Source organism: Pseudomonas sp. JH-2, from assembly GCF_036231725.1.
Lineage (GTDB): Bacteria > Pseudomonadota > Gammaproteobacteria > Pseudomonadales > Pseudomonadaceae > Pseudomonas > Pseudomonas delhiensis.
In genome coordinates, this window is the sequence record NZ_JAZAQP010000011.1 from 1 (window position 1) to 57,671 (window position 57,671).

General features: G+C 67.6%; 26 protein-coding genes and 3 pseudogenes (1 of these 29 running past the window's edge). 13 read left to right on the plus strand and 16 right to left on the minus strand.

Annotated elements, in window-relative coordinates:
• The 4 genes and pseudogenes from VV867_RS31160 to VV867_RS10185 all read right to left on the minus strand — a co-directional run.
• Window positions 1–169, minus strand: a pseudogene (locus VV867_RS31160) (methyl-accepting chemotaxis protein); the annotation flags it as partial.
• A 378-nt stretch (window positions 170–547) separates the two neighbouring features.
• Window positions 548–1,780 (minus strand): annotated as a pseudogene (locus tag VV867_RS10175) (cache domain-containing protein); the annotation flags it as partial.
• Window positions 1,781–1,815: 35 nt separating this feature from the next.
• Complete coding sequence (locus tag VV867_RS10180) at window positions 1,816–2,871, minus strand: AraC family transcriptional regulator (RefSeq protein WP_089394307.1); 1,056 nt, start codon at window positions 2,869–2,871, stop codon at window positions 1,816–1,818.
• A 15-nt stretch (window positions 2,872–2,886) separates the two neighbouring features.
• Complete coding sequence (locus tag VV867_RS10185) at window positions 2,887–4,566, minus strand: AMP-binding protein (RefSeq protein WP_328566280.1); 1,680 nt, start codon at window positions 4,564–4,566, stop codon at window positions 2,887–2,889.
• Between the two features lie 441 nt (window positions 4,567–5,007).
• Between VV867_RS10185 and pbpG the strand changes: the two genes are divergently transcribed.
• From pbpG to VV867_RS10215, 6 genes and pseudogenes are all read left to right on the plus strand, one after another.
• Window positions 5,008–5,922, plus strand: coding sequence for a D-alanyl-D-alanine endopeptidase (pbpG, locus tag VV867_RS10190; RefSeq protein ID WP_109935560.1), 915 nt, complete (start codon window positions 5,008–5,010; stop codon window positions 5,920–5,922).
• Window positions 5,923–6,403: 481 nt separating this feature from the next.
• Window positions 6,404–7,886 (plus strand): annotated as a pseudogene (locus VV867_RS10195) (sigma-54 interaction domain-containing protein).
• Window positions 7,887–8,124: 238 nt separating this feature from the next.
• The gene (locus VV867_RS10200) at window positions 8,125–9,390 is read left to right on the plus strand and encodes an OprD family porin (protein WP_328566282.1); all 1,266 of its coding nucleotides are present in this window, start codon (window positions 8,125–8,127) and stop codon (window positions 9,388–9,390) included.
• 73 nt (window positions 9,391–9,463) lie between these two features.
• Window positions 9,464–10,855 carry a GntP family permease gene (locus VV867_RS10205; protein ID WP_328566283.1) on the plus strand — a complete coding sequence of 464 codons (1,392 nt, stop codon included), beginning with the start codon at window positions 9,464–9,466 and terminating at the stop codon, window positions 10,853–10,855.
• 56 nt (window positions 10,856–10,911) lie between these two features.
• Window positions 10,912–11,682: a 3-hydroxybutyrate dehydrogenase gene (locus tag VV867_RS10210; protein ID WP_328566284.1), complete on the plus strand. Its 771-nt coding sequence runs from the start codon at window positions 10,912–10,914 to the stop codon at window positions 11,680–11,682.
• Window positions 11,683–11,789: 107 nt separating this feature from the next.
• Window positions 11,790–13,742 carry an acetoacetate--CoA ligase gene (locus VV867_RS10215; protein ID WP_328566285.1) on the plus strand — a complete coding sequence of 651 codons (1,953 nt, stop codon included), beginning with the start codon at window positions 11,790–11,792 and terminating at the stop codon, window positions 13,740–13,742.
• A gap of 48 nt (window positions 13,743–13,790) precedes the next feature.
• On the opposite strand, the gene VV867_RS10220 is transcribed toward VV867_RS10215, so the two are convergent.
• Window positions 13,791–14,762, minus strand: a complete 972-nt coding sequence (locus tag VV867_RS10220) for an AraC family transcriptional regulator (RefSeq protein WP_328566286.1) — start codon at window positions 14,760–14,762, stop codon at window positions 13,791–13,793.
• A 178-nt stretch (window positions 14,763–14,940) separates the two neighbouring features.
• Here VV867_RS10220 and VV867_RS10225 point away from each other — a divergent pair, with 178 nt between their 5' ends.
• From VV867_RS10225 to VV867_RS10235, 3 genes are all read left to right on the plus strand, one after another.
• A complete protein-coding gene (locus VV867_RS10225) occupies window positions 14,941–16,014 on the plus strand; it encodes a class I SAM-dependent methyltransferase (protein ID WP_109935823.1) in 1,074 nt (357 codons plus the stop codon).
• Window positions 16,011–17,330: an MFS transporter gene (locus VV867_RS10230; RefSeq protein WP_328566287.1), complete on the plus strand. Its 1,320-nt coding sequence runs from the start codon at window positions 16,011–16,013 to the stop codon at window positions 17,328–17,330. Before VV867_RS10225 ends, VV867_RS10230 begins: the two co-directional genes overlap by 4 nt.
• A 62-nt stretch (window positions 17,331–17,392) precedes the next feature.
• On the plus strand, window positions 17,393–19,387 hold the full coding sequence (locus VV867_RS10235; protein WP_328566288.1) for a TonB-dependent receptor: 1,995 nt from the start codon (window positions 17,393–17,395) through the stop codon (window positions 19,385–19,387).
• 489 nt (window positions 19,388–19,876) lie between these two features.
• On the opposite strand, the gene pcaD is transcribed toward VV867_RS10235, so the two are convergent.
• The 6 genes from pcaD to VV867_RS10265 all read right to left on the minus strand — a co-directional run bounded on the left by pcaD (window position 19,877) and on the right by VV867_RS10265 (window position 24,748).
• On the minus strand, window positions 19,877–20,665 hold the full coding sequence (gene pcaD / locus VV867_RS10240) for a 3-oxoadipate enol-lactonase (protein WP_328566289.1): 789 nt from the start codon (window positions 20,663–20,665) through the stop codon (window positions 19,877–19,879).
• A 108-nt stretch (window positions 20,666–20,773) separates the two neighbouring features.
• The gene (gene pcaF / locus VV867_RS10245; protein WP_328566290.1) at window positions 20,774–21,979 is read right to left on the minus strand and encodes a 3-oxoadipyl-CoA thiolase; all 1,206 of its coding nucleotides are present in this window, start codon (window positions 21,977–21,979) and stop codon (window positions 20,774–20,776) included.
• A complete protein-coding gene (locus VV867_RS10250) occupies window positions 21,976–22,758 on the minus strand; it encodes a CoA-transferase subunit beta (RefSeq protein WP_328566291.1) in 783 nt (260 codons plus the stop codon). The genes pcaF and VV867_RS10250 overlap by 4 nt, the downstream gene beginning before the upstream one ends.
• Complete coding sequence (locus VV867_RS10255; protein ID WP_328566292.1) at window positions 22,758–23,606, minus strand: CoA transferase subunit A; 849 nt, start codon at window positions 23,604–23,606, stop codon at window positions 22,758–22,760. The genes VV867_RS10250 and VV867_RS10255 overlap by 1 nt, the downstream gene beginning before the upstream one ends.
• Before the next feature lie 284 nt (window positions 23,607–23,890).
• A complete protein-coding gene (locus VV867_RS10260; protein WP_328566293.1) occupies window positions 23,891–24,304 on the minus strand; it encodes a VOC family protein in 414 nt (137 codons plus the stop codon).
• An 18-nt stretch (window positions 24,305–24,322) separates the two neighbouring features.
• On the minus strand, window positions 24,323–24,748 hold the full coding sequence (locus tag VV867_RS10265; RefSeq protein ID WP_275630332.1) for a YciI family protein: 426 nt from the start codon (window positions 24,746–24,748) through the stop codon (window positions 24,323–24,325).
• 285 nt (window positions 24,749–25,033) lie between these two features.
• On the opposite strand from VV867_RS10265, the gene VV867_RS10270 reads away from it, so the two are divergent.
• Entirely contained in the window at window positions 25,034–25,501 is a 468-nt protein-coding gene (locus VV867_RS10270) for a YbaK/EbsC family protein (RefSeq protein WP_109933935.1), read from the plus strand.
• Between the two features lie 360 nt (window positions 25,502–25,861).
• Here VV867_RS10270 and VV867_RS10275 read toward each other — a convergent pair whose 3' ends face one another.
• Genes VV867_RS10275 through VV867_RS10285 form a run of 3 tightly spaced genes read right to left on the minus strand, consistent with a single transcriptional unit; the run spans window position 25,862 to window position 30,762 of the window.
• The gene (locus tag VV867_RS10275; protein WP_089394292.1) at window positions 25,862–27,232 is read right to left on the minus strand and encodes an HlyD family type I secretion periplasmic adaptor subunit; all 1,371 of its coding nucleotides are present in this window, start codon (window positions 27,230–27,232) and stop codon (window positions 25,862–25,864) included.
• On the minus strand, window positions 27,222–29,378 hold the full coding sequence (locus VV867_RS10280; RefSeq protein ID WP_328566294.1) for a type I secretion system permease/ATPase: 2,157 nt from the start codon (window positions 29,376–29,378) through the stop codon (window positions 27,222–27,224). The genes VV867_RS10275 and VV867_RS10280 overlap by 11 nt, the downstream gene beginning before the upstream one ends.
• Window positions 29,379–29,412: 34 nt before the next feature.
• Window positions 29,413–30,762 (minus strand): TolC family outer membrane protein, encoded by a 1,350-nt coding sequence (locus VV867_RS10285; RefSeq protein WP_109932552.1) that lies wholly within the window; start codon window positions 30,760–30,762, stop codon window positions 29,413–29,415.
• Between the two features lie 347 nt (window positions 30,763–31,109).
• Here VV867_RS10285 and VV867_RS10290 point away from each other — a divergent pair, with 347 nt between their 5' ends.
• Window positions 31,110–46,397, plus strand: coding sequence for a retention module-containing protein (locus VV867_RS10290; RefSeq protein WP_328566295.1), 15,288 nt, complete (start codon window positions 31,110–31,112; stop codon window positions 46,395–46,397).
• A 62-nt stretch (window positions 46,398–46,459) separates the two neighbouring features.
• Window positions 46,460–46,792 carry a tryptophan synthase subunit beta gene (locus VV867_RS10295; protein WP_109932240.1) on the plus strand — a complete coding sequence of 111 codons (333 nt, stop codon included), beginning with the start codon at window positions 46,460–46,462 and terminating at the stop codon, window positions 46,790–46,792.
• A 538-nt stretch (window positions 46,793–47,330) separates the two neighbouring features.
• On the opposite strand, the gene lapD is transcribed toward VV867_RS10295, so the two are convergent.
• Window positions 47,331–49,283 carry a cyclic di-GMP receptor LapD gene (lapD, locus tag VV867_RS10300; protein WP_328566296.1) on the minus strand — a complete coding sequence of 651 codons (1,953 nt, stop codon included), beginning with the start codon at window positions 49,281–49,283 and terminating at the stop codon, window positions 47,331–47,333.
• Between the two features lie 10 nt (window positions 49,284–49,293).
• Window positions 49,294–49,938: a cysteine protease LapG gene (gene lapG / locus VV867_RS10305; RefSeq protein WP_244161006.1), complete on the minus strand. Its 645-nt coding sequence runs from the start codon at window positions 49,936–49,938 to the stop codon at window positions 49,294–49,296.
• 514 nt (window positions 49,939–50,452) lie between these two features.
• On the opposite strand from lapG, the gene VV867_RS10310 reads away from it, so the two are divergent.
• On the plus strand, window positions 50,453–57,671 hold the 5' portion of the coding sequence (locus tag VV867_RS10310; protein ID WP_328566297.1) for a VCBS domain-containing protein. Its footprint extends 4,127 nt past the window's final position; the window shows 7,219 of its 11,346 coding nt (coding positions 1–7,219); it begins with the start codon at window positions 50,453–50,455; its stop codon lies off the right edge, out of view.

Genomic DNA, 57,671 nt, shown 5'->3' on the forward strand with positions numbered 1-57,671 from the left:
AGTCCTGGGTGCGCTTGGCCAGGTTGCGCACTTCGTCGGCCACCACCGCGAAGCCGCGCCCGGCGTCGCCGGCGCGGGCCGCCTCGATGGCGGCGTTGAGCGCCAGCAGGTTGGTCTGCTCGGCGATGGCGCGGATCACCTCCAGCACCGAGCCGATCTGCTCGCTGCTGGCCGCCAGGCCCTCGACCTGGATCATCGCCTGGCTCATGTCGCGGGCCAGTTCGTCGATGGCGCGGGTGGTCTGGTCGATCACCGCCAGGCCGTCCTGGGTGGCGCCGTCGGCGCCGCGGGCGGCATCGGCGGCTTGCGCGGCGCTGTTGGCCACGTCGTGGGCGGTGGCGCTCATTTCCTGGGAGGCGGTGGCCACCTGCTCGATCTCGCGGAACTGCTGCTGCATCCCGGCGCTGGTCTGGGTGGACAGCGCGGCGGACTGGTCGGCGGTGGCGCGGGCGTCCTGCACCGAGGCCTTCACGTCGCGGATGATCGGCTGCAGCTTGTCGAGGAAGCGGTTGAACCAGCCGGCCAGCTCGCCCAATTCGTCCTGACCCTGGTACTTCAGGCGTTGGGTCAGGTCGCCCTCGCCGCTGGCGATGTCGCGCAGCATGCCGGCCACGCCGAGGATCGGGCGGGTCACGCCGCGGGCGGTCAGCCACAGCAACAGCAGCACCACCAGCGCCAGGCCGACGCCGAAGGCGGTTTCCCAGAGCGCGCCGCTGAGGTTGCGCGCGTCCAGCTCGCCCTGCAGCTTCAGCGACGGCTCCAGCAGCACCTGGCGCGGCACTTCCAGCAGCACGCCCCAGTTCTTCGAATCCGGAATGGCCTGCAGCGGCTCGACCACCTGCAGCCGGTCCTCGCCCATCAGCGCCCGGGGCGCGCCGGCGGCCTGCACGCCGAGGATCTCGGCGGCGTTGGCCACGGACTTGGCCAGCGGCTGGCCGAGCTGGTTGGCGTCCTGGCTGTCGCCGGCCAGCAGCCCGGCCGGGCTGAGGACGCGGATGCTGCCCTGGCCGGCGTAGAGGTCACGGTCGCCATCCAGCGCCAGTTGCTGCAGGCGGCTGAGGCTGATGTCGGCACCCACCACCGCCAGCAGCTTGCCGTTCTCCAGCAGCGGGAACACCACGGTGGTCATCAGCACGCGCTGGCCCGAGGCGTCGTCGAAATACGGGTTGAGCACGCAGGGCCTGAGGTTCTGTTTCGGGCACTGGTACCAGGTGTTGAAGGGCGAGCCGTCGAGCATCGCGGTGGTGTCGGCGATCATCGCCTCGGTCACCGCCAGGCTGCTGTCGCCGCTGGCCTTCTGCGCCCAGTAGGCGCCGAAGCGGCCCTTCTCGCTGCTGCCCAGGGCCTGCTGGCCGGCGAAACGGGCGTCCTGGCCGTCCAGGGCGTCGGGTTCGAACACCACGTAGAGGCTGAGCAGCGTCGGGTTGGACTTCAGCCCATCGTGCACCAGCTTCACCAGGTCCTCGCGCAGCACCTGCGCATCCACGCCATGCCCGGCGCTCTGCGCGCGCAACTGGGCGACCTGGCGACTGAACTGGTCACCGAAGTGGTAGACGTCGGTGAAGAAGCGCTGGATGGTCTCCGCCTGCTGCTCGGCCCGCGCCTGCATGCGCGCCTGGGCCGCGTCCTCGAGCATCTGCGCGTTGGCCGTCTTCACCAGCTGCAGGTTGTGGTTCATGCGGTACAGCGAGCTGCCGACCAGCAACGCCACGGTGCACAACAGGCAGAGGCCGGCCAGCAGGGTGATCTTCCACTGGATCGAAAGGCGCGTCAGGAACATGGGTGGGAGTCCTTGGAACGTGGGAGTGCCCCAGGCTATCGGCCTGGCGGGGAATTTCTGGAGGCGTCGGGCCAGTCGTTTTCCTGCTGCATCAGCGCGCGGTACTGGCCGGGGGTGGAGCCGGTCCACTTGCGGAAGGCCTTGTAGAAGGCGCTGGTGTCGGCGAAGCCGAGCGCCTCGGCCAGTTCGGCGAAGTTGCCCTCGCCGGCGTCCAGCCGGGCGATGGCCAGGTCGCGGCGCAGCTGGTCCTTCAGCGCCTGGTACGACTGGCCCTCGGCGGCCAGCTTGCGGCGCAGGGTGGACGAGGCCATGTAGAAGTGGCTGCCCAGGGCTTCCAGGTCCGGCCAGCGCTCGCAGCGCTGGCTGCGCAGGTAGGCCTTGATGCGCGCGGCCAGGCTCTGCGGGTCGCGGTAGCGCACCAGGATGTTCGCCGGGGCGCCGGCGAGGAAGCGGCGCAGCTCGCGCTCGTCACGGCGCACCGGCAGGGCCAGCGCCTCGGCGTTGAACAGCAGGCGCGTCTGGCGGCGGGCGAAGCGCAGGTTGTCGCTGAACATCACCCGGTAGTCCTCGATGTAGTCCGGCTGCGGGCAGCGCAGGTCGAGGGCGAGGATGGGGATGCGCCGGCCCACCAGCCAGCAGGCCAGGCCGTGGACCATCAGGTACAGGGTGAAGTAGCAGAAGGCCCGCTGCGGCGGCGCCGCACCCTCGTCGAGCTGGATCGCCGCCACCCCGTCCTGGCTGACCAGGCGCGGCTGCAGGCCGTCCAGCACCAGGCCGAGGAAGGCCAGCGCGCGTTCCAGCGCCGCCTCGAGGCTCGCCTCGTGGATGGCGGTGCGGGCCATGAAGTTGAAGCTGCCGGACTTCATGCGCCGGGGGTTCATGGCGAAGAACTCGTCGTCCAGCTGCCGCGCCAGGCGCAGCCAGAGCCGCGAGTAGGCCTGGATGGGCACCCGCGCGTAGGGCTTGCCGGGCAGCTCGGCAGCGATGCCCGCCGCGGCCAGCAGCGCGGACGCGTCGAGGCCCTGGCGGACGGGTTCGGCCAGGGCCTCGTTGACCAGGCGGATGGAGATGGTGCCCTTTTCTACCGGCATGCCGCCTCGCGCTCGTCAGCCATTGCCCCTGCGCAGTTCCTCGATGCTGATCTCGCGCATGCGGAACTTCTGGATCTTGCCGGTCACCGTCATCGGGAAGTCGTCGCAGAAGCGGAAGTAGCGCGGCACCTTGAAGTGGGCGATGCGCGCCTTGCAGAAGGCCCGCAGCTCCTCCTCGTCGACGCCGTGGCCGGGGTGGAACTTGACCCAGGCCACCAGTTCCTCGCCGTACTTCTCGTCGGGGATGCCGATCACCTGGGCGTCGGCCACCGCGTGGTGGGTGTAGAGGAATTCCTCGATCTCCCGCGGGTAGATGTTCTCGCCGCCGCGGATGATCATGTCCTTGCTGCGCCCGACGATGCGCACGTTGCCCGCCTCGTCCATCACCGCCAGGTCGCCGGTGAGCATCCAGCGCGCCGGGCTGATGGCCTCGGCCGTGGCCTGGGGGTTGTTCCAGTAGCCGAGCATGACGCTGTAGCCGCGGGTGCACAGCTCGCCGATGGTGCCGCGCGGGACGATGCGGCCGTCGCCGTCGATGATCTTGCTCTCCAGGTGCGGCTGGGTGCGGCCGACGGTGGTCACGCGGATTTCCAGCTCGTCGTCCGGGCCGGTCTGCAGCGACACCGGGCTGGTCTCGGTCATGCCGTAGGCGATCTGCACCTGCGCCATGTGCATTTCGCTGATGACCCGGCGCATCACCTCGATCGGGCAGGTGGCGCCGGCCATGATCCCGGTGCGCAGGCTGGACAGGTCGAATTCCGCGCGGCGCGGGTGGTCCAGCTCGGCGATGAACATGGTGGGCACGCCGTAGAGCGCGGTGGCGCGTTCCTCCGACACCGCGGCCAGGGTGGCCTCGGGCTCGAAGCTGGGCGCCGGGTAGATCATGGTGGAACCGTGGGTGAGGCAGCCGAGGTTGCCCATCACCATGCCGAAGCAGTGGTACAGCGGCACCGGGATCACCAGGCGGTCGTGCTCGGTGAGGCCGATGCTTTCGCCGACCATCAGGCCGTTGTTGAGGATGTTGTAGTGGCTGAGGGTGGCGCCCTTGGGGAAGCCGGTGGTGCCGGAGGTGTACTGGATGTTGATCGGCTCGTCGAACTGCAGCAGCGCCTGGCGCTGGGCCAGTTCCTCGGCGGAGACGGCGGCGCCGATACCCTCCAGCTGGTCCCAGCGCAGGAAGCCGGCGGGGGCCTGGGCGGCCAGGCTGATCACCCCGCTCAGCTCCGGCAGGCGCGCGCTGTTCAACTCGCCCGGGCGGCAGTCGCGCAGCTCCGGCAGCAGCTCGGCGAGCATGCCGTGGTAGTCGGAGGTCTTGAAGGCGTCGGCGCACACCAGCCAGCGGCAGCCGGACTGCTTCAGCGCATATTCCAGCTCGTTGGCGCGGTAGGCCGGGTTGATGTTGACCAGCACGGCGCCGACCTTGGCGCTGGCGAACTGGGTGATGCACCACTGCGCGCAGTTCGGCGCCCAGATGCCCAGGCGGTCGCCCTGGCGCAGGCCCAGGGCGAGGAAGGCGCGGGCTGTGGCATCGACCGCCGCGGCCAGCTCGGCCCAGGTGTAGCGCAGGTTCTGGTGCCGCACCACCAGCGCCTCGCGGTCGGCGAAACGGCTGGCGGTGTCGTCGAAGGCAGCGCCTATGGTCATGGCCAGCAGCGGCTTGTCCTGGCGGCCACGGGTGTAGCTCGGGTGGTTCATGGCGTTCCCTTGTTGTGCTTGTTCTGGGACTGGGCTCGCGGCCGGGCCCACAGGCATGGGCATGACCGGCCGGTCGACGGCTCGCGGACCATCTTTACGTTAACGTAAAGGTAAACGCAAGTCCGCATTCCGCCCCGTTCTCTACAGCTTAGCCAGTCAAGCTTCATGCCACAGAAGTCGAACGCCTTGTGAATCAGACACTTGGAATATTCCGACAGCCGACACCCGGGCTGCGCATTCGCATTTCGCAACACTTGGCGAGACACTTTCTCATTCCCGCCGTTGCGCTTTCAAAGTGATACACGCACTTGTACGCGCAAGCCCTTGAAATTCTTTCCCCCGGGCCGCCGTCGGGCTGATGCGCGGTCACCGGTCATGGATTAGAATTCTGGGAAATTGCCTACACGGATGTAGACCCTCCCACTTGTGCGAATCACATCCATGAACACTCGTCGTTCGATCCTCGGCCTGCTCTTCGCCTGCACTGCCGCCCTCGCCCTGCCCTCCCTCGCCGCCAGCAAGGCGGAAGTCACCCCCGGCCAACTGGTCCTGGCCTCCGGCAGCGCCCTGGTGGTGGACCTGAATTCCGACAAGGTGGTCTATTCCAGCAACCCCGAGGTGGTCCGCCCGATCGCCTCGGTGACCAAGCTGATGACCGCCATGGTGGTGCTCGACGCCAAGCTGCCGCTGGACGAGCAGATCGACGTGGACATTTCCGAGACCGCCGAGATGAAGGGCGTGTTCTCCCGCGTGCACCTGGGCAGCCGCATCGACCGCCGGCAGATGCTGCTGCTGGCGCTGATGTCCTCGGAGAACCGCGCCGCCGCCAGCCTGGCCCACCACTACCCGGGCGGCAGCGTGGCCTTCGTCAAGGCGATGAACGCCAAGGCGAAGTCCCTGGGCATGCTGCACACCCACTACGTGGAGCCCACCGGCCTGTCGATCGAGAACACCTCCACCGCCCACGACCTGATCCGCCTGGTCAAGGCCGCCTACCAGTACCCGCTGATCCGCGAGCTGAGCACCACCGCGACCAAGGACGCGCGCTTCACCCACCCCAGCTACGCGCTGAGCTTCTTCAACACCAACCCGCTGGTGCGCGCCGGCAAGTGGGACATCCGCCTGACCAAGACCGGCTTCACCAACCAGGCCGGGCACTGCCTGGTGATGGTCACGGTGATGAACGGCCGCCCGGTGGCCCTGGCGCTGCTCGACGCCTTCGGCAAGCGCACCCACGTGGCCGACGCCGCGCGCATCCGCCGCTGGGTGGAAACCGGCAAGGCCTCGCCGGTGCCGGCGGTGGCGCTGCGCTACAAGCAGGCGAAGCAGACGCAGGGGATGCAGGCGGCGGAGTGATGGTGTTTCCCGGGGGCTTGGGTGTCCGGAGTTGAGAGCCCCTCTCCCTAACCCTCTCCCTGAAGGGAGAGGGGACTGTTCGGTGTGCTTGGATGCTCATGAGTCAGCCGGCAATCACTGAGGAGCGCAGGCACGGATTGGCTTGGTGTAGGAGCGAGCTTGCTCGCGAACGGGGTTTCCCGGCACTTCGGTGCCAAGGCTGAGAGCGCCCTCTCCCTAACCCTCTCCCTGAAGGGAGAGGGGACCGTTGGGCAGGGTTTGCTGTCATGGCGTTAGCCGGCAACGCCGGAGGTTTCCGGCTGAAACCATTCCTTCTCTCGGCACGGACTAGCCCCCTCTCCCTTCAGGGAGAGGGCTGGGGAGAGGGTTGCGGACTCCCCTGCCACACCAGAGCCCAACCCATACTCCGCCCTTCCCTACTGACCCACCCAGCACATCCCGGTACAGTGCCCGCTCAAAGCCCCCAAGCACCAGGCCGCCCATGCACGACACCTACTCCCTCACGGACTACCAGAGCGTCCGCCAGTTGGCGATCCGCTCGCTGTTCGAGATCTTCGAGCAGTTCAGCGAGGGCACCGTGATCGTCGACCGCGACGCGCGCATCGTCTGGATCAACCAGCGCTACGCCCAGCGCTTCGGCCTGGACGGGGCCGAGCAGGCCATCGGCCGCCCGGTGGAGAGCGTGATCCCCGGCAGCCTGATGCGCGAGGTGGTGCGCAGCGGCCGGCCGATGCTGCTGGACATCCTCGACATGCCGCGCGACCCGCTGGTGGTGATGCGCATGCCGATCCGCGACGACGCCGGGCAGGTCATCGGCGCCATCGGCTTCGCCCTGTTCGACGAGCTGCGCTCGCTGTCGCCGCTGCTCACGCGCTACCAGCGCATGCGCCAGGAGCTGGCCTCCACCCGCTCGCTGCTGCAGGCGCGCCAGGCCAAGTACAGCCTGGCGCACTTCATCGGCAACGGCAGCGCCAGCCTGGAGGTCAAGCGCCGCGCCCGCCGGGCCGCGGCCAGCGAGGCGCCGGTGTTGCTGCTGGGCGAGACCGGCACCGGCAAGGAGCTGCTCGCCCACGCCATCCACAGCGCCTCGGCGCGGGCCGGCAAGGCCTTCGTCAGCATCAACGCCGCGGCCATCCCGGAAACCCTGCTGGAGGCGGAGTTCTTCGGCACCGCGCCGGGCGCCTTCACCGGCGCCGACCGCAAGGGGCGGCCGGGCAAGCTGCAGATCGCCCAGGGCGGCACCCTGTTCCTCGACGAGATCGGCGACATGCCCCTGCCGCTGCAGAGCAAGCTGCTGCGCGTGCTGCAGGAGAAGGAATTCGAGCCGGTGGGCTCCAACGAGGTGCTGCGCAGCGACGTGCGGCTGATCGCGGCCACCTCCATCGACCTGGACAAGGCCGTGCGCGAGGGCCGCTTCCGCGCCGACCTGTACTACCGCATCAACGTGGTGCCGATCGTCATCCCGCCGCTGCGCGAGCGCCTGGAAGACCTGCCGGCGCTGTGCGAGGCGATCCTCGACGACCTGCGCGAGGACAAGCACGCGCTCTACGAACTGGGCGCCGACGCCCTCGACCTGCTGCGCCGCCACGCCTGGCCCGGCAACGTGCGCGAGCTGCGCAACCTGCTGGAGCGCAGCGTGCTGCTCAACGACCGCACGCAGCTGGACGCCCAGGCCCTGCATGCGGCCCTGGGCCCGTTGCAGGCCCCACCTGCGCCGGCGGGCGGCAGCCGCGCCAGCCTGGCCGAGGGGCAGGACTTCCACTCGGCCCGGGCGGCCTTCGAGCGCGAGCTGATTGGCAACGTGCTGGCCGAACACGCCGGCAACGTCGAGGCGGCCGCGCGGCGCCTGGGGCTGGGCCGTTCGACGCTGTACAAGAAGATGGCCGCCCTGGGCCTTCCGTCCTGAAACAGAGACTTTTCTCCATTTAGAGACAACAGCGGTTTTCCTGCGTCTCCAGTCATGACGAAGAGGGTTTTGTCCACGAATAGAGACAGAACTCATCGCGCGGGCATGTAAATATCAAATAAATTCCTTTTAAATCAGCAAGTTAACTACCTGGCACGGTTCTCGCTATCCGGCTTGCGCGGCTACCCGCCGCACGCCGACATAACAACAACCAACGTGTCGCGCACGAACGCCATCCACGGGGCCCACGGCCCGCCCCGGTTCGCCGCCGCGCCACGCCAGGAGTACTTCCGACCATGAGCAGCACCCCGCTCAAGCATGCCGCCGCCCTCGCCACCCTGGGCACCTCCCTCGGTATCACCCTGCCCGCCCAGGCCGACTTCCTGGCCGACGGCAAGGCCAGCCTGGAACTGCGCAACTTCTACTTCAACCGTGACTTCCGCCAGGATGCCGCGCCCCAGTCGAAACAGGAGGAATGGGCGCAGGGCTTCCTGCTGCGCTACGAATCCGGCTTCACCGAGGGCACCATCGGCGTGGGCGTCGACGCCATCGGCCTGCTCGGCGTCAAGCTCGACTCCAGTCCCGGGCGCGCCGGCTCCGGCCTGCTGCCGCGCGACCGCGAGAAGCTCCACGGCGCCCAGGACGACTACAGCGAACTGGGCCTGACCGCCAAGCTGCGCGCCTCCCACAGTGTGCTCAAGGTCGGCACCCTGCTGCCCAAGCTGCCGACGGTGCTGGCCAACGACTCGCGCCTGCTGCCGCAGACCTTCCAGGGCGCGCACCTGAATTCCACCGAGTTCGCCGGCCTGACCTTCGACGGCGGCCGCCTGCGCCAGGTCAGCCAGCGCGACTCCTCCGACAGCGAGGACATGACCCTCACCACCGGCAACGCCCGCGGCATCACCGCCAGCGCCAGCAGCGACCGCTTCGACTTCGCCGGCCTGAGCTACAAATGGACGCCGCAGCTGACCACCGGCTACAACTACGCCAGGCTCGACGGCCTGTACGACCAGCACATCGTCAACCTGCTGCACGTGCTGCCCATCGCCGAGGGCCAGGCGCTTAAGACCGACCTGCGCTTCGCCCGCTCCAAGGACGACGGCCACAGCAACGTCGACAACCGCGCGTTCGGCGCCATGCTCACCTACAGCCTCGGCGGCCACGCCTTCGGCGCCGGCTACCAGGCGATGCACGGCGACACCGGCTTCGCCTACATCGGCGGCACCGACGCCTTCCTGGTCAACTTCGTGCAGATCGGCGACTTCGCCAACCGCGACGAGAAGTCCTGGCAGCTACGCTACGACTACGACTTCGCCGCCCTCGGCGTGCCCGGCCTGACCTTCATGACGCGCTACCTGTCCGGCGACGACATCGAGCTGGGCGCCGGCAGGCCCGAAGGCAAGGAATGGGAGCGCAACACCGACATCGGCTACGTGGTGCAGAGCGGCCCGCTGAAGAACTTCGGCGTCAAATGGCGCAACGCTACCGTGCGTTCCAGCCATTTCGGCAACGACCTGGACGAGAACCGGCTGATCCTCAGCTACGTGCTGCCGCTCTGGTAAGCGCCGGCCTTTCCCTCGTCACGACAAGAACCAAGCGCGGCCGATGCGCCGCGCGGCTCCAGGAGAACTGCCCATGAGCGTGGTCATCGCCCTCGCCGCCCTAGCCCTGCTGATGCTCGCCGCCTACCGCGGCTACAGCGTCATCCTCTTCGCCCCCATCGCGGCGCTGCTCGCCGTGCTCTTCACCGACCCGTCCGCGGTGGCGCCGGCCTTCACCGGCGTGTTCATGGAGAAGATGGTCGGCTTCGTCAAACTCTACTTCCCGGTGTTCCTGCTCGGCGCCGTGTTCGGCAAGCTCATCGAGCTGTCGGGCTTCTCGCGCTCCATAGTCGCGGCCGCCATCCGCCTGCTCGGCACCCGCCAGGCCATGCTGGTCATCGTGCTGGTGTGCGCGCTGCTCACCTACGGCGGCGTGTCGCTGTTCGTGGTGGTGTTCGCGGTCTACCCCTTCGCCGCCGAGATGTTCCGCCAGAGCGACATCCCCAAGCGGCTGATCCCTGCGACCATCGCCCTGGGCGCCTTCAGCTTCACCATGGACGCCCTGCCCGGCACCCCGCAGATCCAGAACATCATCCCCACCGCCTTCTTCGGCACCAACGGCTGGGCGGCGCCCTGGCTGGGGCTGATCGGCAGCCTGTTCGTGTTCGCCGTGGGCATGCTGTTCCTGCGCCGCCAGGCCAACCGCGCCCACGCCGCCGGCGAAGGCTATGGCCGCGAGCTGCGCAACGAGCCGGAGACCGCCAGCGACATCGCCCTGCCCAACCCACTGCTGGCGCTGTCGCCGCTGGTGCTGGTGGGCGTGGCCAACCTGCTGTTCACCCACTGGATTCCGCAGCTCTACGGCAAGACCCACAGCCTGCAGCTGGCCGGCATGGCCGCGCCGGTGGCCAGCGACGTGAGCAAGCTCACCGGCATCTGGGCGGTGCAGGCGGCGCTGCTGCTGGGCATCCTGTTGGTGCTGGCCAGCAGCTACCGGGTGATCCGCAGCCGCCTGGCCGAGGGCAGCAAGACCGCGGTCTCCGGCGCCCTGCTGGCGGCGATGAACACCGCCTCGGAATACGGCTTCGGCGCGGTCATCGCCTCGCTGCCGGGCTTCCTGGTGCTGGCCGACGCGCTCAAGCGCATCCCCGACCCGCTGGTCAACGAGGCCATCACCGTCACCGCGCTGGCCGGCATCACCGGCTCGGCCTCCGGCGGCATGAGCATCGCCCTGGCGGCCATGTCCGAGCAGTTCATCGCCGCCGCCCACGCCGCCAACATCCCCCTGGAGGTCCTGCACCGCGTCGCCGCCATGGCCAGCGGCGGGATGGACACGCTGCCGCACAACGGCGCGGTCATCACCCTGCTGGCGGTCACCGGGCTGACCCACCGCGAGGCCTACAAGGACATCTTCGCCATCACCCTGATCAAGACCCTGGCGGTATTCGTGGTGATCGCTACCTTCTACGCAACCGGCATCGTCTGACGCCACGCATCACCCGGCGGCCCTTTCCGGGCCGCCACCGGCAGGAGAAACACCCCATGAACCTCAAAGGCAAGATCGCGCTGGTCACCGGCGCCACCAGCGGCATCGGCCTGGGCATCGCCGAGCGCCTGGCCGCGGCCGGCGCCCAGGTGGTGATCAACGGCTTCGGCGACATCGCCGGCGCACTGGCCGAACTGGGCCGCCACGGCACCCGCGTCGGCCACCACCCGGCGGACATGGCCGACCCGGCGCAGATCGCCGAGATGATCGCCTACGTCGAACGCGAGTTCGGCGCCCTGGACATCCTGGTGAACAACGCCGGCATCCAGCACGTGGAGGCCGTGGAAGACTTCCCGGTGGAACGCTGGAACGCCATCATCGCCATCAACCTGTCAGCGGTGTTCCACACCACCCGCCTGGCGCTGCCGGGCATGCGCCGGCGCGGCTGGGGGCGCATCCTCAACATCGCCTCCACCCACGGCCTGGTGGCCTCCGCCGGCAAGAGCGCCTACGTCGCCGCCAAGCACGGGGTGGTCGGCCTGACCAAGAGCGTCGCCCTGGAAACCGCCACCACGCCCATCACCTGCAACGCCATCTGCCCCGGCTGGGTACTGACGCCGCTGGTGCAGCAGCAGATCGACGCCCGCGTAGCCGCCGGCGCCAGCCCCGAGCAGGCGCGCCACGACCTGCTGGCGGAAAAGCAGCCGTCGCTGGAATTCGTCACCCCCGCCCAACTGGGCGAGCTGGCCCTGTTCCTGTGCAGCGAGGCCGCCGCCCAGGTGCGTGGCGCCGCCTGGAACATGGACGGCGGCTGGGTCGCGAAGTAGCGCCGCGCCAGGCGGGGGCCCGTCCCCCGCCCATTCATCGATGGGCTGAAGCCGCCGGAATCCCGTGCCACACTGGCAGGACAAGAAGTGGATGGACGGACGCCCCGATGAAGCCCTTGTGGACCCCCTCCGCCGAACGCATCGCCGCCACCCGGCTGGATGCCTTCCGCCGCCAGGTCAACCAGCGCCATGGCCTGGAACTGGCCGACTACCCTGCCCTGCACGCCTGGAGCGTCGAACACCGCGAGGCCTTCTGGCAGGCCATCGTCGACGACTTCGACGTGCGCTTCCACAGCCCGCCGCGCACGGTGCTCGAAGAAGGCCCGCAAATGCCCGACGCGCGCTGGTTCCCCGGCGCCAGCCTGAACTTCGCCGAACACCTGCTGCGCCGCCGCGACGGGGCCACGGCGGTGGTGGCCATCGGCGAAGACGGCAGCCGCGAAAGCCTCAGCTACGCCGAGCTGGCCGCCCAGGTCGCCGGCCTGCAGCGTGCCCTGCGCGACGCCGGGGTGGGCATGGGCGACCGCGTGGCGGCCTTCATGCCCAACACCTGGCAGACCCTCGTCGGCATGCTCGCCGCCACCAGCCTGGGCGCCACCTGGTCCAGCTGTTCGCCGGACTTCGGCACCCAGGGGGTGATCGACCGCTTCGGCCAGATCGAGCCCAGGGTGCTGATCGCCTGCGCCGGCTACCGCTACGCCGGCAAGGTGCTGGACCTGACCGGCAAGCTCAACGAGATACTGGCGCAGTTGCCGTCGCTGCAAGAGTTGGTGCTGGTGCCTTATGCCCGGCCAGAGGCGCGTGCAACGGATTGCAAATCCGCTGCACGCGTCACCCTGTGGGACGACTTCTACCAGGGCGGCGGCGAACCCGGGTTCACCCCGGTGCCCTTCGCCCACCCGCTGTACATCCTCTACTCCAGCGGCACCACCGGCGTGCCCAAGTGCATCGTCCACGGCACCGGCGGCGTGCTGCTGCAGCACCTGAAGGAGCACGCGCTGCACACCGACCTGCACCCGGGCGACGTGCTCTTCTACTACACCACCTGCGGCTGGATGATGTGGAACTGGCTGGCCTCCGGCCTGGCGGTGGGCGCCCGCCTGGTGCTCTACGACGGCTCGCCCTTCCACCCCGGCCCCGAGCGGCTGGTCGACCTGATCGACGCCGAGGGCATCAACGTCTTCGGCACCAGCGCCAAGTACATCGCGGCGCTGGAGAAGGCCGGCGTGCGCCCGGCGCAGACGCACCACCTGGATAGCCTGCGCACTATGCTCTCCACCGGCTCGCCGCTGGCCCACGAGAGCTTCGACTACGTCTACCGCGACATCAAGGCCGACCTGTGCCTGTCGTCCATCTCCGGCGGCACCGACATCGTCTCCTGCTTCGCCCTGGGCAACCCCACGGCCCCGGTGTGGCGCGGCGAACTGCAGTGCAAGGGGCTGGGCATGGCGGTGGAGGTCTGGGACGACGACGGCAAGCGCCTGCGCAGCGGCAAGGGCGAACTGGTCTGCACCCGGCATTTCCCGTCGATCCCGGTGGGCTTCTGGAACGACCCGCGGGGCGAGAAGTTCCACGACGCCTACTTCGCCACCTTCCCCGGCATCTGGGCCCACGGCGACTACGCCGAGGAAACCGCCCACGGCGGCCTGGTGATCCACGGCCGCTCCGATGCCGTGCTCAACCCCGGCGGCGTGCGCATCGGCACGGCGGAAATCTACCGCCAGGTGGAAAAGGTCGACGAAGTGCTGGAATCCATCGCCATCGGCCAGGACTGGCAAGGCGACGTGCGCGTGGTGCTGTTCGTGCGCCTGCGCGAAGACGTGCAACTGGACGAAGCGCTGCAGGAAAAGATCCGCCGGACCATCCGCGCCAACACCACGCCACGCCACGTGCCGGCGAAGATCATCGCGGTGGCGGACATCCCCCGCACCCTCAGCGGCAAGATAGTGGAGCTGGCGGTGCGCAACGTGGTGCACGGCCGACCGGTGAAGAACACCGACGCCCTGGCCAACCCGCAGGCGCTGGAGCTGTACCGGGACCTCGAAGCGCTGAAGTCATAAGGCGGGCCATGCCTGCCGGTTGCAGATCGGGACCGCGCAAAGGCCGCCTCAGGTGTCTGCAACCCGACGACCGAACAGGGCCCTGGGTGATTTGCCGTAGTAACGGGTGAAGGCAGCGGTGAAATTGTTGGCGTATCCGTAGCCCACCTGCCAGGCGACCTGGGAGACCCGCTCGCCGGTCTCCAGCAAGCTGAGAGCCCTGGTCATGCGCAGCATCAGCAGCAGTGCCGCCGGCGTGGCATCGTACAGGTAGAGCATGCCGTCCTTGAGCTTGTTCCTGTTGATGCCCACGGAGGTGGCCAGGTAATCGAGCGTCAGCGGCTTGTCGAGGTGCTCGTCCATCATCTGCCGCGCTCGCTCGATGCACTCGATATCCGCCGGTGAGAACGGGGACGAAGCGGCGCCATGTTCCGGCAACAGAAGGCTGAACTGTTCGTTGAGCAGGCTGAGGGCGTGGATGTGCAGGTCCAGCCGCGAGAGCTGACTCCGGCAAGGTAGCAGGTGGCTGATCAGCGCATTGGCATGGGCCATCGCCGCCGGCGTGCTGGCCCGGAAAGCCAGGCGGCTGAGTTGCCGGCTGCCGAGGATTTCCGCGGCCCGCTGCGGCCCCAGGTACTTGCCGACCAGGGACTCATGCGCCACCACGCGCAGCTGCGACACGGTTTCATCCGCCTCGTAGCGCCTCTCGCCGGCTATGCCCTGGAATGAAGAGACGGTGGTATAGCCCTTCTGAAATTCCAGGCGGGTGGCGTCTTGCCCTTCGTAGCGGGAGCGACCTTTCATGCCGAGGGTAATGACCATGACCCGCCCCTCGTGCGGCCCGTGGGTTTCCTCGGTCAATGCAATGCCGGGGCGGTAGTGCAGCCTGCCCAGGCCCAGCCCTGGCTCCAGTTCGACAAAATCATGGAAGCAATTACCGATTTCGTCGGGTAGTTGCAGGCGTGTCTTGCCGTCCGCCAGGACGCTGCGGATGCGGGGGGCTTCCAGTGTCAGCCGACAGCGGCTTTTGCGTGCGCTCATCTCTTCCTTCCGCCCCTCCAGATCTTCCGCATAGAAATCCGTGCCTCTCGCATACCTAAAAAGCAATGATTCTCATTAATTTAAGGCATCGCTCCATCGGGGACCAGCATTGCCTCCCCATGAACAAAGCCGAAAAGGAAAACCGATGCCTTCGATTCACAGAGCAGAGGGGCTAGCCATGGCGCCTGAACCCATCGAGAACCTGACGCCCCCTCCTCCTCTCGCCCGACCCCACGTCCTGCAATCCTGCTGGGACATGCAACTGGCCGGCCTGGGTGCCGACGCCTTGCGGGCAGCCCTGGAGGCGAAAATGTTCGTGCAGTTGGACGACTACGTCAGCACGCAACAACTCGCCGAACGCCTGTCGCTGTTGCCCGCCAACGCCGGCTATTTCCTTGAGCTGTTATGGAGCCTGGATGTGCTCGAGCGCAAGTACACGGCCAACGGCGAGGCCACCTACCGCACGCGTACTGAACTGCAACCCTACCTGCATGCGGGCTCGCCCCGTTACTGCGGAGATGCCTTGCTCTATCGCCATCGTGTGCTACGGCAGGCAGGCATGCAGTTGCCCGATCAACTGTGCGAGCGCACGCCACCCTTGCCCGCCCCGGTTGCGCAGCAACAAGGCTGGGCCGAGGCGGCCCGGGTGCAGATTGCCCAGGAGCAGCAGGCGATCACGGTCGAAGTGGCCTGCGCGGTCCTCGGCCAGCAGCCGGAATTCGCCACGGCGCGGCGGATGCTGGACCTGGGCGGCGGCCCCGGCCTGGTGGCGATCGCGCTGGCGAAGCTGCAGCCGGAACTGTCCGGCGCGGTGTTCGAGTACCCGGCTGTCGCGGCGGTGGCGCAGCAGAACATCGAGCATGCCGCCCTTTCCGGCCGTTTGACCGCATGTGGCGGTGACCTGGCGCAGGACGATTTCGGCAGCGGCTACGACCTGATCTGGTGCTCGTCGGTGCTGCATTTCGTGCCGGATGTCCCGGCCACCCTGAACCGCCTGTATACGGCGCTGCGTCCAGGCGGGCTGCTTGTCTGTTGCCATGCCGAGATCGCGGACGCCGCGCGCCAGGCCAGGCCGGTTCTGCAGTATTACCTGCACATGCGCATGCAGGGGCGCCACGTGTGGCACGCTGGGCAGTTGGCAACACAGCTGCAGCGGGTAGGGTTCGACCGGGTCGAGCAACTGGACGACGTCCGCTTTCCGGTAGCCCCCGTTGCCGTTCTGCTTGCCCGCAAAGGGAAGGACCGCCCATGAGCAGGTCCGGGCTGTTCGGCCTGCAGCTGTTGTTCGGCTGGATGAACCTGACGTTGGCGGTGCCCGGCATCTATCTGATGTTCGGCATGCCGCTGGTGATGCGTCAGCACGGCTGGACCGGCACCGAGATCGGATTGTTCCAGCTTGCCGCGCTGCCGGCGATCTTCAAATTCCTGCTTGCCTTACCTGTACAGCGCATACGCCTGGGGCGCGGGCATTTCGTGCACTGGCTGTTGCTGCTCTGTGCGCTGCTGTTGGCGCTGTATTGGCTGATCGGTCGGCACGACCTGATCGGCGATCGCGTAATGCTGTTTGCACTGACCTTCGCCATCAGCATTGCCGCCACCTGGGCCGATATCCCACTGAATGCGCTGGCGGTGCAGTGCCTGCCACGCAGTGAGCAGTTGCGCGCCGGCAGCATCCGTTCTGCCGCGCTGTTCCTGGCTGCCATCCTCGGCGGCGGCATCCTGATCATGGTGCAGTCGCGTCTGGGCTGGCGGGCACCCTTCTGGCTGATGGGCGCAGGTCTGCTGATCGGTGCCTTGCCCTTCCTGTCGCTGCGCGTAAAGGCGGCATTGCCCGCGCAGACAACCTCTGGCGTTGCGCCAGCCCCGAGCGTGAAGGCGGACTGGGCCGGCTTTTTCAGCCAGCCGGGAGCACGGCAATGGACGCTGTTGCTGCTGACCAGTTTCCCCTGCATAGGCGCGGTGTGGCTCTACCTCAAACCGCTGATGCTCGACATGGGCATGCCGCTGGAGCGCGTGGCCCTCATCGTCGGTGTCGTCGGCAGCATGACCGGCGCGCTGTCCAGTCTGCTCGGCGGGCAACTGGTGCCGAGACTGGGCGCTGCACGGGCCATCGCGCTGTACCTATTGGCGGCCCTGTGCGCGCTTGCGCTATTGACGCTCACGGTCTGGGCCGGACTGGGGGCGACCTGGCTGATCGCCAGCGCCATCGGCGTGGCGGCCAGCATGGGAGCCGTCTCGGCACTGATGTTCGGGCTGACGATGTTCTTCACCCGGCGCCAGCGCAACGCCTCGGACTATGGCCTGCAAACCACGGTATTCACCGTCTCGCGCCTGGCTGTGCCGATCGCGGCGGGAGTGCTGCTCGACTGCCTGGGCTACACCGGCATGCTCCTCATGTTGACCCTGGGGGTGCTGTTCTCCTTCGTCCTGGCCTGGCAGGTACGCGGAAAAGTGGAGCGCTCGGCACAGTCGATATTGGCCGAAGAGGCCCACGAACCAGGCGTTGAGCCCTACGTGACCGGGCAACCGACAGCGGAACTGAAGCAAAACTCGAAGGAGCACATATGAAGGGACCACGAGGCCCCATCCCTCGCAGGGGCAAAGGTGCAAGGGCGCTTGGCCGGCGGGCCATGATGGCCTCCGTTCTGATCTCCGCCTTTGCGCCTGATACCCAGGCGGCATTCGCAGCGGATGCCACCAACGCCAAGGAAGAACCCCAGGCCCTACCGGCAATTACCGTCACCGCGGAGAAAATGGAACGACCGCTGGAAGAAGTGCCCGCCAGCGTGGCGGTGATCGATGGCCGGGATGTGGAGCAGTCCGGCATTACCAGCCTCGAGCAACTGGAAGGACGTATTCCCGGCCTGTCATTCCAGCCGTTCGGGCAAGCGGGTATGAACTCGCCTGTCATGCGCGGGCTGACGGCCAACTTCAACAGCTTCTCCACCTCCACTCTGCTGCTGGTCGATGGCGTTCCCACGCTGACGGCGCAGGGGTTCGAGAACGGCATGCTGGATCTGGATCGCATCGAGGTCATTCGCGGTCCGCAATCCACCCTGTATGGCCGCAACGCCGAGGCCGGCGTGATTGCCATCCACAGCCTGCCGATGGACGCCACGCCCAAAGCCAGCGTATCAGCGCAAGCAGGCAGCCGGGATAAGCGGGTCATGCGCTTCGCGCTCAGCCAGCCGCTGGTGGACGACCTGTTATATGCCAGCGTATCGGGCAACTGGTCGAGCCAGGACGGCTTCATCGACAACACCCACACGGGGCACGAAGAGGACGATCGCGAGCAGAACAACCTCAATATGGGGCTGCGCTGGACGCCAGGGGCCTCGACGGATGTGGTCATGCGCTATACGCGTCAGGCGTATGACGATGGCGCATCCCTCTGGGGCTCACCCAGCGCGCCAAGAGCGCAGGTCGCTTCCGGAACGCCGAGCTGGAATCGCTCCGAGGGGCAGGCATTGTCCTTCAATGTCCAGCATGAATTCGCCTCGGGCCTGCGCTTGCATTCGGTGACGGCGTGGAACGACTTCAAGGACCGGATTCAGCAGGACACGGACTTCATGCCGCCCGACGTCTTGCACGTCGGGCGCGATCATCATCTGCGCACGCTATCCCAGGAGTTCCGCCTGGAGGGAAAACTTGGGGAGTCCAGTTGGCTGGTTGGCGTCTATGGCGATCACAGCGACAACGATCTGCACAGCACCAGCAAGACCATGATGGGACTGTCGGACATCCGCGCAGATCAAGAGAGCGATACCGCCGCCCTGTTCACCCACTGGAATCTCCCCTTGTCAGCCAACTGGTCCCTGGATACCGGAGCACGTATCGAGCGCAATGAAGTGGAACTGCATCCGCGAGGGGCTACAAGCCAGGAAAAAGGCTGGACACACGTATCGCCCAAACTCGCACTGCAATACCAGATAACCGCCAATCACCAATGGTATGTGAGTGCCAGCCGGGGCGTGCGCACAGGCGGCTTCAATGTGCTGGCCCCCGCCATGGGTTATCTGCCCTACGACCCGGAGAAGAACTGGTCCTATGAAACCGGCCTCAAGGGCTGGCTTCTCGACAAGCGCATTCGTTATTCGCTGGCCGCCTATGTCATGGACATCGATGACATGCAGGTCATGCAGATGCCCACCGTCGGCATGATGTACATCACCAGCGCCGCAACGGCGACGTCCAAGGGCGTCGAGCTGGATATGGACTACCTGCTCGGCGATGGCTGGCAGCTCAAGAGCGGGCTGGCCTGGAATCGTACGCGCTTCGACCGCTTCCAGGATGGTGCTGCCGACTACGACGGCAAGCACAACCCGTTCGCGCCGGATCTGACCGGGCACATCGGCATCCGCTACGACGCGCCGCAGGGTTGGTACGCACAAGCCAGCGTGACAGGCAGCAGCAAGGTCTACCTGGATGCGGCCAACCAATATGAACGCAATGGTTATGCCCTGGTGAACCTGGTGGCCGGATACCAGCGCGGCAACTGGGAAGTCGCGGCCTATACCGACAACGCCACCGATCAGCGCTACGACGCGGTGGGCTACCAGAACGGCTTCGTCACCGTCTACAGCCCGCCGCGTGAAGCAGGTCTGAGGCTGACGTGGCGCCTGTAGGATGGATGGGTGGACATGGAGCGATACCCACCGCCATGGCCCCGAATGGCATTCCCCGGCAGTAACTGTGCCTCGGGTTGACCCTGCGCCCTCTCCCCAGCCCTCTCCCGCAAGCGGGAGAGGGAGCCGTCCGGCGTTGTCGGGAAGTCCGGTGTCATCCTGAAAGCCCGATCGCGGACGGAGTCCGCTCCTACGACCGTGCCACCGGATGGTTCCGCGTGGCGGAGGCAATCGACCGTAGGGCGAATAACCGTTCGCGGTTATCCGCCGTTGGCCGTGCCATCGGGGTGTCCGGCGTGGCGGGTGAATCCAATCGCGGACAAAGTCCGCTCCTACAGGGAAATGCCACGCCTTCCGGCAACCTGTAGGAGCGAGCTTGCTCGCGAACCGCATGGCACCGCTTTTGTTCGCGAGCAAGCTCGCTCCTACGAAGAGCATCTCGGCGCAGGCTGCAAGACAGTTCCTACAAGAGCGTGGAGCGGAGCCGCATCAAGCGCGCAGGAAGGCCAGCACCTTGTCGCTGAAGGCTTCGCCGGCCTGGACGTTGGACAGGTGCGCGGCGTGGAATTCCACCAGTTCGGCGCCCTGGATATGTTCCTGCAGGAAGCGGCCATGCTCGGTGGTGGTCACCGGGTCGCCGCTGCCGCAGACGATCAGCGTCGGTGCGCGGATGGCACCCAGTTGCTCGCGGAAGTCGGCGTCGCGCACGGCGGCGCAGTTGGCTGCGTAGCCCTCGGGGGAAGTCTGCGCCAGCATGGCCACTATGGGCTCGACCTTGGCCGGCTGGGCCTCGGCGAAGTCGGCGGTGAACCAGCGCGAGATCGAGGCGTCGCGCAGGTCGCGCATGGCCTGGGCGCCGCCGGAGAGCACGGTGTCGATGCGCGGGTTCCAGACTTCCGGGGTGCCGATCTTCGCGGCGGTGTTGCACAGCACCAGGCGCTCGATGCGACCGGGGGCGTTGATGGCCAGCCATTGGCCGATCAGACCGCCCATGGACAGGCCGCAGAAGCTGGCCTTGGCGATGCCCAGGGCATCCAGCAGGGCCAGCAGATCGCGGCCGTTCTGCTCGATGCTGTAGGGGCCTGCGCTGACCAGCGAGGCGCCGTGGCCGCGGGTGTCGTAGCGCAGCAGCTGGAAGTGTTGGGTGAAGGCCGGCACTTGTGCGTCCCACATGTGCAGGTCGGTGCCCAGGGAGTTGGACAGCACCAGCACCGGCGCGCCGGCCGGGCCTTCGAGGAGGTAGTTCAGGTCGCCGTCGGCGAGCTTGACGGTAGGCATCGGAAACTCCCGTTCATTCATGGGCGGCGCCCGCTGGAATGCGGGCGCCGGGATTATTGCAGCTTCAGTCGCTGGTTTCCCGCGTTCGCGGGAAACCAATAGACAGCCTCAGACGCGCTCGACCGCCAGGGCCACGCCCTGCCCCACGCCCACGCACATGGTGCACAGGCCGCGTTGGCCGCCGCTTTTCTCCAGCTGGTGCACGGCGGTCAGGACCAGGCGTGCGCCGCTGGCGCCCAGCGGGTGGCCGAGGGCTATGGCGCCGCCGTTGGGGTTGACCCGCGCGTCGTCGTCGGCGATGCCCAGCTCGCGGGTGACCGCCAGGCCCTGGGCGGCGAAGGCCTCGTTCAGTTCGATGACGTCGAAGTCGCTCACCGCCAGGTTCAGGCGCTCCAGCAGCTTGCGCACCGCCGGCACCGGGCCGATGCCCATCACCCGCGGGGCGACGCCGGCGCTGGCCATGCCCAGCACCTTGGCGCGGGGCTTCAGGCCGTGCTTCTTCACCGCCTCGGCGGAAGCCAGGATCAGCGCCACCGAGCCGTCGTTGACGCCCGAGGCGTTGCCGGCGGTGACGGTCTTGTCCGGGCCGTTGACCGGCTTGAGTTTGGCCAGGGCTTCCAGGGTGGTGTCCGGGCGCGGGTGCTCGTCGGTATCGACGACGGTTTCGCCCTTGCGGCCCTTGATCACCACCGGGACGATTTCCTCGGCGAAGTAGCCGGCGGCCTGGGCGCGCCCGGCCAGTTGCTGGCTGCGCAGGGCGAAGGCGTCCTGGTCGGCGCGCGAGACCTTGTAGTCGTCGGCGACGTTGTCGGCGGTCTGCGGCATGGCGTCGACGCCGTACTGGGCTTTCATCAGCGGGTTGATGAAGCGCCAGCCGATGGTGGTGTCCTCGATCTTCTGGCCGCGGCCGAAGGCGCTGTCGGCCTTGCCCATCACGTAGGGCGCGCGGGACATGGACTCGACGCCGCCGGCGATGACCAGCTCGGCCTCGCCGCTGGCGATGGCGCGGAAGGCAGTACCCACCGCGTCCATGCCCGAGGCGCAGAGGCGGTTGAGGGTCACGCCGGGGACGCTTTCCGGCAGGCCGGCCAGCAGCAGCGCCATGCGCGCGACGTTGCGGTTGTCCTCGCCGGCCTGGTTGGCGCAGCCGAGGTACACCTCGTCCAGCTGCGCCCAGTCGACCTGCGGGTTGCGCTCGACCAGGGCCTTGACCGGCACGGCGGCCAGGTCGTCGGCGCGCACCGCCGAGAGCGCGCCGCCGAAGCGGCCGATCGGGGTGCGCACGGCGTCGCAGATGAAGACCTCGCGGCTCATTCCTCACCCCCTTGCTGGCCATGGGCGGCGGCGGTACGGGCTTCGAGGGCGCGCAGGGCTTCCAGCTCCACCTCGGTGGGGGCCACGGTCTCGACCACCTGCTCGGCGAAGCGGATCGCCCAGCCGGTGTTCTCCACCACCTGCTCGCGGGTCACGCCCGGGTGCAGGGCGGTGACGATGAATTCGTGGGTGCCGGCTTCCGGTTCCATGATGCACAGGTCGGTGATGATCGCCACCGGGCCCCTGCCGGGCAGGCCGAGCTGCTGGCGGTGGTCGCCGCCCTCGCCATGGCCGACCGAGGTGATGAAGGCCAGCTTGTCGACGAAGGTGCGGTGCGACTGCTTGAGGATGATCAGCACTTCCTTGGCGGAACCGGCGATTTCCGGGGCGCCGCCGGCGCCGGGCAGGCGCACTTTCGGCGAGTTGTAGTCGCCGATGACGGTGGTGTTGATGTTGCCGAAACGGTCGACCTGGGCGGCGCCGAGGAAGCCGACGTCGATGCGCCCGCCCTGCAGCCAGTAGCGGAAGATTTCGCCGGTGGGCACCACGGTGTCGGCGGTCTCGGCCAGTTCGCCGTCGCCGATGGACAGCGGCAGCACGCTGGGCTTGGCGCCGATGGGGCCGGATTCGTAGATCAGCACCACGTCCGGCGAGGAGGTCAGGCGCGCCAGGTTGGCGGCCTTGGACGGCAGGCCGATGCCGACGAAGCAGACCGCGCCGTTCTTCAGGCGGCGGGCGGCGGCCACGGTCATCATTTCATTGGTGCTGTAGGCGCTCATCATTTGCCCTCCGCGATCTTGGCTTGGAACTCGCTGAAATCCTTGGTGCCGCGGATGTAGGTGTCGATCCAGGCGGTGAAGCTCTCGCGGTCGCGGGCAATCGGATCCCAGGCCTGGTAGAAGCGGTTGTCGCGCTCGTAGTAGCCGTGGGCGTAGGACGGGTGCGCGCCGCCGGGCACGTGGCAGACGGCGGAGAGCGCCCAGGTCGGCAGCACGCAGGCGTTCATCGGCGCGTTCAGGTCGTCGACGATCTCTTCCACGGTGACGATGCAGCGCTTGGCGGCCAGGGCGGCTTCCTTCTGCACGCCGAGGATGCCCCACAGCAGCACGTTGCCCTTGCGGTCGGCCTTCTGCGCGTGGATCACGGTGACGTCCGGGCGCACCGAGGGCACGGCGGCCAGTTGCTCGCCGGTGAAGGGGCACTCGATGAACTTGATGTTCGGGTTGACCTTCGGCAGGTCGGAGCCGGCGTAGGCGCGCAGCACCGCGAACGGCAGGCCGGAGGCGCCGGCCACGTAGGAGTTGGCCAGGTCGGCGTGGCTGTGCTCGTCGATCTCCAGCGCCCGCGGCCAGCCCTTCTCCACCGCGTCGCGCAGGCGGTGCAGCGAACCGACGCCGGGGTTGCCGCCCCAGGAGAAGGTCAGCTTGCGTGCGCAGCCGGCGCCGATCAGCAGGTCGTAGACCAGGTCGGGGGTCATGCGCACCAGGTGCAGGTCTTTCTTGCCCTGGCGGATGAGTTCGTGGGAAGCGGCGGTGGGGATCAGGTGGGTGAAGCCTTCGAGGGCGACGGTATCGCCGTCGTTCACGAAACGCTCGACCGCTTCGCGGAGGGTCAGGAGTTCAGCCATTGTCGGTCTCGTCTTGGGTCCAGGGCATCCGGGGATGCCGATGGGCAAGACAGTAGCGCCGGCCACCGGGACCAAACAATGCGATTATCGACTATCGGTGCGGTTATCGAACACTTCTACTGCCATGGATGCCTGGGCGTAGGGCGTACAACCGTTCGCGGTTGTACGCCGATTCACCGCGATCACCGGTGGCGCCGAGGTCGAATTCGGCGCTGCCTGAAACCAAGGCCAAACGGCGTATGACGCGGAGCGTCATACGCCCTACGTCCCCGGGGCATCCGCAGTCAGCGATCCTGCTCGCAGTTGACCATCCAGGGCACCCCGAAGCGGTCGGTGAACATGGCGAAGGCGGCGGCCCAGAAGGTCTGCTGCAGTTCCATGGTGACCTGGCCGCCCTCGCTCAGGGCATCGTAGATGCGCCTGGCCTCGGCCTTGCTGTCCACCTGCAGGGAAACGGACACGCCCTTGGTGCCCTCGTAGGGCATCGGCGGGCAGTTGTCCGAGCCCATCAGCACCTGGTTGCCCACCTCCAGGCGCACGTGCATCACGCGGTCGGCGGCATCCGGCGGAATCTGCCCCATGTCCGGGGCGTCCTTGAAGCGCATCAGCATCGGCAGCTTGCCGCCGAGCACTTCGGCGTAGCGGGTGAAGGCTTCCTCGCAGTTGCCGTCGAAGATCAGGTAGGCCTGGATTTTCATCTGGAGTCTCCTGCCGGCTCAGGATTTGCCGGCGATCCGGGCGCGCAGGCGTTCTTCCTGCTCGCGAAGTTCCTCGGTGAATTCGGCGCCGAAGTCCTCGGCCTCGAAGACCTGGCGAATCTCGATCTCCGACGGGCCGTCGAAGGGATTGGGGCTGCGCTTGATCCAGTCGACGCATTCCTGCAGCGAGTCGCACTGCAGCAGCCAGAAGCCGGCGATCAGCTCGCGGGTCTCGGCGAAGGGGCCGTCGATGACCGTGCGCGAGGCACCGTCGAAGCGCACCCGGGCACCCTTGGCGCTGGGCTGCAGGCCCTCGCCGGCGAGCATCACCCCGGCGGCCACCAGTTCCTCGTTGAACTTGCCCATGGCCGCCAGCAGCTCTTCGGAGGGCATGACGCCGGCCTCGGAGTCGGCGGTGGCCTTGACTATCGCCATGAAGCGCATGGTGGTTCTCCTCTTCTCGTGAAGTCGAGTGGGCCCGCTGCCCCGCTCTGCCGGTTAGTCGATGCGCGGGTGGCGCAATCGACAGCGGCGCCGACCGTTCGTCGGCACCGTCGGGGCGGCAATGGCAGGAAGAACGATAGACAGGGAGCGCGAGGGTACAAGCCGGCGCGACGAATGCGCCCGGTGGCCGGCGCCACGGGATCGCCGCTCGCCAGGCTGGACGCCCGCCGCCCCAGGCCCTAGATTGGCCCGTTCCCGAGAAATCCCCGAGCAAGGAGCCCCTGCATGAGCCTGGAATCGGTCCGCGCCTTCTTCGCCGAGAAGGCCCCCGACATCGCCATCATCGAGCTGGACACCAGCACCGCCACCGTTGCCCTGGCCGCCGAGGCCCACGGCGTGGAACCGGGGCGCATCGCCAAGACGCTATCCCTGCGCGTGGGCGAGCGCACCGTGCTGGTGGTCGCCCGCGGCGACGCCCGCCTGGACAACCGCAAGCTCAAGGAAGCCCTGGGCGGCAAGGCGAAGATGCTCGGCGCCGAGGAAGTGGTGGAACTGACCGGCCACCCGGTGGGCGGCGTCTGCCCCTTCGGCCTGGCCAGCCCGCTGCCGGTGTACTGCGACGTGTCGCTACGCGCCTTCGACGAGGTGCTGCCGGCGGCCGGCGCCCTGCACAGCGCCGTGCGCATCGCCCCGGAACGCCTGGCCAGCCTGGTCGAGGCCGACTGGGTGGACGTCTGCCAGGAACCGGCCTGAGGGCATGCGGGATTGAAGGGGCGGGAGGAATTCGAAGAGCACCCGATACACCATAACCGCCGGCAAATTCCATCGATGGCACCCGTAGGGCGAATGACCCCGAAGGGGTTATCCGCCGATCGCGGATAGAGTCCTACGCCGCCACCGCTGTCCCACCTGTAGGAGCGCGCCCTGCGCGCGATTCGCGGGCAGGGCCCGCTCCTACAATGGGGCAAGATGGGAGACGCGAATTTCGATCCAGTCACTCCCGCGAACGACGGAGCCCAGAAGACAGTTGCTCCTACGGTTCCGGGAAGCACGGTCGGAGCGGACTCCGTCCGCGATTGGCATCGGCCGCGCCGGACACCCCGGCGGTACGCCTCAACGCTCCCGCAAAGCCTCCGCCCGCGCCCGCAGGATGGGCTTGAGCAGGTAGCTGAGGATGCTCTTCTTGCCGGTCATGATGTCCACGCTGGCGATCATGCCGGGGATGATCAGCAGCGGTTTCTCGTCGCTGCCCAGGTGGCTTTTGCGGGTACGCAGCTTGATCAGGTAGAAGCTGTTGCCGTCCTCGTCGGTGACGGTGTCGGCGCCTATCTGCTCCAGCTCCGCCGGCAGCCCGCCGTAGATGGTGTAGTCGTAGGCGGTGAACTTGACCATGGCCTTCTGCCCGGGGTGCAGGAAGGCGATGTCCTGCGGGCGGATGCGCGCCTCCACCAGCAGGGTGTCGTCCAGCGGGACGATTTCCACCAGGTCGCTGCCCGGCTGGATCACCCCGCCGATGGTGTTGACCAGCAGCTGCTTGACGATGCCGCGCACCGGCGAGGTGACCAGGGTGCGGTTGACCCTGTCCTCCAGGGCCTTGCCGGTGGCCTCGGCCTTGCTCAGGTCGGTGCGCGCCTCGTTGAGTTCCTTGAGCGCGTCGCTGCGGAAGCGCGAGCGGGTCTCGGCGACCTTGCGCTCGACTTCCTTGATCGCCGCCTCGGCGCGGGGAATGGCCAGGCTGGTGGCGTCCAGCTGGCCGCGGTTCTCCACCTCGGCGCGCTTGAGGCGCAGCAGCTCCACCTGGGACATGGCGCCCTGCCCCACCAGCGGCGCGGACATGGCGATTTCCTGGCGCAGCAGCTCCAGGCTGTTGCGGTACTGCGCCTGCTTGGAGACGAACTCGCGCAGCTCCTGCTGCTTCTGTACCAGCTGCTGCTCCAGGCCGGCGACCTCGTCCTTGAGCTGCTGCTGGCGGCTGTGGAACAGCGCCTCCTCGCTGCCGGCCTGGCCCGGGACCTTGGCGCGGACATCGTCGGGGATGCGCAGCTCGCGGTCCTCCACCTCGGCGGACAGGCGCTCCACGCGCAGGAACATGGCCAGGCGGTCGGCCTCGGTCTCGCCGACGTTGGATTCGAAACGCGTCGGGTCCAGGCGCATCAGCGACTCGCCGGCCTGCACCACCTGGCCCTCGTGGACGAATATCTGCGAGACGATGCCGCCCTCCAGGTTCTGGATCTTCTGCACCTTGGACGAGGGAATCGCCTTGCCTTCGCCGCGGGTCACCTCGTCTATCTCGGCGAAGTGCGCCCACAGGCCGAGGAACAGGGCGAAGCCGACCAGCGTCCAGATGGTCAGGCGCACCACCCGCGGGGCGTCTTCCACCAGGGCCTTGCTGACTTCCGGCAACGGCTGCCCGGAAAGGTCCTCGCTGCCGCGGAAGTAGCCGCGGATGGACTGGCCGAAGAGGCCGAACGGATTAAGCGACACTGATCTGCCCCTTCTTCAATGCGTCCAGTACCACGTCCTTGGGGCCGTCGGCGATGATCCGCCCGCGGTCGACGATCACCAGGCGCTCCACCAGGCTGAGCATGGAGGCGCGGTGGGTGACCAGCAGCAGCGTCTTGCCGGCGATGAGCGGCTGCAGGCGCTGCTTCAGGCGTTCCTCGCCGGCGTTGTCCATGGAGCTGGTGGGCTCGTCGAGCAGCAGGATCGGCGGGTCCAGCAGCATTGCGCGGGCCAGGGCGACGTTCTGCCGCTGGCCGCCGGAGAGGTTCAGCCCGCGCTCGCCCACCTGCAGTTCGTAGCCCTGCGGGTGCAGCCGGGCGAACTCGTGCACGCCGGCCAGTTCGGCGGCGCGCAGCACCGTCTCGTCGTCGACGTAGCGCGCACCGGCCACCAGGTTGTCGCGCAGGCTGCCGCTGAACAGGTTGATGTCCTGGGGCAGGTAGCCGATGTTGTGGCGCAGGTCGCTGACGTCCAGCTGCCGGGTGTCGACGCCGTCCACCAGGAGGCTGCCGCTGTCGGCGCGGTGCAGGCCGACGATCAGCTTGGCCAGGGAGCTCTTGCCCGAGCCGCTGCGGCCGATGATGCCGACCTTCTCGCCGGGGCGGATCGCCAGGTTGATGTCGTGCAGCGCCTCGACCTGCTGGTTGGGGTAGGCGAAGCTCAGCTGGCGCAGCTCGATGCCGCCCTGCAGCTGCTGGCGGCTCAGCGGGCGCTCGCTGCTGTTGCGCTCCTGCTCCAGGGCCATCATCTGGTCGGTGCTGTGCATGGTCAGGCGCGCCTGCTGGTAGCGCTGGATCAGCCCGGAGAGCTGGGTCAGCGGACCGAGGGCGCGGCCGTTGAGCATGTAGCAGGCGATCAGGCCGCCCATGCTGAGGTCGCCGGCGATGATCAGGTAGACGCCGCCGATGATCATCACCACCCCGGCCAGGGCCTGGATCAGCAGCGTCAGGTTCATCGCCAGGCTGGACAGCAGCTTGACCCGCAGCTCCAGGCGGCCGAGGGTGCCGATGGTCTGCTCCCAGAGGTACTGGCGCTCGCTCTCGGCGTTGTTGACCTTGACCGCGTCGAGCCCGGCGAGGGTCTCGATCAGGCTCGACTGGCGCTCGGCGGCCAGGGCCATGGTGCGGTTCATGGTCTCCACCAGCGGCTTCTGCAGCAGCCAGCCGATGCCGGCGGCCAGCGGGAAGGCCAGCAGCGGGACGAACACCAGGGGCCCGCCGATGATGCCGATCACCAGCAGGATCAGCAGGGTGAACGGCAGGTCGATCAGGCTGGTCAGCGTCAGCGAGGCGAGGAAGTCGCGCAGCGTCTGGAACTCGTGGATGTTCTGGGCGAAGCTGCCGACCCGCGCCGGGCGCTGCTTCAGGTCCATGCCGACGATGCGCTCGAAGAGGGTCGCGCTGATGATCAGGTCGGTCTTCTTGCCGGCCAGGTCCAGGCACAGGCCGCGCAGGGTCTTGAGCAGCAGGTCGAACAGGTAGGCGCCGCTGATGCCGATGGCCAGCACCCAGAGGGTGGCGGCGGCCTGGTTGGGCACCACGCGGTCGTAGACGTTCATCACGAACAGCGGCGCGGCCAGGGCGATGAGGTTGATCAGCAGGCTCGCCGCCACCGCATCGACGTACAGCCAGCGCGAACGCATGAGGGTGTCGCGGAACCAGCGCCGCGCCCGGGGGATCATCTCGCCGTGCTGCAGGTCGTACTGGTGCTGCGGCTGGGCGAAGAAGGCCTGGCCGGCGTAGTCCTCGGCCAGCAGCTCGCGGGCCACGCGCACCTCGCCGCCGTCGCTCTCGCTGAGCAGCAGGCGCGCCTCGCCGCCGGCCTCCCAGCCCAGCAGCACGGCGCAGCGGCCTTCGCGCAGCAGCAGCATGGCCGGCAGCGCGATGGCCGGGATCTGCTCCAGCGGCCGCCGCAGCAGGCGCCCCTGCAACCCGGCGCGGGCCGCCGCGCGCGGCAGCAGCTCGGCGGACAGGCGCTGCCCGGGCAGCGGCAGGCCGCTGGTGAGCATGGCCCGGCTGGCCGGCTTGCGGTGCAGCGCGCACAGGCTCAGCAGGCTGTCCAGCAGGGGGTCGTCCAGCAGGACGCGCGGATCACGACTCAAGGGGACTCGGCTGGTTTCCTGATCCACGCGGCTCTACTCCGGGGTTGGGTGCGGGGCCGGCTCAGTTGAGGCCGGGCAGCTGCACCTGGGGTTTGACGTCTTCGCTGGCCACGCTGGCCAGGGGCGCGACCACGCCCTGGCTCTTGAGCAACTCGCCCAGGGTGGCCTTCACCCGGTACTGGGTGAACAGCTCGGTGTAGCGCAGGTCGACCAGGCGGCGCGAGGCGTTGAACAGTTCGTTCTCGCTGTCCAGCAGGTCCAGCAGGGTGCGTTCGCCGATGCTGAACTGCTTCTGGTAGGCCTCGCGCACGCGGGTGCTGTAGTCCACGTACTGGCGGGCGATGGGCAATTGGTCGCGGGCGTTGGCCAGGGCGTTCCAGGCCAGGCCGAGCTCTTCGTTGAGCTGGCGCAGGGCGTTGTTGCGGATGTCCAGGGCCTGGTTGGCCTGGTACGACTTGGACTGCAGCTCGGCCTTGTTGCTGCCGCCGGCGAACAGGTTGTAGCGCATGCGCAGCATGGCCTGCCAATCGTTGTTGTGGCCCGGGTCGCCGGAGAGGTTGTTGTCGGCGTTGCGCGACAGCTCGGCGTCGAAGCGCGGGTAGAACGGCGCCTTGGCCGCCTCGTACTGTTTCTCGGCGGCGGCCACGTCGGACTCGGCCGAACGCAGGATGGGGCTGTTCTCCAGCAACTGCCGGCGCGCGTCCTGCAGGTCCTGCGGCAACAGGCCCGGCAGGCCGGCCGGCTCGCTCAGCTCCAGCGGCTCGGCGCCGACCACGCTCAGGTAGTTGGTGCGCGCATCGGCCAGGTTGGTCTGCTCGGTGAGCAGGTTGTTGCGCGCCTGGGCCAGGCGCGCCTCGGCCTGGTCCTGGTCGGCCAGGCGGCCGACGCCGCGGGCGCTGCGCAGGCTGATCTGGTCGTAGATGCGCTGGTGGCTCTTCAGGTTCTCCTCGGCCAGGCGGACCATCTCCTGGCGGCGCAGCACGTCGGTATAGACCTGGGCGACTTCCAGCGCGGTGCGCTCGGCGGTGCCCAGCAGCGCGTAGGCGCGGGAGTTCACCGTGGCCTTCTGGCGGCCCACCTCGCTGGAGGTGGCGAAGCCGTCGAACACCATCTGCCGCAGGCTCAGCGCCGACTCGCCGCGGTTCATGGTCCGCCAGTGGTCGCCCTCGCCACGGGTGGTGGGGTTGTCGGCGCCCTCGCGGCCATAGCCGGCGGTGAGGTCGACCGAAGGCAGGTAGCCGCCCTGGGCGGCACGCAGCTGCTGGTCGGCGGCCAGGCGGCTGTTCACCCCGGCCTGGATCTCCGGGTGCACGTCCATGGCGCGCTGCATGGCTTCGTTCAGGGTGGTGGCATGGGCAGGGGCCGCGCAGGCCAGCGCGAGGGGCAACAGGGGCACGAAACGCAAACGCATGGTTTGAACATCCTTATCGCAGGGATATGGACAGCGATTCGTGTACCCAGGGGTGGCATCGGAGGACCGGCGAATGCGCTGCACGTGAGGAGGTCATTGGCGCCCGGAACCCCGTGGAAAATTTTTTCGCGAGGCTCTTTGACATCACAGTGACATCGTTTTGCCAATTGTTTAGGATGCCTCGGAAATGGTCAATAGATTGGCATAAACCTAATCGCGAAAACATATTAAGCCAATTAGTTGACGTCAGTTTTCCAGCTTCAGCCGACAAGGGAATGCCACCTGGCGCCGCCATCAGGGCCGCGACCCGGCCGGCACGCCAGCATCCGCCTCAGGGGAGAAGTGCAATGAGCAGCGTCGTCGCAGTGGTGAAAAGCGTCATCGGGCAAGTGCTGGCGGTATCCGCCGAGGGGCAGCGCAGGGTGCTGGTCGAGGGCGACCGGATCTTCCTGGGCGACCTGGTGCAGACCGGCGACGCCGGTGCGGTGGCCCTGAAGCTGCCCGACGGCCGCGTGCTCGACCTGGGCCGCGACAGCCAGCTCAGCGCCAACGAACTGGCACCCCAGGCGCCGTCCCCGGCTGCCGCAGCGGGCAGCACCGAGGAGCTGCAGAAGGCCATCGCCGCCGGCGCCGACCCGACCCAGACCCTCGCCCCCACCGCGGCCGGCCCGAGCGCCAGCGCCGGTGGCAGCGGCCCGGCCGGCGGCGGCCACAGCTTCGTGCTGCTGGAGGAAACCGGCGGCCACGTCGACCCGAGCATCGGCTACACCACCAGCGGCCCGGGCGCTGCCGGCCAGGGCGACGGCGAACGCCAGCAGGAGCAGGCGCCGAACCTCGCGCCCAGCTTCGTCGACGACCAGGGCAACGCCCTCGCCGGCCTGCAACTGAGCACCGCCGAAGATACCCTGCTGCAGGGCGCCTTCCAGGCCCGCGACCCGAACGGCGACAGCCTCACCTACTCCCTCGCCCGGGGCCCGGCCAACGGCAGCCTGATCGTCAACGCCGACGGCACCTGGCAGTACCTGCCCAACCCCGACTACAACGGCGCCGACAGCTTCGTGGTGACGGTCACCGACAACCGCGGCGCGTCCAGCAGCCTGACCGTCGACATCGGCGTGAGCGCGGTCAACGACGCCCCGGTGGCCAGCGGCAGCTACGGCGCAACCCTCGTCGACACCTCGGCCAACGACAGCTTCGCCGACATCAAGGGCCAGCTGCAGGCCAGCGACGTCGACGGCGACCAACTGACCTGGAGCGGCAGCGCCAAGGGCGCCTTCGGCCAGCTCACGGTCAACCCCGACGGCAGCTACGTCTACGTGGTCGACGCCGCCGCGGTGAATGCCCTGCCCGCCGGCCAGCACCCGCAGGACAGCTTCACCGTCACCGTGCGCGATCCGTCCGGGGCCAGCGACACCCGGGTGATCGACATCGACATCCAGGGCGCCAACGACACGCCCCGGGCCACCAACGCCCAGGCCCAGGCAACCGAGGACGGGCAGCTCACCGGCCAGATTGCCGCCAGCGACCCCGACACCGGCAGCAGCCTGACCTTCGCCGTCGACGGCAAGGCCCCCGCCGGCTTCACCCTGCAGCCCGACGGCAGCTGGAGCTTCGACGGCAAGGACCCGGCCTACCAGCACCTGGGCGAAGGCCAGACCCAGGTGATCAGCATCCCGGTGGTGGTAACCGACGACCAGGGCGCCAGCAGCACCAGCACCCTGACCATTACCGTCACCGGTACCAACGATGCGCCCGTGGCCCAGGCCGGCACTGCGACTACCGGCGAGAACGGCGTCCTGAATGGCCAGGTTCCGCCGGCCACTGACGTCGACGGCAGCATCGCCGGCTACCAGCTGACCAGTGGTGTAGGGAATGGCAACGGCACGCTGACCTTCAACAGCGACGGCAGCTACCGCTTCGATCCGGGCCAGGACTTCGACAGCCTGCCAGCCGGTACCAGCCGTGACGTCACCTTCACCTACCAGGCCAAGGACGACAACGGCGCGCTGAGCGATCCGCAGACCATCACCATCACCATTACCGGCAGCAACGATGCGCCGGTAGCCCAGGCCGCCACTGCGGCGGTCGATGAAGACAGCCAGATCGGCGGCCAGTTGCAGGCCAGCGATGCCGACCAGGGCGCCCAGTTGCAGTTCGGCTCGGACAGCCCCCTGCCCGCCGGCTTCACCCTGGGCCAGGATGGCAAGTGGAGCTTCGATGCCGGCAATGCCGCCTACCAGCATCTGGCTGCAGGACAGACGCAGGTCATCAACGTCCCCTACTTCGTTGTCGATGACCAGGGCGCCAGCACCAGCAGCACCCTGACCATTACCGTCACCGGTACCAACGATGCGCCTGTGGCCCAGGCCGCCACTGCGGCGGCCGACGAGGACCAGGTGAGCACCGGTCAACTGGTGGCCACCGATGCCGACGATGGCGCCGTCCTGACCTATGGCATCGATGGCAATGCGCCCGCCGGCTTCACCCTACAGCCCAACGGCAGCTGGAGCTTCGATGGCAAGGATGCGGCCTACCAACACCTGGCCGCTGGCGAAACCCAGGTGATCAGCGTTCCGGTGATCGTCACCGATGATCAGGGCGCTACCAGTAGCAGCACGCTGACCATCACGGTCACCGGTACCAACGACGCACCGGTCGCTCAGGCTGGCAGTGCGACTACCGGCGAGAACGGCGTTCTGAATGGCCAGGTTCCGGCGGCCACTGACGTCGACGGCGGCATCGTCGGCTACCAGTTGACCAGCGATGTAGGGAATGGCAACGGTTCGCTGACCTTCAACAGCGACGGCAGCTACCGCTTCGATCCGGGCCAGGACTTCGACAACCTGCCGGCTGGTGCCAGCCGTGACGTTACCTTCACCTACCAGGCCAAGGATGACAGTGGCGCGCTGAGCGATCCGCGGACCATCACCATCACGGTGACCGGCACCAATGACGCACCGGTGGCCCAGGCTGCCACTGCGGCGGTCGACGAGGACAGCCAGATCAACGGCCAGTTGCAGGCCACCGATGCCGACCAGGGCGCCCAGTTGCAGTTCGGCTCGGACAGCCCGCTGCCCGCCGGCTTCACGCTGGGGCAGGACGGCAAATGGAGCTTCGACGCCAGCAATCCTGCCTACCAGCATCTGGCTGAAGGCGAGATTCAAACCATCAGCATCCCGGTCGTCGTCACCGATGACCAGGGGGCTACCAGCGGCAGCACCCTGACTATTACCGTCACCGGCACCAACGACATCCCCGTTGCCCAGGCCGCCAGCGCTGCCGTTGATGAAGACCAGGTGAGCACCGGTCAACTGGTGGCCACCGATGCCGACGACGGCGCCGTCCTGAGCTTCAGCATCGATGGCAATGCCCCCGCCGGCTTCACCCTACAGCCCAACGGCAGCTGGAGCTTCGACGGCAAGGATGCGGCCTACCAACACCTGGCCGCTGGTGAAACCCAGGTGATCAGCGTTCCGGTGATCGTCACCGATGATCAGGGCGCTACCAGTAGCAGCACGCTGACCATCACGGTGACCGGCACCAACGACGTGCCGGTAGCTCAGGCCGCCACTGCCGCGGTCAACGAAGACAGCCAGATCAATGGCCAATTGCAGGCCACTGATGCCGACCAGGGCACCCAACTGCAATTCGGCTCGGACAGCCCCCTACCCGCCGGCTTCACCCTGGGCCAGGATGGCAAGTGGAGCTTCGACGCCAGCGATGCCGCCTATCAGCACCTGGCTGCGGGACAAACCCAGGTCATCAGCATCCCGGTGGTCGTCACCGATGACCAGGGGGCTACCAGTAGCAGCACCCTGACCATCACCGTCACCGGAACCAACGATGTCCCCGTCGCCCAAGCTGCCAGCGCAGCAGCCGACGAAGACCAGGTGAGCACCGGCCAATTGGTAGCCACTGACGCCGATGATGGCGCCGTCCTGAGCTTCAGCATCGACGGCAATGCGCCCGCCGGCCTCACCCTGAAAAGCGATGGCAGCTGGACTTTCGATGGCAAGGACCCGGCCTATCAACATCTGGCGGATGGTGAGACGCAAGTAATCAACATCCCGGTCATCGTCACCGATGAGCATGGAGCTACCAGCTCCAGCATCCTGACCATTACCGTCACCGGGACCAATGACGCACCGGTCGCCCAGGCCGGCAGCGCTACGACCGAAGAGAACACCGTTCTCAATGGCCAGGTCCCGGCGGCCAGCGATGTCGACGGCACCATTGCCGGCTACCAGTTGGCCAGTGGTGTCGGCAATGGCAACGGCACGCTGACCTTCAACCCCAATGGCGGCTATACCTTCGATCCGGGCCACGACTTCGACAGCCTGCCGGCCGGCGTCAGTCGCGATGTCAGCTTCACCTACCAGGCCAAGGATGACAGCGGCGCGCTGAGCGATCCGCAGACCATCACCATCACCGTGACCGGCACCAACGATGCGCCGGTGGCCCAGGCCACCACTGCCGCGGTCAACGAAGACAGCCAGATCAATGGCCAGTTGCAGGCCACCGATGCCGACCAAGGAGCCCAACTGCAGTTCAGTTCGGACAGCCCCTTGCCCGCTGGCTTCACGCTGGATCAGGACGGCAAGTGGAGCTTCGACGCCAGCAATGCCGTCTACCAGCACCTGGCTGCCGGTCAGACGCAGGTCATCAGCATCCCGGTGGTCGTCACCGATGACCAAGGCGCTACCAGCGGCAGCACCCTGACCATTACCGTCACCGGCACCAATGACATCCCCGTCGCTCAGGCTGCCAGCGCGGCGGCCGACGAAGACCAGGTAAGCACCGGCCAGTTGGTGGCCACAGACGCCGATGACGGCGCGGTCCTGACCTTCAGCATCGACGGCAATGCGCCCGCCGGTTTCATCCTGAAGGCCGATGGCAGCTGGACCTTCGACGGCAAGGACTCGGCCTACCAGCATCTGGCGGATGGCGAGACGCAGGTCATCAGCATTCCGGTGATCGTCACTGACGACCAGGGCGCCACCAACACCAGCACTCTGACTATTACCGTCACTGGCACCAACGACGCGCCGGTGGCTCAGGCTGGCAGCGCCGCGACCGAAGAGAACACCATCCTCAATGGCCAAGTCCCGGCCGCCAGCGATGTCGACGGCACCATTGCCAGCTACCAGCTGACTACCGATGTCGGCACCGGCAACGGCACACTGACCTTCAACTCCAATGGTGGCTATACCTTCGATCCGGGCCACGACTTCGACAGCCTGCCTGCCGGTGTCAGCCGCGACGTCACCTTCACCTACCAGGCCAAGGACGACAGCGGCGCACTGAGTGCCCCGCAGACCATCACCATTACCGTCACCGGCACCAACGATGCGCCGGTAGCTCAGGCGGCCACTGCAGTGGTCAACGAGGACAGCCAGATCAACGGCCAGTTGCAGGCCACCGATGCCGACCAAGGAGCCCAACTGCAATTCGGCTCGGACAGCCCGCTTCCCGCCGGCTTCACCCTGGATCAGGACGGCAAATGGACCTTCGACGCCAGCAATCCCGCCTACCAGCACCTGGCTGAGGGAAAAACCCAGGTCATCAGCATTCCGGTGGTCGTCACCGATGACCAGGGCGCTACCAGTGGCAGCACCCTGACCATCACCGTCACCGGCACCAACGACGCCCCTGTCGCCCAAGCCGCCAGCGCAGCGGTCGACGAAGACCAGGTGAGCACCGGCCAACTGACGGCCACCGACGCCGATGACGGCGCGGTCCTGACCTTCAGCATCGACGGCAATGCGCCCGCAGGCTTCACCCTGCAATCCGACGGCAGCTGGACCTTCGATGGCAAGGACCCGGCCTACCAGCACCTGGCCAATGACGAAACCCAGGTCATCAGCATCCCAGTAATCGTCACCGACGATCAGGGCGCCACCAGCTCCAGCACCCTGACTCTGACCATTACCGGTACCAACGACGCACCGGTCGCCCAGGCTGGCAGCGCTACGACTGAAGAGAACACCATCCTCAACGGGCAGGTCCCGGCCGCGAGCGATGTCGACGGCACCATCGCCAGCTACCAACTGACTACCGATGTCGGCACCGGCAACGGCACGCTGACCTTCAACCCCAATGGCAGCTATACCTTCGATCCGGGCCAGGATTTCGACAGCCTGCCGGCCGGTGTCAGCCGCGACGTCACCTTCACCTACCAGGCCAAGGACGACAGCGGCGCGCTAAGTGCTGCGCAGACCATCACCATTACCGTCACCGGTACCAACGACGCGCCAGTGGCCCAGGCCGGTGCCGCCACCACCGAAGAAAACACCGTCCTCAACGGCCAGGTACCGGCTGCCAGCGATGTCGATGGCATCATCGCCAGTTACCAGCTGACCAGCGACGTCGGCACCGGCAACGGCACCCTCACCTTCAACGCCGATGGCAGCTACCGCTTCGATCCGGGCCAGGACTTCGACAGCCTGCCGGCCAACGTCAGCCGCGATGTCACCTTCACCTACCAGGCCAAGGATGACAGCGGTGCGCTGAGCCCCCCGCAAACCATCACCATCACTGTCACAGGCACCAACGACGCCGCCGTCATCACCGGCGCCCAGGTCAGCGTCAACGAGACCGACACCCCGGTCAGCACCGGCGGCCAACTGAGCATCACCGACGTCGACAGCCCGGCCACTTTCGTCGAGCAAACCAACGTCGCCGGCCAGTACGGCCACTTCACCCTGACCGCCGACGGTACCTGGAGCTACACCGCCGATTCGGCCTATAACGAACTCAGCGCCAGCCAGTCCCTGACCGACACCTTCACCGTGACGAGCGCCGACGGCACTACCTCCAGCGTCACCGTGACCATCCAGGGCACCAACGACGCCGCCGTCATCACCGGCGCCCAGGTCAACGTCAACGAGACCGACACCCCGGTCAGCACCGGCGGCCAACTGACCGTCACCGACGTCGACAGCCCGGCCACCTTCGTCGAGCAGACCAACGTCGCCGGCCAGTACGGCCACTTCAGCCTGGCTGCCGACGGCACCTGGAGCTACACCGCCGATTCGGCCTACAACCAGCTGAACGTCGGCCAGTCGCTGACTGACACCTTCACCGTGACGAGCGCCGACGGCACCACCTCCAGCGTCAGCGTAACCATCGACGGCACCAACGACGCCGCCGTCATCACCGGCGCCCAGGTCAACGTCAACGAGACCGACACCCCGGTCAGCACCGGCGGCCAACTGACCGTCACCGACGTCGACAGCCCGGCCACCTTCGTCGAGCAGACCAACGTCGCCGGCCAGTACGGCCACTTCAGCCTGGCTGCCGACGGCACCTGGAGCTACACCGCCGACTCGGCCTACAACGAGCTCAAGCAGGGCGAGACACTCACCGACACCTTCAGCGTCCAGAGCGCGGACGGCACGCCGTCCAGCGTCACCGTCAACATCGTCGGCAGCAACGACGCGCCGGTGGCCCAGGCCGCCAGCGCCAGCGCCGTGGAAGGCGGCAGCCTGCAGCCGGGCGCCGTCGCCAATGCCACCGACGGCTCGGCGCTGACCCTGACCATCACCACCACGCAGCCGGGCGAGACCATCGGTTTCAACTGGACGTTCAGCACCCAGGACTACGCGCCCTTCAACGACTTCGCCTTCGTGCAGGTCAACGGCCAGGTCGTCACCCTGCTGAGCAGCGTCGCCGCGGTGGGCGACTACGGCACTTCGGGCCCGCAGGCCTTCAGCCATACCTTCGACCAGCCGGGCACCTATACCCTGGTGATCGGCGTGGCGGACAGCGGCGACAGCTCCGTCGACTCCACCCTGGTGCTGAGCAACCTGCCGCCGCAAGCCAGCGTCGTCGGCACGGTCGGCCAGGCGGTGCAAGGCGGCACCGGCTGGACCCTCACCAGCAACGGTGCGAACAACCAGGCGCTGGTGAACCAGCTCAAGCCGGTCAGCGAGATCACCGGCCAGCTGCAGGCCAGCGACGTCGACCATGGCGCCCAGCTGAGCTACTCCGTCGACGGCACCGCGCCGGCCGGCTTCACCCTGCGCAGCGACGGCAGCTGGGTGTTCGACGCCAAGGACCCGGCCTACGACAGCCTGGCCGCGAACCAGGTGAAGGTGCTGCAGATCGGCTACACGGTGACCGATGAATACGGCGCCACCGGCAGCAGCACCCTCACTCTGACCATTACCGGCACCAACGACGCACCGGTGGCCAACGCAGACCAGGCGCAGACCCCGATCAACGTGGCGTTGCCGAGCATCGACGTGCTCGGCAACGACACCGACGTCGACGGCGACACGCTCAGCGTCAGCAAGGCGGTGCTAGCCGACCCCAGCCAGGGCAGCATCAGCATCAACGCCGACGGCACCCTGAACTTCGTGCCCGGCGACAACGTCAGCGGCAACGTGGTGATCCACTATGAGATCAGCGACAGCCATGGCGGCAGCGCCAGTGGCAGCCTGACCGTGCAGGTGGGCGGCAACACCCCGCCGCAGGGCGCCGACCGCACCGACAGCATCGCCGAGGACAGCAGCCGCAGCTTCAGTGCCGCCGACTTCGGTTTCAACGACGCCGATGCCGGCCAGCACCTGCAGGCTGTGCGCATCGACAGCCTGCCGGGCGCCGGCAGCCTGACCTTCGACGGCGTCGCCGTCGTCCAGGGCCAGGTGATCGCCGCCGCCGACCTCGGCAAGCTGCTGTTCACCCCCGACGCCAACGGCAATGGCGCACCCTACGCCAGCTTCGGCTTCAGCGTGCAGGACAGCGCCGGCGCCTTCGACAGCACTCCGCACACCTTCACCCTGGACGTCACCCCGGTGGACGATCCCTCGGTACTGGCGCCGAACTACGCGAGCCTGGACGAGGACAGCGGCAGCGTGAGCGGCAACGTGCTGACCAACGACGTCGACATCGACGACATCCTGAGCGTGAGCAGCTACAGCGTCGCCGGCTTCAGCGGCAGCATCGCCGCCGGCACCAGCACCACCATCGTCGGCGTCGGCAGCCTCGTCATCAACGCCGACGGCAGCTACAGCTTCACCCCGGACGCCAACTACCACGGCGCCGTACCGCAGATCACCTACACCACCAACACCGGCTCCAGCTCGACGCTGGACATCACCGTGAACTCGGTGAACGACGTGCCGCTGGCCGATAACGGCAGCAAGACCACGCTGGAGGACACGCCGGTTTCCGGTCAGGTCGTGGCCAGCGACGTCGATGGCGACACTCTCACCTACACCCTGAAGTCGGGCGGTGAGCCGGCACACGGCACCCTGGTCCTGGATCCTGCGACAGGCAACTACACCTATACGCCGAACGCGAACTACCACGGCGACGACAGCTTCATCGTCGTGGTCGACGATGGCCACAACGGCACCACCGAATCCGTCGTCAACATCACCGTCACCTCGGTGAACGACAACCCGACGACCAGCGATGACAGCAAGACCACCGCCGAGGACACCCCAGTTTCCGGTCAGGTCGTGGCCAGCGACGTCGATGGCGATACCCTCACCTACACCCTGAAGTCGGGCGGTGAGCCGGCACACGGCACCCTGGTGCTGGATACCGCGACCGGCAGCTACACCTATACCCCGAACCTGAACTATCACGGTCCGGATAGCTTCACCGTAGTGATCGACGACGGCCATAACGGCACCACCGAATCCACCGTCACCCTCACCGTCACCTCGGTGAACGATGTCCCGGTGACCAGCGATGACAGCAAGACCACCGCCGAGGACACTCCGGTTTCCGGCCAGGTCGTGGCCACCGATGTCGATGGCGATAGCCTCACCTACACCCTGAAGTCGGGCGGTGAGCCGGCCCACGGCACCCTGGTGCTGGATCCTGCGACCGGCAGCTACACCTATACGCCGAATCTGAACTACCACGGTCCGGATAGCTTCACCGTGGTGGTCGATGACGGCCATAACGGCACCACCGAGTCCACTGTCACCCTCACCATTACCTCGGTGAACGACGTCCCGGTGACCAGCGATGACAGCCAGACCACCGCCGAGGACACCCCGGTCTCCGGCCAGGTCGTCGCCAGTGATGTCGACGGTGATGCCCTTACCTACACCCTGAAATCGGGCGGTGAGCCGGCACACGGCACCCTGGTACTCGACCCAAGCACCGGCCAGTACACCTATACGCCGAATGCGAACTACCACGGCGACGACAGCTTCACCGTGGTGATCGACGACGGCCATAACGGCACCACCGAATCCACTGTCACCCTCACCGTCACCTCAGTGAACGATGATCCGGTGACCAGCGATGACAGCAAGACCACCGCCGAGGACACCCCGGTTTCCGGGCAGGTTGTGGCCAGCGATGTCGATGGAGACATCCTGAGTTACACCGTCAAATCCGGCGGCGAGCCAGCCCACGGCACCCTGGTGCTGGATCCTGCGACCGGCAGCTACACCTACACGCCGAACGCGAACTACCACGGCGACGACAGCTTCACCGTGGTGATCGACGACGGCCACAACGGCACCACCGAGTCCACCGTCACCCTCACCATTACCTCGGTGAACGATGTCCCGGTGACCAGCGATGACAACAAAACCACCGCTGAAGACACTCCGGTCTCCGGGCAGGTCGTGGCTAGCGATGTCGACGGAGACATCCTGAGTTACACCGTCAAATCCGGCGGTGAGCCGGCACACGGCACCCTGGTCCTGGATCCTGCGACAGGCAACTACACCTATACGCCGAACGCGAACTACCACGGCGACGACAGCTTCATCGTCGTGGTCGACGATGGCCACAACGGCACCACCGAATCCACCGTCAGCATCACCGTCACCTCGGTGAACGACGCCCCGACGACCAGCGACGACAGCAAGACCACCGCCGAGGACACCCCGGTTTCCGGCCAGGTCGTGGCCAGCGACGTCGATGGCGACACTCTCACCTACACCCTGAAGTCGGGCGGTGAGCCGGCACACGGCACCCTGGTCCTGGATCCTGCGACAGGCAACTACACCTATACGCCGAACGCGAACTACCACGGCGACGACAGCTTCATCGTCGTGGTCGACGATGGCCACAACGGCACCACCGAATCCGTCGTCAACATCACCGTCACCTCGGTGAACGATGTCCCGGTGACCAGCGACGACAGCAAGACCACCGCCGAAGACACCCCGGTCTCCGGGCAGGTCGTGGCTACCGACGTCGACGGTGACGCCCTCACCTACACCCTGAAGTCGGGCGGTGAACCGGCACACGGCACCCTGGTGCTGGATCCTGCGACCGGCAGCTACACCTATACGCCGAACGCGAACTACCACGGTCCGGATAGCTTCACCGTGGTGATCGATGACGGCCATAACGGCACCACCGAATCCACCGTCACCCTCACCATTACCTCGGTGAACGACGTCCCGACGACCAGCGATGACAGCAAGACCACCGCCGAGGACACCCCGGTTTCCGGGCAGGTCGTGGCTAGCGATGTCGATGGCGATAGCCTCACCTACACCCTGAAGTCGGGCGGTGAGCCGGCCCACGGCACCCTGGTGCTGGATACCGCGACCGGCAGCTACACCTATACGCCGGACTCGAACTACCACGGTCCGGATAGCTTTACCGTGGTGATCGATGACGGCCACAACGGCACCACCGAATCTACCGTCACCCTCACCGTCACCTCAGTGAACGATGATCCGGTGACCAGCGATGACAGCAAGACCACCGCTGAAGACACTCCGGTCTCCGGCCAGGTCGTGGCCAGTGATGTCGATGGTGATGCCCTTACCTACACCCTGAAATCCGGTGGTGAGCCGGCTCACGGCACCCTGGTGCTGGATACCGCGACCGGCAGCTACACCTATACGCCGAACCTGAACTACCACGGTCCGGATAGCTTCACCGTAGTGATCGATGACGGTCACAACGGCACCACCGAGTCCACCGTCACCCTCACCGTCACCTCGGTGAACGACGCCCCGACGACCAGCGATGACAGCAAGACCACCGCTGAAGACACTCCGGTCTCCGGCCAGGTCGTGGCCAGTGATGTCGATGGTGATGCCCTTACCTACACCCTGAAATCCGGTGGTGAGCCGGCTCACGGCACCCTGGTGCTGGATACCGCGACCGGCAGCTACACCTATACGCCGAACCTGAACTACCACGGTCCGGATAGCTTCACCGTAGTGGTCGATGACGGTCACAACGGCACCACCGAATCTACCGTCACCCTCACCGTCACCTCGGTGAACGATGTCCCGGTAACCAGCGATGACAGCCAGACCACCGCCGAGGACACCCCGGTCTCCGGCCAGGTCGTGGCCAGCGATGTCGATGGCGACGCCCTCACCTATACCCTGAAATCAGGTGGAGAACCGAAGCACGGCACCCTGGTGCTCGACCCGAGCACCGGCCAGTACACCTACACGCCGAGCGCGAACTACAACGGCCCGGACAGCTTCACCGTCGTAGTCAGCGACGGCCACAACGGCACCACCGAGTCCACCGTCACCCTCACCGTCACCCCGGTGAACGACGCCCCGGTCGCCGCCAACGACAGCAAGACCACCGGCGAAAACAGCGTGCTCAGCGACCATGTACCGGCCGCCAGCGACGTCGACAGCACGGTCAACCCCAACGGCTACACCCTGGTCAGCGGGCCCGGCGCCGGCAACGGCCACCTGACCTTCAACGCCGACGGCACCTACGTGTTCAACCCGGGCAGCGACTTCGACAGCCTCGCCCCGAGCGAAAGCCGCCAGGTCAGTTTCACCTACACCGCCAAGGACACCGAAGGCGCCACCAGCGCCCCGGCCACAGTGACCATCACCGTGACCGGCGCCAACGACGCGCCCACCGGCACCGACGCCACCATCACCCTGGACGAGGACAGCAGCCGCAGCTTCAGCGCCGCCGACTTCGGCTTCCAGGATGTCGACCACAACGACGCCCTCAGCGCCGTGCGCATCGACAGCCTGCCCGGCGCCGGCAAGCTGACCCTCAACGGCGTGGCGGTCAGCGCCGGCCAGGTGATAGCCGCGGCCGACCTGGGCAAGCTGGCATATACCCCGGCGGCCAACGCCAACGGCGACAACTACGCCAGCTTCACCTTCTCGGTGAAGGACAGCAACGGCGCCTTCGACAGCACGCCGAACAAGCTCACCGTCAACGTCACCCCGGTCAACGACGACCCCGTGGCGGTCAACGACAACTACCTGGTCGGCGGCCTGCAGGGCAACTACTGGGGCTACCGCGAAGGCACCGACGGCAGCAACCTGACCAGCCTGAGCATGATCAGCGCCTTCATCGCCAAGACCGCCCCCAGCGCCACCTTCACCGCCACGGCGCTCAACTACGGCAACGGCGTGAGCAGCGACCTGGGCGGCGACCAGCAGCTGCAGAAGTTCCTCGGCAGCGACGCCACCTCGCTCAGCACCGACCCGGCCAATACCTCCGACGCCATCGTCCAGCTCACCGGGCTGGTCAACCTCGCCGCCGGTAACTACACGTTCAGGGTGACGGCGGACGACGGCTTCAGCATCCGCATCGACGGCGTGGAGGTGTTCAAGTACGACGCCAACCAGAGCCCGACGGCCCGCGTGTCGGACAGCTTCACCATCGCCCAGGGCGGCAACCACCAGATCGAGATCCTCTACTGGGACCAGGGCGGCAACGCCCAGCTGAAGGTCGAGCTGGCCCCCGCTGGCGGCAGCTACAGCGTGCTCGGCGGCAGCAGCCTGAGCCACCCGCTGGCCGAACTGGTGACCAACGAGGACACCGCCCTGACCATCGCCGCCAAGACCCTGCTGGGCAACGACAGCGACGTCGACGGCGACAGCCTGTCCATCCTCAGCGTGCAGGGCGCGGTCAACGGCACGGTGAAGCTGGAGAACGGCAACGTCGTCTTCACCCCGGCCAAGGACGTCAACGGCACCGGCAGCTTCACCTACACCGTCAGCGACGGCCACGGCGGCACTTCCACCGCCACCGTGACCGTCGGCATCAACGCGGTGAACGATGCGCCGGTGGCCAAGGCCGACAGCGCATCGACCCAGGAAGACAAGCCCGTCACCCTCAACGTGCTGGCCAACGACAGCGACGTCGACGGCGACACCCTGAGCGTCACCAGCGCCTCCGCCACCAATGGCAGCGTGACGCTGAACAGCGACGGCACCCTGACCTACACGCCCAAGGCCAACTTCAGCGGCAGCGACACCATCAGCTACACCATCAGCGATGGGCACGGTGGCACCGCCAGCTCGACTGTGGCGGTCAGCGTCACGCCGGTGGCCGACGTGCCGCTGCTCAACAGCGGCAGCATCTTCGCCCTCAACCCCGGCGCCACCAGCATCAGCACCACCCAGGCGATCAGCCAGGCCAACCTGGAGACCGAGACCGGCCTGAGCTCCGGGGCCCTGGACGGCATGAACCCGCCCAGCGGCGCCCTCACCCATACGGGCAACGTCAACGTCATCGACGGCTCGCTGACCAGCTCGGACTACTCGCTCAAGGCCGGCACCCAGGTCAGCTTCGCCTGGACCTTCACCAACGGTGAAAACTCCAGCAGCGAGATCAGCAACGGCTTCAACGACATAGTCGCGCTGGTGGTCACAGGCCCCGACGGTGTCCGCCAACTGATCCAGGTGACCTCCTCCGAGCAGCGCGGCGCCAGCGTCAACGGCAGTGGCGTACAGACCTACACCGCCACCAGCAGCGGCGACTACCACTTCGACTGGCTGGTGCTCAACGGCGGCGACGCCGACAAGGACTCCAGCCTGAGCCTGGGTGCACCGACCTTCACCCTGGGCGGCAAGACCTACGGCGCGCCGATCGACGTCGGCATCAACGCCGCCCTGAGCGACACCGACGGCTCGGAAAGCCTCTCGGTGAAGATCACCGGCGTCCCCAACGACGCCACCTTCACCAGCGGCACCCACAACGCCGACGGCAGCTGGAGCTTCACCGAGGCGCAACTGCACGACCTGCAGCTGCTGCCGGCCAGCGGCTACAACGGCACCCTGACCCTGGGCGTCACCGCCATCGCCACCGAGTCCGACGGCAGCACGGCCAGCGCCACGCAGACGCTGAGCATCACCGTCGCCTCGACCACCACCAACTCGTTCTCCGGCACCACCGGCAACGACCTGATGCACGGCTACGGCAGCACCGACACCCTCAACGGCGGCGACGGCCACGACATCCTCTACGGTGGTGCGGGCAACAGCACCCTCAATGGTGGCAGTGGCAACGACACCCTGTACGGCGGCCTGGGCAACGACACCCTCGACGGTGGTAGCGGCAACGACCTGCTGATCGGCGGCAAGGGCAACGACACCCTGACCGGCGGCACAGGTGCCGACACCTTCCTCTGGCGTGCCGGCGATACCGGTAACGACACCATCACCGACTTCAAGCCCGGCGATGGCGACCGCATCGACCTGGTGGACCTGCTGCCGGATGCCGCGCACAACGACATCCTCAGCTACCTGAAGGTGGACACCGCGACCTCGACCCTGCAGATCAGCACCACCGGCCAGGTGAACAGCTCGACCGACGTGACCATCAAGCTCACCGGCGTCGACCTCAAGACCTACGGGGCGACCTCGGCGGACATCGTCAAGTCGCTGGTGGCCGGCGCCGACCCGCTGGTGAAGACCGAGCACCACTGAGCCCGCGCGGCGGCGCCCCTCCGGCGCCGCCGCGTACCCCACCCCCTGATGGAGACGAGGCGATGCCTTACATCCAGCGTGACGCCGAAGGCCGGCTGATACGCGTCGAAAGCGCCGCCTTCGCCGGCATGAGCGGCAGCCTGGCCGACGGCGACGAGGAAGTGCGCGCCTGGCGCGAGGCCGAATCCAGCCTGCACCAGCTGCAGCAGAGCGACCTGGAGATGATCCGGGTGCTGGAGGACCTGATCTCGGTGCTGATGGCCAAGGGCGTCATCCGCATCACCGACCTGCCCGAGGCGGCGCGCTCCAAGCTGCTCAGCCGCACCCAGGCACGCGAGGCGCTGGGCGGCCTGCACCGGCTGATCGACGAGGACGAGGATGGCGGGTTGATCTGACGCGCAAAATCGCGGACGGAGTCCGCTCCTACGACGATGTGTCCTGGAACCGTAGGAGCGGACCTTGTCCGCGATTTGGCGGATAACGCCGCAGGCGTTATGCGCCCTACGGGGAACCCGGGAGCCTCGTGGTTCCGCATCGCGCCGGAGGGTCGCGGGAATGACGGAGGTGTGAGGATGACGCCGGCCTTTCCTCTCGCAGAGGACAGCCCCCTCTCCCGCTTGCGGGAGAGGGTTGGGGTGAGGGCGCTCTTGAGCCCAACGCCTATGTCATAGGATGGCCTGGGCGCCGGCCTTGCCGGCGAAATCGCGGATAAGATCCGCTCCTACAGGTTGCCGGGAAACACGTACGCGTAGGGCGAATAACCGTTCGCGGTTATCCGCCGTTGGCCGTAACACCGGAGCCCGGATAATGGCGGATAACGCCGTAGGCGTTATGCGCCCTACGGGTGCCGATACGCCGTGCCCTTGCAGGAGGCACGTACGCGGAGGGCGCATAACCGTTCGCGGTTATCCGCCGCCGGCCATAACACCGGGCTCACCCCTTCCCCCACGGCCTCGGCGCGCCGAACAGCTGCCCCTGCACGCCCTGGATGCCCATCCCCCGCAGCACGCGGAACTCCGCCTCGGTCTCGACGCGCTCGGCGATCAGCGGCAGGTCGATGCTGTGCGCCGCATGCTGCATGGCTTCGATGAACAGGCGCTTGTCGTTCTCCACGTCGATGGCGCGGATGTGGCTGCCGTCGATCTTCAGGTAGGCCAGGCCCAGGCGCGCCAGGTTGCCGATCATGCTGAAGCGGCCGCCGAAGTGCTGTAGCGCCAGGCCGTAGCCCAGCTCGCGCAGGCGCCGGGTCAGCGCCTCCAGGGCGGCCTGGTCGGGCAGTTGGTCTTCTTCCAGCTCCAGCACCAGGCGGCCGCCGTATTGCGGGTGCTGGCGCAGGCGTTCGAAGGCCCGGGCCAGGGCGCGTTCGTCGCGCAGCAGCGCGCCCGAGAGGTTCAGCGCCAGCACCTGGTCGTGGCCGGCCAGGTGCGCCAGGGTCAGGTCGAGCATCAGCAGGTCCAGCTGCGCCGACCAGCCGAAGCGCTCCAGCCAGGGCAGGAAACGCCCCGCCGCCAGGCTGCCGCCCTGCCCGTCTGGCAGGCGCGAGAGCACCTTGTGGTGCAGCACCAGCTCAGCGTCCTCGCAAGCCACCACCGGCTGGAAGTACAGCTCGAAGCGCTTATCGCGCAGCGCCCGCTCCAGCAGTTGGTGCCAGCTGTGGCGCGCATCGGCCAGCGGCGTCGGCTCGCCGTCCAGCCGCGCCCAGGCGCAGTGCTGCTGGCGCTCGGCCTGGGCCAGGGCCTGGTCGACGCCCTGCATCAGGCTCGCCGGCGCCTCGCCGGGGTGGAACGGCACCAGGCCGATGGCCGCGACCCGCGGCTGGTCGCTGGCGCCAGTGCTGGCCAGGCTGGCGAGCATGCCCTCCAGGCGCGTGGCCAGTTGCTCGGCCTCCTCTTCCAGCAGCCCCGGGGCCAGCAGGGCAAACTCGCCGCCGCGGGTACGCGCCAGGGTACGCCCGGCGCCCAGGCCCTGGCTGGCACGCTGCAGTTGCTCGGCCACCGCCTTGAGCAGGGCGTCGGTACGCTGGCCGCCCAGGCGCTGGTTGAGCCCGGCTAGGTCGAGCACCCGCAGCAACAGCAGGTAGCCGCTGCTGACCTGGTCCTCGGCGCTCAGCCGCGCCTGCAGCTGCAGGTCGAAGAAGCGCCGGTTGCCCAGCCCGGTCAGGCTGTCCTGGTAGGCCTCGTCGCGCAGCCGCTCGCTGCGCTCGGCCTGCTCCTGGAACAGCGCCTTGAGCTTCTCCACCATCTGGTTCATCGCCTGCACCACGCGGCGCAGCTCCGGGGTGCGCGGCAGTTCCGGCAGGCTGAGGAATTCGCGGCGGGCGATGGCATGGGACTGCGCCACCATGTAGTCCAGCGGGCGCAACTGGCGGCGCAGCAGCCAGGCGCCGAGCAGCGCGCTGGCCACCCCGCACAGCAGCAGCCAGCCGAGGCTGCCCAGGGCGCTCTGCCAGAGCTTGGCGATGGCGAACATCGGGTGGCTCACCACCTCCACCCGCGCCGCCTGGGTCCAGCCGCGGCTGACCACGGCGTCGCCGCCGGCCGCGGGCAGGCCGATCAGCGCAACGAACCACTGCGGCGCGCCCGAGGCCACGGCGTCCGGCACGCCCTGGCGCTCCACCATCACCTTGCCGGTGGCCAGGTCGACCACGCGGATGCGCTCGAAGTAGCCGCTGTCGAAGATCGAGCTGACCATCAGCTCGACCATCGCCGGGTCGTCGATGTGCGGGGTGAGCGACAGCCCCAGCGCCGTGGCGGCGTCCTGGGCGTGGGAGCGCAGCTGGTTGACGTACTGCTCGCGGGAGCTTTCCAGGCCCACCATGAAGCTGCCGCCGAAGGCCACCACCAGGAACAGGCAGATGGCGACCAGGAGTTGTTTGAACAGGGACATCTCGACTCCGCTACTCGCGCGAGGGGAACCCCTCGGCCTCCATTTTCCGCAACAGGTCCTGCCAGCGCGACAGCCGCTTGCTGTCGCCCACCTGCTTGTCCGCGCCGGCGTTGGCCAGCCACAGCCCCTCGCCGTTGAAGGCGTACACCGGCTGCAGGTCGTCGCGCTGCGAGGCCGGCAGGATGCTGCCGATCAGATTGTCCAGCACCAGCGGCACCGCTTGCGGCCGCGGGTAGTAGGTCAGCACCATGTGCGCCTGGTTCAGGCGCAGCGCCTTGACGTAGGTGATGCGCAATTTCTGCGCCGGCACGCCGAGGTGGCGCAGGCTCACGTACTTGGCGATGGCGAAGTCCTCGCAATCGCCGGCCCCCTTGGACAGGGCCTCCACCGGCGTGGCCCAGTAGTCCACCTGGTGCCACAGGCCGAGGTCGTCGGTGAAGCGCAACTGGCGGTTGAAGAAGTCGTTGACCGCCCGCAGTTGCTGTTGCTCGTCGGCCCCCGCCTCGTCGGCCAGCATGCGCTGCCAGGCCTCGATGCGTGCCCGGCCGGGCCCCAGGGGGCCATACAGCGCCTCGGCGCGGCGGGCGATCAGGGTGAAGTCCCAATCCGCCGCAAGCCACCCCGGGAGCCATGCGAAGGTACCGCTCACGACCATGGCGGCCAGCCACGGCAAGCGCCGCCGCAAGCCCCCCATTCGCCCGTTCGACAACATCGTCACTTCCTGCCAGCGGACCATCCGGCGCCCCATGGGGGCCGGCGCCGCATGGTGCGGGCTGGCGCGGGAAAAGGCAATGGCAATATGAAATCATCCGTTCCCCGGAGCGTTCGCGCCAATGCCTGAAGAGCCTGTTCGAGCCGCACCTGTAACAGCCCGGACAATACTTGTCGCCAAATGAAAACAGTCAGGCCGAGGCAACTTCCAAAGCCCTGTCCGCCCGACAGGAAAGCCCGTCCTAGAGGCCGCGGAGCAACATGACCATTCGGTCATGAAATACTTCCGCAAGCACTCATTCATCTAATGCATATACCTCAGAAACTTCCTTAAGGAATTGATGTAACAAATCTGAGCAACTTCACGATTCCTGACTAGGCTAAGGGCCAGGAAATGCTCGCGTTAGAAGTCCGGGCGTTGTTTTCGATCGCTGACGATTTCCGATGTGGGTATTCGTATGGACATGCCGAAACCGAGCCACCTGGCTGCCGCTTTCCGTCCCCGTGGCCAGGCCCTGGCGCTGGAGCCCAGGATCCTCTTCGATGGCGCCGCCGCATCCGCCGCCGCCGACCAGCAACACCACGACACCGACCCGGCCGGCCAGGCCGACGCCAGCCACACGCCCAGCACCCCGGACGCCCAGGCCGCAGCAGCCAAGGCCCCGGGCCAGTCGCGCACCCTGGTGGTGCTGGACAGCCGGGTGGAGAACCGCGAGCAGCTGACCGCCAACCTCGCCGCCAACGTCACCACCCTGGTGGTGGACGCCGGCCAGGACGCCCTGGCCGCCATCAGCGCCACCCTGGCGCAGCTGGGCAAGGTCGACTCGATCCAGATCTTCTCCCACGGCGCCTCCGGCCAGTTCACCCTGGGCAACCAGACCTTCACCGCGGCCAACCTCGACCAGTTCGGCAGCACCCTGAGCGGCTGGCATGGCGAGCTGCAGGCCGGCGCGGACATCCAGCTCTATGGCTGCGCCGTGGGCGCCGGCTCCGCCGGCCAGGCCCTGGTCGACCGCCTGGCGCAATGGACCGGCGCCGACGTCGGCGCCTCCAGCAACGCCACCGGGGCGGGCTCGGCCGGCGGCGACTGGAACCTGGAGGTACACCACGGCGACCTGGACAAGAGCATCGCCCTGTCCGCCAGCACCCTGGCCAGCTTCCAGGGCCTGCTGGCCGACGCCGCGCCGACGGTGAGCATCGGCATGCCCGACAGCGACGTGCTGATCGGCGACCAGTTCACCTTCACCGTCGACCTGAGCAACGCCTCCAGCCAGGTCGGCTACGCGCCCTACATCGACCTGTTCCTGCCGGCCACCGGCAAGGACGGCGACGACGGCATCAGCTTCGTCAGCGCCACCTACCTGGGGCAGACGGTGAAATCCTTCGTCGTCACCTTCGACGCCAACGGCAACGCCACCCACCCGCTGGCCAAGGGCGCGGACGGCAATCCGCTGGTGATCACCGCCGCCAGCGTCGGCATGCGTCCGGGCGACCAGATGGTGGTGCTGCAGGTGCCCTACGCCAGCGTGTCCCAGGACCAGCCGACCATCTCCCTGCAGATCACCGCGCGGCTGAGCAACCTGGCCGACACCAGCCTCACCGGCGGCAACCCGGACCTGACCATCAGCGCCCGCGGCGGCTTCGAGTACGGCAACGACTCGCTGAACAACCCCACGGTCGACCCCAGCCTGGTGGAGGCCACCCTGCACCCGCTGCTGGTCCACCCGACCCTGGTCGACCTCACCCAGAGCATCGACATGACCGAGGGCGAGACCGCCACCGGCCCCAACTTCACCCACAACCAGACAGTCACCGTCACCCCGGCCAGCGGCCAGACGCTGCACAACGTGGTGGTCACCCAGAGCGTGCCGGGCGACGTCCAGGTCACCGCCATCACCCCCGGCGCCGGCGGCACCCTGACCTCCATCACCCTGCTCGACGGCACCGTGCTGACCAACCCGGCGGCGATCGCCGCGGCCATCGCCAGCGACAGCATCTTCATCACCTCCTACAGCATCACCTACGCCACCCTGAGCGCCCCGACCACCTCCACCGTCACCTTCTACGTGCCGGAAGTGGGCGCCGACGGCAACGCCGTGCTCGACCCCGCCACCGGCAACCCGGTGACCATCGACTTCGGCGCCCCCAGCGCCACCGGCCAGTGGACGCCGCTGGACCCGCGCGACCTGACGCCGCCAGCCACCGACGTGGACTTCAGCGCCACCGGCGACGGCACCGGCGGCGAGTTCGTCGCCAAGGCCATCACCCTGCAGAAGCAGGCGGTGCTGCAGACCGACGTCGGCACCACCGGCCTGAGCCCGGGCGACACCCTGCGCTACGTGCTCAACGTGGCCCTGTCGGACTACTTCGCCTTCGGCGAGAACCTCCTGCGCGAAGGCCAGTTCACCATCACCGACACCCTCGCCGACGGCCAGACGCTGACCGGCCCGCTGACCATGGCCGTCAGCCAGAACGGCGCCACCGGCACCATCAACCTGCTCTACACCGCCACCGCCAACGCCGACGGCACCACCACCATCGTCATCGACATCGGCGAGTCGTTGCGCCAGGCCTCGGAGCTGCTCGGCGCGCTGTTCGGCGACCTGGCCTTCGACGACGTGCAGACCGCCGCCACCACCGCGGTGATCAGCTACAACGTCTTCATCAACCAGGCCTACACCTCGACCTACCCGCAGAGCGAGATCAACGAAGGCGACAGCTTCGGCAACAACGCCACCGTCACCGCCACCGTGCTCGAGGACGTGGTCAACATCGGCGGCGACCAGAGCGACGGCTCCAGCACCAGCAGCACCATCGCCACCAGCCAGGTGGACATCGACATCGTCCAGGTCAACGGTGGCACCCCGCCGGCCTCCGGCGAACTGCGCCCGGGCGACCTGGTGACCTTCCAGCTGTCCTACGACCTGGTCACCGGCGACTACGAGAACTTCCAGCTCACCGCCTACCTGCCGCTGCCGCTGCTGGACGTGAGCAGCCTTGGCACCCTGGTCCAGGGCAATGGCGTCAACCAGTGGAACTTCGGTGCCGGCGACAGCGACCCGGGACGGGCGGTCACGGTGTCCGTCGGCCCCGGCAACTCCATCGTGTTCGACTTCGGCGACTACCAGATCAGCCAGATCGCCGGCGGCAAGATCGTCGTCACCTTCACCCTGCGCGTCGGCGACCAACCCTTCGCCGACCAGCGCTCGCTGGACGTGCTGGCGCAGTCCAGCCAGACCACCACCATCAACCAGACCCCGCTGCTGTCCTCGGACGTCGAGGAAGTGGTATCCATCGCCGAGCCGGTGCTGGACATCAAGCACGGCGTGGTCTCCAGCAGCAACGGCACGGTCACCGGCACCAGCGGCACCTGGACCGCGCCGGGCACCGGCGGCAAGCCCTTCAGCGGCAACGTCACCGACCTTGCGGCGATCAACGGCGACGTCAGCGGCATCGACGCCGGCGACACCCTGCGCCTGGCCACCGCCATCGAGAACAGCGGCGGCGGCGGCGCCTTCGACGTGGTCACCAGCATCACCCTGCCGCCGGACCTGGCCTTCGTCGGCGGCAGCCTGGCCGCGGCCAACCTGCAGATCTACCGCGGCGACGGCACCCTGCTGCAGTTGAACGTGGACTACAGCGTCTCGGGCAACACCATCACCTTCCTCGACGCCGGGGCCGTGGCCACGCTGCTGCCCGGGCGGTCCGGCACCGCCGCCGACAACAGCGGGCAGAACATCGTCGTCATCACCTACGACGTCACCGTCAACACCTCGGTGGCCGCCAGCCGCACCCTGCAGAGCACGGCGAGCCTGTCCCATTACGCCAGCGTCGAGGGCGGCAGCGACTTCCTCCCCGGCGCCGACCTCACCGAGCTGGCCAACCAGCAGGTGGCCGCGCCGGTGATCAGCAAGGTCTTCGCCGGCGGCAGCCTGGACGACGGCGACTCCAGCGCCAGCCACACCACCGGCAGCAACCTGGTGGTCGGCGAGAGCATGCTCTACGACATCGTCGTGCGCCTGCCCGAGGGCAGCACCAGCAACCTCAGCATCGACGACCTGATCCCGCCGGGCATGCGCCTGGACACCAGCTTCAACGGCGGCCTGGGCTACCAGCTGATCCTCACCGCCGCGGGCAGCGGAGGCAGCCTGGCCCAGGACTTCGCCGGCAACGTGGTGATCAGCGGCATCGCCGGCGTCGGCGGCACCCTGGGCGCCGACGGCGTCGACGCGCGCTTCAGCTTCAGTGCCTTCGCCACCAGCGCGGACAACAACACCGGCAACAACACCTTCGTCATCCGCGTGCAGCTGGTGGCCAGCAACGTCATCGGCAACCAGGCCAACAAGTCGCTGCAGAACAGCGCCAACCTGCACTACCAGGACCCCGACGGCGACACGCCCAACGGCGCCACGCCGCTGGACCGCCAGGTCGACCTCAGCGGCGGCGCGCCGACCGTCACCCTGCGCGAGCCCACCCTGCAGGTCACCCAGACCGTCGACACCACACCCGACTTCGGCGGCTTCGACGAAGGCGACGTGGTGGACTTCACCATCACCATTCGCAACGGCAGTGGCGCCAACGACTATGCCGCCTTCGACATCAGCCTGCTGGACACCCTGCCCAGCGAGCTGGACGGCGTGACCATCACCGGTGTCATCTACTCGGGCGCCACCAACAACGGCGGCGTCGACTTCGTCATCCAGGGTGGCCAGCTGGTCACCGCCAGCGGCGCCAACATCGACATTTCCAAGGGCGGCAGCATCGTCCTGCACCTGCGCGGCACGGTGAACGCCAGCGCCGCCGGCCAGGCGGTGTTCAGCAACGTCGCCCAGGTGCAGTGGACCAGCCTCGACGGCGCCAACGCCGGCGAACGCACCGGCGCCGACGGCGTGCTCGATGGCGGCACCCTGAACGACTACCGGCTGAACTCCATCCTGCCCTTCCCGGTCAGCAACGGCATCCGCATCTCCCACGTCGGCGGCATGCAGGACACCCCGCCGCCCACCAACGGCAGCGGCGCAACCGACACCTCCGGGATCACCGAGACGGTGGCCGTGGGCGAGGTGATCCGCTACCGCGTGGCGGTGCTGGTGCCCACCGGCGACAACCCCAACTACCAGATCCGCATCGAGCTGGCCGCCGGGCTGGAGTTCATCCCGGCCGACCTGAACAACATCCTCATCGCCCTGGTGTCGAGCAACCTCAACGGGCTGTCCAGCGACGCCACCCTGGTCACCGGCGGCAGCATCTGGATGCAGGGCAACCAGAACAGCGCCGTGGCCCAGCCGCTCAACGCCGACCTCAGCGGCGTGGTGCCCAGCGGCCTGTTCGACGGCAGCCGCGTGACCATCGTGACCAACCCCGACGGCAGCCAGACGGCGACCTTCAACCTGGGCAACCTGACCAACACCGAGACCAGCGACGCCGACATCGAAGGCGTGGTGCTGGAGTTCAACGTGCGCGTCACCAACGTGGCCAGCAACCAGAGCAGCGCCAGCCTCGGCGTGCAGGCCTTCGAGCACGTCGGCCTGCCCGGCGAGGACGTCGACCGCGGCAAGAGCGACATCCTCTTCGAGCGCGTGGTGGAGCCGGGCTTCACCGGCCTGGACAAGCAGGTCATCGACATCCTGCCGGGCGTCGGCACCACGACCACCACGGTCTCGGTGAGCTTCACCCAGAACGGCGAGATACCGGCCTACAACGTGCACCTGCAGGACCAGTTCCCCAACGGCAGCAACTACCAGGTGCAGAGCATCCTGATCAACGGCGCGGCGCTGAACCTGGCCAGCCTGCCGGCGGGCATCAGCGTCAGCGCCAACGGCGCCATCTCCATCGACTTCGACCGCCTGGCGGTGGGTGACAAGGTGCAGGTGATCTACACCGTCACCGTGCCCAACACCGTGGTCCCGGACAACGCGGCCAGCGCCGCGGTGCTGACCTGGACCAGCCTGCCGACCGCCTTCGAGACCGGCGGCTGGGGTGGCTCGCTGCCCGGCACCGGCGGCAGCGCCGACGGCGAACGCACCGGCCAGGACGGCACCGCCGGGCTGAACAACTACGTGCTCAGCGAAGGCGCCGGCCTGGGCCTGGTGCAGGGCACCCTGTGGGACGACACCCCGTCGGCGGACAACAGCACCACGCCCGACGGCACCGGCTTCGCCGGGCTGACCGTGCAGCTGACCTGGGCCGGCGCCGACGGTATCTTCGGCAATGGCGACGACCGCGTGTTCAGCACCCTCACCGACGCCAACGGCCACTACGAGTTCGCCCTGCTGCCGGCCGGCAACTACCTGATCGTGGTGCCGCAGAACTTCCAGCTCAGCGCCACCAACCGCTTCCACGTGCGCATCGATACCGACACCGGCACCAGCGCCAGCGGCCTGGGCAGCGTCAACGTCGCCCTGGGCGAAGGCGCCAGCGGCACCGCCGACGCCGGCTACGTGCACATCAACGAGGCACCGATCAATACCCTCGCCGGGCAGCACGGCCAGGAAGACACGGTGCTGCACCTGGGCGGCCTGGCCGTGGCCGACTCCGACGCCGGCAGCGGCATCCTCAGCATCACCCTCACGGTGCAGCACGGCGTGCTCTGGCAGAGCGCCACGACGCCGGCGCCGAACGCCACGCCGCCCGGCGGCGCCAGCAACACCCTGGTGCTCACCGGCACCCTGCAGCAGCTGAACGTGCTGCTGTCGCAGGTCTATTACAAGGGCAACCAGGACTTCAACACCTTCCGCGACGGCGAGACCCTGACCATGGAAACCCATGACCAGGGCAACTTCGGCGACGCCGACAACGATGGCATTCCCGGGCAGCCGGGGGACGACCTGGTCGACATCGACACGGTGCAGATCATCGTCGACCCGGTCAACGACGCGCCTGTCGCCAACCCCGACACGGCCGACGCCATCGAGGCCGGCGGCACCAACAACGGCACCCCCGGCAGCAACCCCAGCGGCAACGTGCTGACCAACGACACCGACGTCGACATCGCCACCAACAACGACGTGCTGCGGGTGATCAGCGCCGGGCCCCAGGGCGGCAACCAGCAGAGCGTGCCGGCCAACGCCTTCACCCTGGTCGGCGGCACCTACGGGACGCTGGTCATTTCCGCCGCCGGCGGCACCACCTACATCGTCGACAACAACAACCCGGCAGTGCAGGCGCTCAGGCTGTCCGGGCAGACGCTGACGGAAACCTTCACCTACACCATCAGCGACATCGCCGGCGCCACGGCCACCTCGACCATCACCATCACCATCCACGGCGCCAACGACACCCCGGTGGGCGTCAACGACGAAGCCACCGCGGTGGAGGCCGGCGGGGTGGACAACGGCAGCGGGGGCGTGAACCCCAGCGGCAACGTGCTGACCAACGACACCGACGTCGACAGCCCGGCCAACGGCGAGACCAAGGCCGTCACCGGCATCCGCAACCTGCGCGAGTCGGCCTCCGGCGGCATCACCGACGTCGTCGACGGCACCCCGACGGTCATCGCCGGCACCTACGGCACCCTGACCATCAACGCCGACGGCAGCTACACCTACGTAGTGGACAACGACAACACCGCGGTGCAGCGCCTGGTGCCAGGCGACCAGCTGTTCGAATACTTCACCTACCGCGTCACCGATGCCGGTGGCCTGAGCGACCTGGCCGAGCTGCGCATCACCCTCAACG

Bases quoted from the DNA above. Each gene is read 5' to 3' on its own strand.
- VV867_RS10180 (WP_089394307.1), bottom strand. From the start codon at position 2,871: ATGCCGGTAGAAAAGGGCACCATCTCCATCCGCCTGGTCAACGAGGCC.
- VV867_RS10185 (WP_328566280.1), bottom strand. From the start codon at position 4,566: ATGAACCACCCGAGCTACACCCGTGGCCGCCAGGACAAGCCGCTGCTG.
- pbpG (WP_109935560.1), top strand. From the start codon at position 5,008: ATGAACACTCGTCGTTCGATCCTCGGCCTGCTCTTCGCCTGCACTGCC.
- VV867_RS10200 (WP_328566282.1), top strand. From the start codon at position 8,125: ATGAGCAGCACCCCGCTCAAGCATGCCGCCGCCCTCGCCACCCTGGGC.
- VV867_RS10205 (WP_328566283.1), top strand. From the start codon at position 9,464: ATGAGCGTGGTCATCGCCCTCGCCGCCCTAGCCCTGCTGATGCTCGCC.
- VV867_RS10210 (WP_328566284.1), top strand. From the start codon at position 10,912: ATGAACCTCAAAGGCAAGATCGCGCTGGTCACCGGCGCCACCAGCGGC.
- VV867_RS10215 (WP_328566285.1), top strand. From the start codon at position 11,790: ATGAAGCCCTTGTGGACCCCCTCCGCCGAACGCATCGCCGCCACCCGG.
- VV867_RS10220 (WP_328566286.1), bottom strand. From the start codon at position 14,762: ATGAGCGCACGCAAAAGCCGCTGTCGGCTGACACTGGAAGCCCCCCGC.
- VV867_RS10225 (WP_109935823.1), top strand. From the start codon at position 14,941: ATGGCGCCTGAACCCATCGAGAACCTGACGCCCCCTCCTCCTCTCGCC.
- VV867_RS10230 (WP_328566287.1), top strand. From the start codon at position 16,011: ATGAGCAGGTCCGGGCTGTTCGGCCTGCAGCTGTTGTTCGGCTGGATG.
- VV867_RS10235 (WP_328566288.1), top strand. From the start codon at position 17,393: ATGATGGCCTCCGTTCTGATCTCCGCCTTTGCGCCTGATACCCAGGCG.
- pcaD (WP_328566289.1), bottom strand. From the start codon at position 20,665: ATGCCTACCGTCAAGCTCGCCGACGGCGACCTGAACTACCTCCTCGAA.
- pcaF (WP_328566290.1), bottom strand. From the start codon at position 21,979: ATGAGCCGCGAGGTCTTCATCTGCGACGCCGTGCGCACCCCGATCGGC.
- VV867_RS10250 (WP_328566291.1), bottom strand. From the start codon at position 22,758: ATGAGCGCCTACAGCACCAATGAAATGATGACCGTGGCCGCCGCCCGC.
- VV867_RS10255 (WP_328566292.1), bottom strand. From the start codon at position 23,606: ATGGCTGAACTCCTGACCCTCCGCGAAGCGGTCGAGCGTTTCGTGAAC.
- VV867_RS10260 (WP_328566293.1), bottom strand. From the start codon at position 24,304: ATGAAAATCCAGGCCTACCTGATCTTCGACGGCAACTGCGAGGAAGCC.
- VV867_RS10265 (WP_275630332.1), bottom strand. From the start codon at position 24,748: ATGCGCTTCATGGCGATAGTCAAGGCCACCGCCGACTCCGAGGCCGGC.
- VV867_RS10270 (WP_109933935.1), top strand. From the start codon at position 25,034: ATGAGCCTGGAATCGGTCCGCGCCTTCTTCGCCGAGAAGGCCCCCGAC.
- VV867_RS10285 (WP_109932552.1), bottom strand. From the start codon at position 30,762: ATGCGTTTGCGTTTCGTGCCCCTGTTGCCCCTCGCGCTGGCCTGCGCG.
- VV867_RS10290 (WP_328566295.1), top strand. From the start codon at position 31,110: ATGAGCAGCGTCGTCGCAGTGGTGAAAAGCGTCATCGGGCAAGTGCTG.
- VV867_RS10295 (WP_109932240.1), top strand. From the start codon at position 46,460: ATGCCTTACATCCAGCGTGACGCCGAAGGCCGGCTGATACGCGTCGAA.
- lapD (WP_328566296.1), bottom strand. From the start codon at position 49,283: ATGTCCCTGTTCAAACAACTCCTGGTCGCCATCTGCCTGTTCCTGGTG.
- lapG (WP_244161006.1), bottom strand. From the start codon at position 49,938: ATGGTCGTGAGCGGTACCTTCGCATGGCTCCCGGGGTGGCTTGCGGCG.